This is a genomic window from Dactylosporangium sp. NPDC049742 (assembly GCF_040674675.1).
In the GTDB taxonomy this organism is placed as follows: Bacteria; Actinomycetota; Actinomycetes; order Mycobacteriales; family Micromonosporaceae; genus Dactylosporangium; species Dactylosporangium maewongense.
On the sequence record NZ_JBFANF010000032.1, the window covers coordinates 57,344 to 115,014 of the forward strand.

A 57,671-nucleotide genomic window follows, 5' to 3' on the forward strand; every position below is an offset into this window, starting at 1 on the left:
CAGTACGTGCGCATCTACGGCACCGCCCGCGGCACCAGAAAGGCGGGGTACTCGCTGTTCACGTTCCAGGTGTACGGCACGTGAGGCCCGGCCGGCCCGGGAGCCGCTCACTCCCGGGCCGGCCGGTCACGCGACGATTGTTGATCAGACCGCCGACCAGCGCGCCCTTGACGCGTTGGTGAGGGCCGTCTGTACTCGGCAACGGTGTCTGACCTGGGTGGACGTGACGTCTTGTCACGATGTCGGCATGATGCTGTACCGCAGCGCGGGTGGTTACAGCGGCTGCACAAAGTACGGCGTGACGTCCATCCAGCCGTTGCCGGCCGCGCCGGTGAGGCGGCCGCTGCTGGCGGTGGACAGCGTGTACCAGGAGTCGACGTAGTCAGGATCGTCGGTGTACCACGAGCTCGGCAGCGCGGCGAGGATGGCGTCGACGAGCGGGGCGTACGCGCCGCCGTCAACGATGGTCAGCAGCGCGGTAGCGATCGCCTGGGCCAGCTGCTGGTAGTTGGTGTCGCCGTCGTCCTCCATCATCACCACGTCGGCGAGGTTGTACTTGTACCCGTTGAAGTGCACCAGCAGTTGGTTCGGCGTGTAGGTGGTGCCGTCGTTGTCGAGGTACGGCATCTGCACGATGTCGACCTTCGCCGCGCCGTCGAGGCCGAACCCGCCGACGATGCTGTAGATCTCGGCGCCGCCCTTGAACCACGGCTCCTGGTCGTTGCTCAGCCGGATCGCGGTGACCTTGGTGGCCCAGTATCCGGTGGCCGCCGCCACGGCGTCCGTGCCCGCGCTGCCGAGCCGCTGCCGGACGACCTCGATACCCAGGGGCATGGCCTTGGCGGTGTCGACCTCGACGAGCAGCACCGGTCGCTGCGGCACGTGCGCCGCGGCGATGCGCACCGTCCGCCCGGCGGGGTCGTAGCCGATCAGGCTGGTCGGCGTGTCGTCGGTCGGGGTCGCCGCCACGACCGGGACCGCGCCGCGCCGCAGCGCCGGCAGCATGTCCGGGTGCGCCAAGCGCACCTGCAGCAGCGACACATCACCGGGCAGCCCTTTGGCCGCGTATACCGCGGTGTTGGCGGCCCGCACCGACGTGGCGAACGACGCGCCGAGCCGGACCGTCGCGAGGTCGACCGGCCCGGCCGCCACGGCGGCCACGACGCGATCCCGCTGGCCCGAGTCGCGCAGCGACACCGCGAGCAGCCCGGCGAGCCGATCGGTGACGGCCTGGACAGTCCCGGCCGGCTCAGCAGGTGCGGCAGGCGCGGCAACGGCAGATGACGACGGCACGCCGAGCACGGCGAGCACGGTCGTCGCGGCGATCAGCACCGGGACCCTGCCGCGGCGGAACGTGGATGGGTTCACGCAGACTCCTCCATCTCCGGACGCCGACTCGTGATCGACGCTCCTGGATAGCCTGATGCATGTATTCATCGATGACAATAAACCTTCCGGGGTATCGCCGCGGGTGCCTCGCGGGGCGGCTCGAGATCCCGATCGCTGATATCGCGACGCCTTGAGCTTGACCAGTTCCAGGAACCTGCAGCGGCGGCTTCCTACCGCCTGAAATCCCGGCGGCCATCGCCATCCCTAACCGGCGGTTGCGCCGTGGTGGCGGGTTCGGTGCGCTCGGGCGACGGTCAGGCCGGGGTGTCGCCCGGCAGGATGTGGCCCAGCGCCCGCAGCGCCTTGCGGAACTCCGGCTCCCGGTCGACGGCCACGGCCAGGTGCCGGTCACCGACCCGCTGGCACAGGCCGCGCAGCCGCCGGCCACCCGCGATCAGGGTCGCCGGCGCCGGATCGGCGCACTCCACCAGGCGGACCACACCAAGGTTGCGGAGTCGCCCGGCACGGGCCTCGACGTCAGCCAGCAGGGTGGTCACCGGATTGGGTAGCTGACCACGGTAGGCGCATGCCCAGGACCCGTGATACCTGGGATGGCCGAACACTTCACGCCTTCCCACCGTCCTGCTGCGTGGAGACGTAGGCCCCCGCCGGAACGTAGCGCACCCACCCGCCAGCCGAGGCCACGACCACCGCATGGCTGAACGGCAGCCTCACCACGTATGACGCTGGCCTCCATCCTGGAGGTGAGCGCGGCTCATGTCGGAAGAGGCAATCGAACATTGACCATTGACGATTAGCGTTCTACCTTCTTGACTACCCTTCCAACGGATGCCCCGCCAGGCTTCCGCTCCCCCACCGGAGGAATCGTGTCTCGCAAGCTGCGCTCCTGGTGTGTGTCACTGGCCGCGGCCGGCGCCCTCCTTGCCGCACCGGTGCCAGCGTTCGCCGGCGGTGTCGTCGACCCGGCCCCGATCGCGCCCAACAACCCCTTCGTCGGTCTGGTCAACGACCAGACCCCCAACGCCACCATCAGGATGGCCTGCTTCGGCCCGGTGCACATCGGACAGACCGGCCATCCGATGGACGGCCAGACCGTCAAGGTGCTCCCGGTGACCGGCCCGACCACCAGCCAGGCCGGCTACACGGGCAGCGCCGCCAATTCGGTGTTGGTGAGCTTCGGCCCCGCGTCCAGCACCACCAGCCCGATCGTCCTGCGGACGTGGGCGGTCAGCGCGAAGATCCCGACCACGCTGGTGCTGCCCTGCTACGGCACCGGCACCGTGACGTTCGCGCCCTACCCGACCAGCGCCACCGCCCGCTCCGCCACGGTGCAGGTCACCTTCGTCGGCCAGCCGTAGACGGAGACGTACGCAGACATCGGACAGGATCGAACGGGCCCCGGCCACACCGGTCGGGGCCCGTTGCGTGGGACCGCGTCGTCAACTGCAGCAGCACCGGGCAAACCGCGAGGTGGACGTCGTGGCGGCTGACGACCAGTCGTGTCGGACATCGTTACGGCGGCAGGCTCACCGTGCCTGTCGTGTCAGCGGCGTAGGCCTATGCAACGGTAGACCGCGGCGATGGCCCCTGCGCCAACCGCGGCTGCACGTTCACCATCACCGACGCGGGCCAGGGCACGGCGGTGCTGCGCACCTCGCGTGGTCAAATCGACGTACCGGCATGGCAATTCACCGTCACTGAGCTGACCGTGCCCGTGATCCGGATCGCGGTGGCGCCGTCTGCCATCACGATATTGCCCGCCCCCAGCCTGCCACCCGCGGAAGGCATGACCGCAGTGGACTCAGTGACCGTCACCGGCCAGGATCTGACCCCTGCACTATCTCGCCGGATGCAACATCACCGAAACCGGCGCTATCCACGAGACGGGCACCGAGGTCGTGGTCGCGGTAATCGCCACGCCGAAGCCGCCAGGCGACAACGGTTCGGTCACCGGGTTCGACGACATCGACCTGGCCGCGTTCACCCTGCCGCGGCTGACCACGGTCCGGCAGGACACCGACGCCATCGGCGCCGCCGCGGTCACCACCCTGCTCGACATCATCGACGGCGGGACACCACCACCGATCCTGCTGCAAACCGAGGTCGTCGTCCGCCGCTCGACCGCCGCACCGCGCGCATGACCGCCCCGGCCCGCCCGGCGCCGAGCTCGCCCTCGTCCATCACCGGCGGCAGCTACGTGCTCGCCGCCGCCGACGGACGCCTCGTGCAGCTGCACTGGGGGCCCGGCTCTCCCCCGGCGACGGATCCCGCCTCGGCGAGGCCGCCGCCGTGCCGCCGTACGAGCTGCCGCTGGAGAGCCAGGAGCCGCTGCTGGTCGAGGGTGGCCTGCGCTGGGGGCCGCCGTCGCTGCAGATCGCCTTTCCCGGCGGCGTCCGCTCCCTCGAGCTGAAGCTCGTCGACGACGTGGTCGCCGCCGAGCCCGGCGCACACCGGCTCGACCTGGTGCTCGCCGACACGCACTTCCCGCTCCAGGTCGTCCTGCACCACCGCGTCCGCGAGGACTCCGACGTCATCGAGCGCTGGGCCACGCTCCGGCACACCGCCGACAGCGGCGAGCCGCTGCGGATCATCCGCGCCGACTCCGGCAACTGGCTCGTCCCCAGTTCGGCGACTACCGCTACAGCGTCGTCAGCGGCGGCTACTACGCCGAGGGCCAGCTGCGGCGCGGGCGGCTGGCCGAAGGACAGCGCGGCGAGGCTCAGTCCGAGCTTGTTGAGAATGGAAGCTCCCAGATCCCGGCGGTGCTCCACGTGTTGGCCTCGAATTGGTTGGCTCCGAAATGTTTGGGCCTTGGACCATGGACGGCCGATGACGTCCCAAGCGCTGAGTCAGCTCACTCCGCGGGCCCGAGAGATTGTGCAGACCGCGCGCGAGCTTCTCGAGCGGGAAGGCCCTGACGCGCTGTCGATGCGTCGCCTCGGCGCCCACCTCGGGATCCGCGCCTCGTCGATCTACGAACACGTCCGCGACAAGCAGGCGCTGGAGGCCGCGCTGATCTCAGTGGGCTTCGAGGAACAAGCCGAACTGTTCACCCGGGCCGTCGACCGGTCCGACGATCCGATCGCCTCCCTCACCGCCGCGTACCGCGACTTCGCCTGCCGCCAGCCGAACCTGTACCGGCTGATGACCGAAAGGCCCCTGCGTATGGCGCAACGGAGTCGACGCGTTCCGCAGCACGCCCTGATACGCGGCGCCGCCACCCATCGACCCGACGCGAGTGCACCGACCGGATGTTCATCGCTGGCGAACGACACCTGACCAGGGTCCTGACCGAATATACCGAGCACTACAACGGCCACCGGCCACACCGATCGCTCGGCCAGCGACCACCGAACCCACCATCGCAGGTCGTCGACCTCACCGCCGCCCGGGTCCAACGGCGTCCGATCCCCGGCGGCCTGATCAACGAATACTCGCAGGCAGCGTAGCCGAGTCTGATTTACGAGCCCCACAGGCTCGGGCTGGCCACAGCGGTGGCGAGCATTGTGGCGTTCACCGTCTTCCACGTTCAGCCCGTCGGCAGGCTCGCCGTCTCCGACATCCGGGAAGTCGTCGGGTCAGCGCGGTCATGCATCGACATTTATATATGTCTGCTATCATGGTGCGGATGCTGCGGTTGCCGCCTCTCGCCGGCCTGATGGCCGATCCCGACGTCGACACCACCGATGACGCGCGGATGCTCGACCGCTACCTGCGGTCCGGGCACGCCCTGCCACCGCTGCCAATGTCGATCGGCGACCCCTACCTGCTCGGTGGGGCGCTGCCGGCCGGGCTGGCGGCGTACGAACAGCAGGCGCCGCAGCACCTCGCAGGATACAGCCGGACGCCGGCCGGCCTGCCCGAGGCGCGCCAGTCGATCGCGGCGGACACCGTGCGGTCCGAGCGACTGGACCGGCACGCGAGCCCCGGTGCGGACTTCGACCTGCATCTCACCTCCGGCACCGGCACCCGCGGCATCATGGGCGACTTCGCCCGGCACCTGCTCGACGCCGACGGCGACGGCCGGACCCCGGCGGTGTTGTGCGCCTACCCGACGTGGGACTACGCCGGCGTCTTCGAGCCGCTCGGCTACGAGATGGCGTACTGGCCCTTGCGCGCCGAACACGCCTGGATCCCCGACCCCGCCGACATCGAGCATGCGCTGGCCGGGATCGACGCCGACCCCGGCCGACGGCTCGCGCTGGTCGTGGTGAACACCCAGCACAACCCGACCGGCGCGACCTGGCCGGAGAGCGTGCTGGCGACGCTGTTCGAGGCCGCCACCGCCCGCGGCGCGGGAATCCTGCTCGACGACGCCTACCGCCGGGTCGTGACCGACAACGCCGACGAGGTCTCCGCGCCGGCGACCCTGCTCGGGTACTTCGTACGCGCCGACGCGCCGGAGCGGGCACGGCGCCGGTGGTGCCGCGTGGAGTCGTTCGGCAAGGTGTTCGCCTGCAACGACTGGGGCATCGGCAGCGTCATGGCCCACCCCGAGACGTTGCGTGCCATCGCGCGGCACACCATCCAGTGGGCCTTCCCACGCGGGGCGCGCCGGCAGTGGGCGATCGCGCGCTGGCTGGCCGACCCCGAGTGCGCCCGCTACCTCGCCGGGCAGCGCGCCGCTTCCGGCCACCACCGGGCCCTGTGGGCCAAGTCGCTGGTCGGGCTGGGCTGGCCGCGGGAGCTCACCGCCACCGGGACCGCGACGCCGTACTTCCTGGTCGCAGTACCGCCCGCGTTCCGCACCCGGCCGGACGGCGTCGACGCCTGGCGCCGCGACCTGCTGGACCGCGCCGGGCTGCTGTTCTCGCACGCGTCGATCACGATCGACGGCACCGACGCCGGCGTGCCGTTCCTGCGGGCGTACCTGGGCGGAGGCGAGGACGTCGTCGTGGAGGCGATCCGGCGGCTCGAAGACGCCGAGATCCGCTACTACTGAACGTTCACGTGGGAACGCACTCGACGACGTCGACCTGCGGCAGCCGGGTCGCGGGCTCGCGGATCGCCAGGCCCGCGCCGTGGACGAGTGCCGCCAACTCGCTCATGGTGCGGTTGCCGCCGCCGGTGAACGAGAACACCAGCAGGTCGTCGAGGACCGCCGACTGTGCGCGTGGCGTCGCTGTGGGCCGGTCGGGGACGATCTGCTCGAGGATCAGCAGGCGGCTCCCGTCGCCCATCGCCGCCCGGCACGACCGCAGCAGCGCGGTCGCCTCCGCGTCGCCCCAGTCCTGCAGAACGTACTTCAGCAGGTACATGTCGTGCCCGGCCGGGACGCCCGCGAAAAAGTCGCCGGTAACGACCGTGCACCGGTCCGCCACACCTTCCGCGTCGAGGAGCCGCTCCACCGCCGGCCGCACCTCGGCCCGCTCCAAGACGGCGCCGCGCAGGTGCGGCCAGGCGCGCAGCAGCCGGGTCAGCATCCGGCCGTCGCCGCCGCCGATGTCGACGACGGAGGACACGCCCGAGAAGGCGTACGCGCGGGCGAGCTCGTCGCCGATGCCGACGGAGTTGGCGGACAGGTCGCGCACGAACAGCTCCCCGAGCGGCGGACGGTCGCCGAAGAACTCGTACATCGTGCGCTTGTGCGCCGCCTCGAACGCGCAACCGCCGTCGAGCAGCGCGGTGCCGAGCCCTTCGAAGACCCGGAACAGGTCGGGGTGGCCGAGCTGCAGCGACCGGTGGTGGAGCGAGCCCGGCGTGTCCCGGCGCAGCAGCGGGGTCAATGGCGTCTGCCGCAGCTCGCCGGCGTCGTCGATGGCGAGCAGGCCGAACGCCGCCCAGGCCCGCACGATACGCAGCAGGTTGGGCAGGTCGACGCCGGTGTCCCGCGCGAGGTCCTCAGCGCTTCGGGGGCGCTCGGCCACGAGGTCGGGCAGCCCGAGGCCGACGCCGACCGAGACGACCTGAGTCGTGATGGCGCCGGACAGCAGGGACAGGACGGCGGTCGTACCGGTGAAGTCGGTCCGGCTAAGCAACTGGCACCCCGTGGGTCTCGGCATTGCCGCGGATCTGGCCGTGGCTGCGGGTCTGGGCTGCCTGGCCGGCGTGCGCTTCGGCGCGGGCCGCCCACAGCTGCGGGAACGGCGTGCGCAGCCGGCTCGTCAGGTATTCGAGGCCGGTGGTGCCGCCCGTGCCCGAGCGGCTACCGGTCATCCGGGTGACGACGTGGAGGTGGGTCGTCTGCCAGTTCCAGACCCCCTGTGCCAGCTCGGCGAGGGCCTGGGACATCCGGAACATTGGGTCGCCGCGCAGCCCCCCGGCGACCAGCTCGGCCAGGTCGCGACCGGAACGGTCGAGCAGCCGCAGGTAGCCATCGAAGAGCGGGCCCGGCCCGTCGCCGTTCAGGCCGAGGATCGTCCGCAGCCGGTGGAAGTGCGCGGACTGGGCGCCGCTCGCCGTGCCGAGCCGCTGCCGGAACGCGGCGAAGCACTCGACCGGCAGTCGCCCGAGGAGCTCGGCCTGCTGACGCAGTGTCACCATGCAGTCGCTAGCCCGGCCCACGCTCTCGAGCCAGTCCTCGACGTCGCCGTCCGTCATGGCCAGGCAGTCGACCGCGGCGTCGAGCTCAAGGATTACCTGTCGCAACAGTAACTCACTGCATTGATGTACGACAATGAAGAAATGCTCCACACGGAACGTCCTGGGGTCGTCCGGCGGAGTGAGCGGATGCTGCAGCGACATGAGCTCCGGAATTCGGAGATAGCCGACGTAACTTGGGCGCTCCGTGGCCGGATGCAGGTGCGAATACACGATTCAGCAGGACCTTCCCGTCTCTGTTGATCGCCAACGATACCTGAGCCACAACTCCGGGACAAGATGTCTGCGAGTTTTTCAATTGTCGTACATCAATGAATATCTCTCGATATTGAACAGCCGAATACCGTTCGGAAACCCGGTTTGGCTACGCTGCCTGAGAATACTCGTTGACCAGTCCATTGAGGACTTTCCGTCGTCGGACCCGGACCGTGACGAGATCGGTGACCGGTGCGGGCTGGAGGACGCTGGTCGCGTCCCCGGGCTGGTCGGTGTTCGTTGTAATGCGCGACATATGCCGCCAGGGTGGTGAGCAGAAGCCGCGGGTTGCAGATCAGGATCCGTCCAGGCACTCACGGCGCACCATGCGCACCCACCGTTCGGCGTAGGCGTTCGCCCGCGGGCCACGATGATGCCCTCAGCGGTGAACACGTCGTCGAACGCGACGGCGCAGTTTGGGGGAAGTTGTCGCCTCCGGGACGCCCAGAGACCACAACTTCCCGACATTGCGGCAATCAGGTGTTCCTCGCGTCGCTGGGGGCGGTGGGCGCTTCGCTGAGGCCCCACCGTCGGTGCAGTCTCCGCAGTGGTGCCGGCGCCCACCAGTTGGCCTGGCCGGCCAGGCGCATGAAAGCCGGGACCAGCAGCCCTCGGATGATGGTGGCGTCCATGATGATGGCCAGTGCCAGGCCGACGCCCATGAGCTTCATGAAGCTCATCCCGGCGGCCGCGAACCCGGTGAAACTGATGGCCAGCACGGCAGCGGCGGCGGTGACCAGCGGGCCGGTCTTCTCCAGACCGGTGGCTACCGCCCGTGTGTTGTCGCCGATGCGGTCGTACTCCTCCTTGATGCGGGAGAGCAGGAACACCTCGTAGTCGATGGACAGGCCGAAGGCGATGCAGAACATGAGGATCGGCATGGTCACATCCAGCTGCCCGGTGGCCGTGAAGCCGAGGACGCCCGACAGGTGGCCGTCCTGGAACACCCACACCATCGCGCCGAACGTGGCGGTCAACGACAGCAGGTTGAGCACGACGGCCTTGACCGGCACCAGAACGCTGCCGAACGCGGCGAACAACAGCACGACGGTGGCCAGAACGATGATGCCCAGGGCCAGCGGCAGCCGGTCGTAGATGGCGGCCTTCGTGTCCACCAGCTCGGCGGCGCGTCCCTCGACCCCGAACGCGAAGGGGGCGTCAAGACCCCGCAGGTCCCTGACCAGGTCTTCACCTTCGGCGGAGCGTAGCGGCACCGAGGGAACGACGGTCAGCCACGAGCCGGCCTCGGCCTGTTGTACCGTCACCGACGCCACGCCGTGGACGGTCCGGACTTCGTCCGCGAAGGCAGACGCGTCGCCGGCCGCCACGCCGGGCAGGACGACGGCGAACTGGTCGCTGTGGTTGCCGGCGAAGCGGGTGGCCAGGACGTCGGCCACCTGCCGGGCCTCGCTGGACGCCGGCAGCGCCTGGTAGGTCGGCAGGCCGGGGTTGACTCCGAGGAACGGAGCGCCGAGCAGCAGAAGCAGGACGACCACCCCGGTCGCCACCGGCACGGGCCGGCGCATGACCATGCCGGCCAAGCGGTGCCAGAACCGGCGCGGGTGGCGTGTGCGCCGCAGCGACCAGGCGTTGACTCGAGGACCCAGGACGGCCAGCAGCGCCGGCAGGCTGAGCAACGAGCCGGCCGCGGCAACGACGACGACGGCGACGCCGGCGTAGGCGAACGACCTGAGGAAATAGAGGGGGAACACCAGCAGGGCCGACAGCGAGGCCGCCACCGTCAGCGCAGAGATGGCCACGGTCCGGCCGGCGGTTTCGACCGTACGCACGACCGCCTCGTCGCTCGACCGGCCGGCGGCCAGTTCCTCACGGAACCGGGTCACGATGAACAGCGAGTAGTCGATGGCCAGGGCGAAGCCGAGGCCGGTGGTGAGGTTGATCGAGTAGGCCGACACGTCGGTCACCCGGGAGATGACGAACAGGACCAGGAACGCGCCGGTCACCGACACCGTGGCGATGGCCAGTGGGAGCGCGGCGGCCACCACGCCCGCGAACACGAGGACCAGCAGCGCCAGGGTGACCGGGACGGCAAGGCTTTCGGCCCGGATCAGGTCGGTGTCGAGCTGATCCCCGATGGCGGCGTTGATCGCCGCGGCCCCGCCCACGCCGACGGTGATCGGACCGTCGGTTCCGGCGTACCGGTCGCGGATCGCCACGACCGCGTCCTTGGCCTCGTCGTCGGTGCCGGCGAGGTCGAGCACGACCAGGGCCGCGGAGCCGTCGGTCGAGCGCAACGTCGCTCGCCGGGGGTCGCCGCCGTCCAGCGACCAGTAGGAGCTGACGGAGGCGACATGCGCGTCGGCCCGCACCGACTCGGTGAGGCGGGTGGCCGCCGCGGTGACGGCCGGGTCGTCGACGTCGTCGGCGTCGGCGCCACCACCGGTGGCCTGCACCAGCAGGACGGCCTCATGCTTGCGCACGCCGAGCTCGTCTTCGAGGAACTGCCGGGCGCGGAACGACTCTGAGCCGGGATCGGTGAGGCCGGCATCGTCGAGGGCGCCGAACACGCCGACCCCGGCGACGCCGGCGACGACGATGAACAGAACGGTGAAGGCCAGCACCAGCCGGCGCCGGTGGACGGCGAGACGACCGAGTCGGGTGAACATGATGAGCCTCCAGCTGCCGGGGTCGCGGATCGGCCCATCGTGCGGCGGCGGGCCCGGCGGCCACATCGATCCGCGGACCGTTTCGGGACACGGCCCACCGACCGGTCCGACCGGTACCACGGGACGGTGCCAGCGGCAGCGGGTTGGTCGTACGCTGCTCGCGTGGATCAGGTGACGTTGCGGTCGTGGGGTGGCACGTTCGCCACGGGGCTCGCGTTCCCGTTGGCCGCGCTCGTCGCGGCGGTCCTCGTCCTCGCGACCACGCCCCTGTCGGCCGGCGCGGCGGCGGGTGTGGTCGCCTGCCTGGTCCCGTGGGCCATCGTGGCCGGCGACGTGCGGATCGGGCCCTGGCCCATGGCGTTCGCCGGCGTCGTCGTCCCCGGCGTGCTCGTCGTCGCCGGCCATGCCCCTGGCGGCACGTTCCTCGCGCTGCTGGGGATGGGGTGGCTGGCCGCGACCGGCGAGTCGGTGGGCGCGGAGATCACGGCGACCGTCATCGCGGTGGTGGTCCTCCCGGTCCTCATCCCGATCGTGGAGGGCGCCAGCTGGAGCGAAGAGCGCGAAGTGACCGGCTTCTTCGCCACCGGCGGGCTGATCGCATGGTGTCTCGGCCGCGTCCTGCGGCGCGAGCGGCAGCTCACCACCGCCCTGCGGGAGGCGCAGACCCACCTGCACGACGCGGCCGCGGCTCAGGAGCGCCAGCGGATCGCCCGCGATGTCCACGACGTGGTCGGTCACAGCCTGACGGTGATGCTCCTGAATGTCGCCGGGGCCCAGCGGGTGCTCTCCAAGAATCCGGCCGCGGCGGCCGAGGCGCTCGAGCGAGCCGAGCAGGTCGGCCGCAGCAGCCTGCAGAACGTGCGGGCCATCGTCGGGCTCCTACGGGCACCGGGCGAACACGGGACCGACCCGCCACAGCCGCGTGCCACCGACATCGCCGCGCTGGCACAGACCGCGGCCACGGCCGGGCTGCCGGTGCGCGCCGAGGTGACCGGCGACCTCACGGCCGTCGGTCCCTACGCCGGCCTCGCCGCCTACCGGTTGGTGCAGGAATCGCTCAGCAACGCCGAACACCACGCCCCAGGCGCCGACGTCATCGTGCGGGTGTCGGCCGATGACGCAGACAACCTGGCCATCTCGGTCCGCAACGGGCCCGCGCCGGTGCCATCGGGCCGCAGCAGCCGCAACGGGCGCGGCGGGACCGGTGGCGGGACTGGTCTGGACGGCATGCGCCAACGCCTCGCGGCCCTCGGCGGCACGTTCTCGGCGGGACCCGACGACGACGGCTGGCTGGTCGAAGCATCGATTCCCCTGCAACACCTGCGGCCGGCCAACACCGAGGCCGGCCGATGATCCGGCTCCTGCTCGTCGACGACCAGGAGCTCGTGCGGGCCGGCCTGCGCCTGATCTTCTCAGCCGAGGAACACCTCGAGATCGTCGGCGAGGCGGCCAACGGACGGGCCGGTGTCGAAGCGGCCCGGATGTTGCGTCCAGACGTCGTACTGATGGACGTCCGCATGCCGGTGCTCGACGGCATCGAGGCGACCCGCGAACTGGTCGGCGGAGCAACCGACGAAGACGGGCCACGGGTGCTGGCGCTCACCACGTTCGAGGACGACGAGGCCCTGTGGGGCATCCTCGATGCCGGGGCTGCCGGGTTCGTGCTCAAGGACGCCCCGGCCGACGACCTCGTCAGCGCCGTCGGTATCACCGCCCGCGGCGGTGTGTGGCTCGATCCCCGCGTCGCCGACCGGGTCATGGGCACCCTCCGGCGGCGGCCTGGCGCCACCGACCCCGCCCGCTCGGTCGAGCCGTTGAGCGACCGCGAGCTGGAGGTGCTCCGCCTGGTGGCCTCCGGCGCCAACAACGCCGAGATCGCCGAAGGGCTGTTCCTGGCCGAGCGCACCGTCAAGGGCCACATCTCGGCCATCTTCCTCAAGCTCGGGGTCCGCGACCGCGCCGCGGCCATCATCCACGCCTACGACGCCGGCATCGTCGCGCCCCGCTCCTGACAGACTCCGCCCAGGGTCAGCAGTTGACCCAGTGTGGGCTTCCCTCGGGATGTGAACACCGAGCTATGCCGCAATCTGTTGCACGGTAGCGGATGTGAGGGTTCGTTCGTAGTCGGCGGGGCTGTGGTAGCCGAGGGCTGAGTGGCGTCGTCGATGGATCCGTTGGTCGATCGCGATAATGATGCCCGGGGCGTGGTCGGGTGGGCGCTGGTTCAGGCTTTGGTGTGGCCGGTGCCGGTCGAAGTGGTCCTCGTAGTCGCGGAGCACGGTGCGGGCGTGCTGTTCGCCGCAGATCAGGATCTGGTCGGTGCACTCGCCGAGGTCCATCACCAGGTTGCGGGCCTGCTGGGTAGTCCACGCCGCGGTCGGGTGAGCGGTGACGCCCAGGATGTGGACCCTTCGGGTGGTGATCTCCATGACGAACAGGACGTACAGGCGGCGCAGCATGACGGTGTCGACGTGGAAGAAGTCGGTCGCCAACAGGCCGGATGCCTGAGCCCGGAGAAACGTGCGCCAACTGGTGTCCGTTTCGCGCGGGGCAGGGCCGACGCGCGATCCGGCCAGGATGCGGCGGATGGTCCCGGCACCGACCCGGTGACCGAGACCGACGAGTTCGCCCTGGATGCGCCGGTGGCCCCAGCGGGGGTTCTCCCGGGCCAGGCGTAGGATTAGGTCACGAAGGTCGTCGTCGATGCGTGGCCGGCCGGGTCGGCGCCGCAGTATCGCTACCTCGTGACGCAGTACCAGCAGTTCGGCGATCATCGCCGGCTCGCTGCGGGTGGCCTGCGGCAGCCAGCCGAACACCCGCACCGCGCTGAGGTACAGCAGCCGAACGAACATGTCCACCATGCTGCGTCACCGCCACGAAACAGCAGCTCACACGCTGTGCGACGAGTTTGGCACGGCACAGGTTCATTGACGAGACCTACGTCAAGGTCAGCGGTGTCTGGCGATACGCGTATCGGGCCGTCGACCAGGACGGCCAGGTCATCGACGTGCTCGTCTCTGCCCGCCGCGACGCTGCTGCGGCACGTCGGTTCTTCCGGCGGGCGATGACCACGTTGACGGTGCGACCCACAGAGGTGGTCACCGACGCGGCGCCAATGTATCCAGCGTTCCTCGATGAACTGGTTCCCTCAACGTGGCGCCACGTCGAACGGCACGCCAACAATCGGATCGAGGCCGACCACAGCCAGCTCAAGCACCGGCTCAGACCGATGCGCGGGCTACGCACCGACCGGACCGCACAGACAATCATCGCCGGACACGCGTTCATACAGAACCTCCGCCGAGGCCACTACGAACTCGGGCTCGACGCCCCACGCGGACTCCCCGGCGCCGCCGCGTTGAACGAGCTCGCCACCGTCATCTGAAGACTGAGCCAGGCCCTGCTCCGGACCGTGCCCTCCGATCGGCAAACGTAACAGCGCCGCTCAGCGCGAGCTGCTCGAACCCGGTCTCCACGCCGGGCCGAACACGCAGGACCGGTTCCGCTGGATCGCGACGCTCGGCAGCTGAGGCTACGTCGATCGGCGCAGCTTGGCCGGGTTGACCACGAGGTTCAGCTCGGTGACCCGGCCGCCGGCAACCTCGATGCCGATCACGCCGATCAGCGTCGCGCCCAGCTCCAGGGTGAGGCCCGCGCCGCCGGCCAGGGGCACCGGGCGGGCCCGCACCCCGGCGTACCGGCGGCCGAGCCCGGACAACAGCGTCAGCACCCGCTCGGGGCCATGGACCGGCACCCGCGCAGCGAGCACCTCGCCGCCGCCGTCGGAGCGCAGCACGACCCGCGGATCGAGGAGGCTCACCAGGTCGGCGAGGTCGCCGTCGGCGGTGGCCTTGAGGAACGCCGCGGTGACCCGCCGGTGCTCCTCTGCGGAGACTGGCGCACGAGCTGGGGCCTCGGCGCGGACCCGGCGGCGCGCCCGCGACGCGAGCTGCCGGCACGCCGCCGGGGTGCGGCCGACCACGGTCGCGAGCCGGTCGAAGTCCATGCCGAACACGTCGTGCAGCACGAACGCGACCCGTTCGGCGGGCGAGAGGCTCTCCAGGACCAGCAGGACGGCGGTGCGCACCGACTCCCGCAGGACGGTGGCCTCGCCGAGGTCCGAGTCGTCGTATCCGAGCAGCGGCTCGGGCAGCCAGGTCCCGGGGTACATCTCGCGGCGGGCGCGGGCCGAGCCGAGCAGGTCCAGGCAGATCCGCGACGTCACGGTGGTGAGCCACGCCCGCGGGTGCTGCACGCCGGCGGGCGCGGCGGTGTGCCAGCGCAGCAACGCCTCCTGCACCGCGTCCTCGGCGTCCGCGGCGCTGCCCAGCAGCCGGTAGGCGACCGCGAACAGGTACCGGCGGTGCTGCTCGCCATCGTCCATGTCACACGATTGTGGTCTACGTCGTCAGTCGGCCATGCAGAGGATCACCGTGGTCGGCGGCGGGTTCGCCGGCCTTGTCGCCGCCGTCACCTGCGCCGAGGCCGGCGCCCGCGTCCAGTTGCTGGAGGCGCATCGCACGCTCGGCGGCCGGGCCCGCGCCACCGCACCCCCGTACGTCGCCCACGACGGCCCGCACGTGCTCTACCGGGACGGTCCGTGGTGGCGCTGGCTCGCCGACCGGGCCCTGATCGGCGCGTCGTCCGGGGTACCGCTATCCGGCCTGACCGGATTCCGGTTCCGTCACGGGGACCGGCTGCGCCGTACCCCACCGGCCGAGTTGCTGCCGGTCCTCGCCCGGCGGCGCCGGGTCGCGCCGGTCGACGCCGACTTCCACACCTGGATCCGCGACCGGCACGGGGAGGTGGCGGCGGTCGCCGCATCGAACCTCATGGGCGTGGCGACCTTCGACGCCGACCCGGGACGGCTGTCGGCGGCGTTCGTCTGGCCGCGGCTGCTGCGGGTCTTCGCGCCCCGCTCGCCGGCCCGGTACCTCACCGGCGGCTGGAACGGGCTCGTGGCCCGGCTCACCGCCCACGCCCGTACCCTCGGCGTCGCCGTGGAGACCGGGGCCCGCGTCACCGACCTGCCCGAGCCGCCGGTGATCGTGGCCACCACCCTCGACGCGGCGGGCCGCCTGCTCGGCACGGCGCTACCGAGCGTGGCGAGCGGCCGGACGGTGCTGCTGGACCTCGCCGTGCGCGACGACCGCCGGGACGCCTTCGTCGTGTCCGACCTCGACGCGGCCGGCTGGGTGGAGCGGTACACGCTGCCCGACCCGACCCTCGCGCCGCCCGGCGAGTCGCTGATCCAGGCGCAGCTGCCGCTGCGCACCGCCGAGGGCCGCGCCGACGGCCTGGCCCGCCTGGAGGCACTGGTCGACCTGGCCCTGCCCGGCTGGCGCGAGCGGACCACGTGGCGTCGGCACGGCGTCGCCAACGGCCGGTCCGGCGCGCTGGACCTGCCGGGGCAGACGTGGCGCGACCGGCCGGCGATCGACCGCGGCGACGGCGTGTACCTCGCCGGTGACATGGTCGCCGCGCCCGGGCTGCTCAGCGAGGTGTCGTTCCACAGCGCTGTCGCCGCCGCCCGGCTGGCCACCGGCGGGTGAGCCGCACGGCCGTCCCGGGCACCCGGTGCGGGAATGGCGGGACTGTGCCGAGCACGACGAGGAAGCCGGCGAGGACCGTTCCCGGCAGCGACGGCCGCAGGAACCGGCCGGCGGCGAAGTTGCCCAGCAGCATGCCGACGGCCGGCGCGCCCATCAGGACGGCGCCGGTGTTGGCGGGAAAGCCGCGGCTTCCGCCGTATGCGACGAACGCCGACGGCAGCCACTGCGCCAGCAGCAGCCGCCGGATGGTCCGGCCGGACAGCAGCCCGACCGCGCCGGTCCAGTTGTCGCGGACCGCGCCACCGCGCTCCCACGGCCGCGCGGTGGTGGCGGGCAGCCCGAAGCGGACGACGCCGGCCGCCACCACGTGGCAGCCGGCGGCGACGAGCAGCGCCGTGCGCGGCCCAGTCGCGGCCACCGCGACGCCGCCGGCGAGGCCGAGCAGCTGCGCCGCCGACGAGGACATGTTCGACACGGACCGGCCGAGGACGTACGCGTCGCCGCTCAGCCGCTCCGCGATCACCCGGGCCGCCGCGCCGGCGAAGATCGGAGTACCGCAGGCGATCACGGCAACCAGCGTGAGGCTGGCCGCCACGGGCAGGTCGAGCAGGACGAGGGCGGCGGCGAGCAGCGCCTCCACGTCGTAGCCGGCGACGATGAGCGGCCGGGGACGCAGCCGGTCGGCAGCCACCGGTCCGGGGTTGGGTGGCCCGGCGCGGCCGCCCGTGGTACGCAAGCCTGGGCGACATTCCAGCCTGAAGGGCTGATACACGCGCAACAGCTAATCGAATCCGTCGATCAGGTTCGACCACATCGACGATGCTCCGGTAAACGCCAGATGATCACCCGGGTGCCGTTGGCGGCCCCTGCGGCGGCCTGCCGCCGTGCCGCGGCCGCGTCGATATCGAGGACCTCCCTCACCGCCGCCACCCCACCGGCCCCGGTGATCTGCCAGCTGCGGTTCATCGTCCCCGCCGTCAGCACCTGCACCTCGTGCACTGGCCCGAGCCCGAACAGCGCCGCAACCCGCACCAGCGCCCGGGACCGCGGCGATCAGCGTGCTGGCGCTCGCCGCCGCCAGCCGTTGCCCGCGAACGCGAGGTCCTCACGTGCATCGCTCAAGAACCCGGCAACCACACGATCGCCGACCGCATGCGCCCGACGGCCAAGACCATCAGTAACCACCGCTCCACGATCTACGCCAAACTCGGCGCCCCCAACCGCGTGGAGGCGGCCGACCGCGCCTGCCAAGCTGGCCTCGGCCGGTGGCCACCACTCCGGCCCGAGGCCTCGCTCCTTGGCGCAGTCCGTCAGGCACACGGTATGAGACCGGCGCCCAGCGACGCCATGGGCACTGCGGAGCCGTCTGCGGATCGAGTCCGAAGCGTTCATGACCAGTACGAGCCGGACCTCGCCCCGGTCTAGGCGCACGCCGCCGCGGCGGCTGGGCTGCTGGCGGACGCCGGAATGACCGATTCGGACTGGCACACCGCCGAAGACCTGATGCAGTCGTGTCTGGGCAAGCTGCACCGGGTGTGGCATCGCCTGGACACCAGCAGCGAACCCGACGCGTACCTGCGCCGCATCCTGATCAACACCCACCGGTCCTGGTGGCGTGCCCGCAGGCGCAGGGAGATCCCACGCGCCCAACTGCCCGACCTGCCCGGGCCGGGTGACCTGGGCGACGAAGGCGCGGCGGCACAGGACGTCCGCAGCGCGCTCGTGAAGCTGCCGAGCAGGCAGCGGACGGCGCTGGTGCTCCGGTTCTTCGTCGACCTGTCCGAGGCGGAGGTCGCCGAACTGATGGGCTGCTCGGTAGGGACGGTCAAAACCCATACACATCGCGGTCTGCAAGCGATGCGGCGGCTGATCCCGCCAGCCGCACCGGTCAACCGGACCGAGACGGAGAGGAGTGGAGTGCTGTGAGCAACCGACACGAGGAGCCGTTCATGAACGAGACAGAAGTCCGCGCACTGCTCATCCGAGGGACCGAGGACCGCCCGCCAGGCCTGAGCCTCATGACCGCCGTACCGGCTGCGAAAGCTGAACGACAGCACCGGTGGGTGCCCCGGGCCCTGATCCCGCTCGGCGCCGCGGCGGCGGTGGCAGCGGCGGTGAGCGCGCTCGTGCTGACCCTGCCCGTCGGCCAGCCCTCGGCCCAGGCCCAGGTCGCCGCCGCGGTCGAGACCACCAGTCAGCAGAGCTACCGCATCCACAGCACCAGCGGCGGCCGGGCATTCGAAGGGGCGTTCGACCCTGTCCAGCGCGTGGGCGTCATCACCAACATCGGGGACAGCGGAGAGACCCGGTTCATCGGTGACCTGATGTACGTCCGGGCGAAGGACAGCACGACCTGGGAGGTCGCGCCCCGCATGGACGTGGCGGACGCGCCGCTGGGCATCGCCGTCATCAAACTCGTCACGATCGACCCGGCACTGACCTTGCAGCGCCTGCGGTCCGCCACGGACATCCGCGAGGACGGCCCCGCCTCCGGCGACGGCTGGACCGGGAAACGGTTCACCTTCTCACTCGCGGACACCGGCGACAAACCACTTGGCGCCGCGCGGACCATCACGGGCGCCGTGGACGTGGACGACCAGGACCGCATCCGACGGCTCCAGGTCAGCTTCGCCGGCTCCGACGAACGCATCGTCACGCAGTTCAGCGACTTCGGCGTGGCGGTCACGGTCACGGCACCGCCCGCAGGAGTGGTGCAGCAAAACCCGAAGACCAAGCCCAGCCCTGGCGCCAAGCCCAGCGGCGGCAACGCGAGCGACAAGGCAGCCGAGGACAAGCAGAACGCCGGCACCGCCGGGCCGGGCACGAAGTAGCACAGGCCCTGACCGGCACAACGGATTCCGGGCGGAGCGACCGCGCTCCGCCCGGAACGTCGGTGCACGACACCGGCACACCGTCGACGTGCACGCCGTCCGTCGCGACAACGTTTTGGACCGTCGTTGACACGTGCGGCGTCGCGCCACGCAGCGTCAGCCGGAAGCTCGGCCGCAACGACGTGCCCGATTGTGATCGTCCTGACATTGCAGACAGGTTGACCGGCACGCTGCTGCGAGGTCTCATGCGGGAATTGAACCCTGTAAGTAGACGACATCTGTCACCTGTCACCTGGTCGCTGCAGATACGTGTCGTCCCCCTATCTGTCAGGGTCAGTCAGTACAGGGGCCGCCGTTTGAGACGCTGCTGGCAAGGTGGGGTGGACGCGAGACGGTCGCATGATCATCTTGGCGTTGTGGACATCTTCAGATCCAGAACCGGTGCCTCCCGGCCGGCGCCAGAAGGCCCGTGGCGGAAGGTTGTCACCCGTCCGCGCCCACGAGAGCGGGTTCGGGGTCGGACTCGCCCGCCGGCGACTGGGGGTCGTGGTGCTTGAACAGCTTGCTGGGCCACCACATCCATCGACCCGCGTCCAGCGTCAGCGCGGTGACCAGCACCGAGCGGACGATCATGGTGTCCAGCAGCACGCCGAACGCCACCGCGAATCCCAGCTGCGCCGCGAACACCAACGGCAGCGACCCCAGCGCCGCGAAGGTGCCGGCCAGTACCAGACCTGCCGAGGTGATCACACCGCCGGTGGCGGACAGTCCGGTCCGCGCGCCGCGTCGGGTGCCGTGCAGCAGTGCCTCCTCGCGCACCCGGGTGACCAGGAAGATGTTGTAGTCGATGCCCAGGGCGACCAGGAACACGAACACCAGGAGCGGGAAGTTCGCGTCCGCGCCGGCGAAGTTGAACACGTGGTTGAACATCAGAGCGCTCACGCCGAGGGCCGCCCCGAACGACAGCACCACCGTCGCCATGAGCAGCAGCGGTGCGACGATCGCCCGCAGGAGCAGCGCGAGGATGAGGAAAACCACGATCAGCACGACGGGGATGATCACCTTGGAGTCGCGGGCGGCCGACTGTTGTGTATCGAGTGCGATCGCCGTGCTGCCGCCGAGCCGGGCATCCGCGCCCTCGATCTTGTGGACCGCGGTTCTGGCCTGCTCGACGGTGCGCATCGCGGCTTTGCTGCCGGGAGCGTCCTTGAGCGTCCCGAGAACGAAGACCTCACCATCCTTGATCATCGGCGCCGCGACGTCGGCGATCCCCGGGACGTCTGACAGCACGCTCTTGACCTGCTCCGCCGAGGCAGCCTTGGCCACGACGTAAATGGGGTCGCCCGACCCGGCCGGGAAGTGCCTGGACTGGATCGCCTCGCCAACGACCGCCTGCGACTCGTTGGTGAACTGGCCCTTGCTCGGGATCCCATCGGCCTTGAGCCCCAACACCCCGATCGCCATGACGCCGAGGACGAACGCTGTGCCGACCCACACGATCCGCGGCCGGCCGGAGATGGCGGTACCGATCCGCGTCCAGATGCTGTCCTTGGCCGTCCCGACCGAGCCGTACGACGGCTTCACCGGCCAGAAGATCCAGCGGCCGCAGATGACCAGCAGGGCCGGCATCAGGGTGACCATGGCAAGCAGCCCGACGAGGATACCGATGGCACAGGCCGGGCCGAGCCCTTTTGTGGAGTTGAGGGTGGCCAGCAGCAGCACCAGCAGGCCGACAGCGACGGTCGCGGCGCTGGCGATGATCGCGGGACTGGAGCGGTACAGGGCCTCCGCCATCGCCTCGTGCCGGTCCTCGTGCCGCCGCAACTCCTCCCGGTACCGCGATATGAGCAGTAGCGCGTAGTCGGTGGCGGCGCCGAACACCAGCACGGTCAAAACGAGACTGGTTTGCGTGTTGACGGTGAGCCCGGCGTTCTTCGCCAGCAGGTAGATCACCGCTTCCGCCATGACCAGGGCGCCGCCCGCGGTCAGCAGCGGCAGCAGTGGCAGCAACGGGCTGCGGTAGGTGAACAGCAGGATCACGACCACCACCAACGCGGTGATCATCCCCAGGGCGCCTCCTCCGCTGAAGGCCGTTATGGAGTCGGATGCGTAACCGGCCGGTCCGGTGATGTGGAACCCGAGACCGTTGGCGTTCTGTTCGCCGATCCTGGTCATCGCGTCGACGACCTTGTGGGCCCCGTCCCAGCCCTCGTTACCGTCGTCAACCTGGACCACGGTCTGGATGGCCTTGCCGTCCTGGGCCTTCAATGGGCCCTGCGGCTGCCCCACGACCTTTTCGATGCCCTTGAAGGCTTCGGCGTCGGCTTGGGCCTTGGCCATGTCGGCAGCGGTGACGCCCGCGGGCCGGTCGTAGATCACGATCGCGGGCAGGGTCTCCGCGGGCTGGAACTTCTTGGCCTGCTCGACGACCTCGGTTGCCTCCGCGTTGCCGGGCAGCCAGGCCGAATTGTCGTTCTTCTCAACGTCGCCCAACTTGCCGGCCAGCATGAAGGCCGGCACCAGCAGGGCGATCCAGATGGCCACGATGGCCCATTTCGCAATCCTGCCACTGGGCAAGGTCATTACTTTTCGCAACATGGGATTCCTCGGTGTTCAGTCGACGTGGGAAAGCTTGTCCGGATTGATGACGGCGTAGATCCCCGTACATCTGACTGCCGCCCGAAATGAGGTCGAGGACGACGGCGAAGGGGGTGTCATCGGTGAACAGCAGCGCCGATGGGTCGCCGATGACGCTGCGGCAGACGACCTTGAGCGCCTTGCCGAAGCGGGGACGACACCGAGCAGGCGGGTGACCCTGTCCCGGCTGTGGATCGGCCGCAGGGTCACCTCCGGGGCCAGGACCTGCTCCTACCGGCTGAGATGACGCGGGACCGTCATCGAGACGAGTTTGTCCGGGTTGCGGACGGCATAGAGGTTAGTGATCTTCCCGTCGATGATCTCGATCAGCAGGACGCCTTGGGGGTGGTCGCCGATGTGGGCGACCATCGCGGGCGCGTTGTTGTAGGTGGCCATCTGGATCCGCATGCCGGGCATCTGGCGGCTTGTGCGGAACAGGTCCACGAGGACGGCGGCCACCTTCTGCGCGCCCACCACCGGCCGGCGCGCCGCGGTGACCTTGCCGCCGCTGTCGGCGGTCCAGACGACGTTCGGCGCGAGCAGGGAGAGCAGTCCTGCCATGTCACCGGTGGCCGCCGCGGTCATGAACTGCTCGGTGACCTGCGCGGCCTTCGCGGCGCCGACGGGCTGGAATCGCCTGCGTCGCGCCTGCACGTGCTCGCGGGCGCGGTGCGCCACCTGGTGCACCGTCGCCACGGATTTGCCCACCGCTGCGGCGATTTCGTCGTAGCCGAAGCCGAACACCTCGCGCAGCACGAACACAGCACGCTCATCGGGGGAGAGCGTTTCGAGCAGTACGAGCATCGCCATCGACACCGACTCGGCGAGCACCACATCGGCCGACAGGTCGCTCTCGTCGAGCAGCAGCGGTTCGGGCAGCCACGGGCCGACGTAGTCCTCGCGACGGCGCACGCTCGCCCGCAACGCGTTGAGCGCCTGACGGGTCACCAGCCGCGCCAGGTACGACCGGGTGTCCCGCACCGTCGCGAGGTCCACCTCGGCCCACCGCAGATAGCTGTCCTGCAGCACGTCGTCGGATTCGGTGGCCGAGCCGAGTATTTCGTAGACGATCGTGAACAGCAGCGGCCGCAACAGGGTGAACCGCTCGGCATGCTCGTCGGCGGTCACGGGGACGTGACCACCCGCGCAGCGGAGGCCGGCTGCTCCAGCCGCCGACCGCCCTTGACCCAGGCCGTGGAACCCGGCCTGCGTGCCTCGCGACGGATCCTCGACACCGCGACCTTACAGGTCAGTTCCTTGATCGCGGCGCCCAGGCGGCCACCGATGTAGACGTTCACCACGGTGTCGTCCTTGCGGGCGAGCTGTCGCATGGCGGCGTGCCGGCCGAGGCTGACGCACGACCCAGTGAGGGCCTGGTTGATCGCCGCCGGCTCGGAACCCGCGATGCGGCTCAGCACGGTATTGGCTGCCTGGGCCCCCAGCGGCCCGGCGGCCTGGCAGCTCATCCGCAGCGGCTGGCCCGACGGTGCCGCGGCGTCGCCGGCGGCGACCACCCGGTCGTCGTCGACACTGGTCAACGTCTCGTCGGTGAGTAGCCGGCCGAGCGTGTCGGTGCGCAGCCCGCTCGCGGCCGCCAGCTCCGGCACGCCGAAACCGGTCGCCCAGATGGTCAGTGCGCTCGAACGCACCGTACCGTCGGCAAAGACGACCGCATCCGGGCGAACCTCGGTCACCACGTCAGCTTCGCGCAAGGTGACACCGTGCCGGGACAGCCACTTGGCGGCGTATCGGCGACCGGACGAACCCCATGACGACACCAGGATTCCGCCACACACCAGGGTGACCGAACGTCCTTGCTCGGCCAGCTCGGCGGCCGTCTCGATGCCGGTCAGTCCGCCGCCGACCACGGTGACCGGAGCATCGACGGGCAGCTCCTCCAGCCCGGCACGCAGCCGCTGCGCAGCCTCGAGCTCGGCGATGGGGAAAGCGAATTCGACCGCGCCAGGCACCGATGACGGTATCGCTGCGGTGCTGCCGACCGCGTAGATGACATAGTCGTAGCTCAGCGCGCGGCCCGACGCCAGCTGCACTGCGCGGGCGGCGGTGTCGATGTGCGTGGCGCTGTCGACAACCAGCCGGATGCCCTCGCCGAGCAGCTTGCCGTAGTCGACCGTGGCGTCGCTGGTGCCGGCCACGAACTGGTGCAGCCGCACTCGTTCGACGAAGTCCGACCGGGGATTGACCAGTGTGATGTCGACGCCGGCGCGCACCCGCAGATGGTTGGCCGCGAGCGTTCCGGCATAACCACCGCCGATGACGACGACCTTGTGGCGTGTGTTGTGCTCAGTCATGCCTCCAAGACACCACGGAACGCCGAAACCTGACACGACGTGACGCGCATCACCCTAGAACACGTACATCCGCGCCCCGGTAAGGGTGACCGTCTCCAGGAAGTCGCATGCCAGCAGAGCGTCGGCCTGGGAGCGCAGGAACGTGGCCCAGGTACTGGACGACCGTTCAGGCGCTGGGTCGATCCCGGGTGGCGGCGGGCGAGAAGGTCGCGGTGCCAGCGCAGCACCTTGTCGGGGCGCACCAACAGCCGCACGCTGCGCAACACCTCCAGCGGTAGCCGGTGCAGCAGCGCCGCCAGGAACGCCCGATCACCCGCGTCGAACCGGACCTTCCCCTTGCCCAGCTGGCGTTCCAGCACCGTGATCTGATGGCGCAGGGCGAGGATTTCCAGATCCTTGTCCCGATTGCTCATGGGCAGCAGGCGCAGCACCGCGAACGCGTTCGTCACAGCCAGGTACGCCAGTCGCAGCAGTACAGCAGCCCATCATGCCGCATCGATCACCAGCTACACCCAGGCCCAGCGCCTAGCAACCGGGTCAACATCTCCGACCCCCACCTGCCCTCACCAGAGCGGATGGGGTTTTCGGCAAGCGCAAGGCCGAACGCGGCGGTACCCGGCTCGTCGTGCAACACCCGTCCGCGGCCCTCGAACGCACGTTGCGCACAGCCGGCCTTCTCACCGCGTTCGGACTGCCCTCGGCCTGAAGCATCCCGTCCTGGCGAAGCGTCCACTCCGGCCCGGTGTGCGCCGATGCCGGTCGAGCCGCTCGGCGGGCCTCAGCCGGGTCGGGCGAACGAGCGGTCACCGCTCGGTTGGGCCACCGCGGAGCGCCGGGATTCCGTGTCGTTCGCCGAACGCGCCGCCGCCATCTGAAGTAGCCACCGGCGCTCGATTCAACGCCCTCCGATTCAGACGCAACAGCGCCGCTTGCCGGCCCGGTAGCCGCTCCACCGGCGGTCATGCACTGACGTTGTTCTCGGTCGGTGTCGTCACGTTGTCGCCCGAGGTAACCGGCCCGTCCGGCGACACACGGGGTTTGGCGATCCCCTCGACGGCGCCTCCCGCCGCAGGCAACGGCTCGGACGATGCTGGGGCTTCGGCGAGCGCCGGCTGCCGGACACCGACGCCGGTGCGTTCGAGAGCTGACTCGACCGGGGAGACTCTCCGCCGCTGCAACCGGAGCGCGGGCGCGGCGCCACGCAACAGGATGGCGGAATGTACTACCGCGAAGGCGACGGCGTTGAGGATTCCCGGCGTGGGGTCGCGCAGCAGTCCCCACCCGGACACAGCCATGAGCACGCCGGTCGCGGCCAGCGAGGGCGCGACGGCGGCAGGCTGCCACCCGCTGCTTCCGCGCTTGGGCGTCACCACGAACCTCGCCGGTCGTCGCAGCAGCGCGCGGATCGTGCAGACGATGCCTATCCAGAAACTCGTCGCCGCGAGGGCGAAGGCAGTGTAGGTGTACGTGCCGAATCCGGCCGCCGCGACGCTGGCGATGGAGAGTAGGAAGTATGGCGCGAAGTGGAGCAGGAAGTCTGCCGCGCTCGCGGACGCCAATGGCTGCCATCCGAACGCGATCCGCGCCAACGGCATCAGCATGTAGATGAGCAGGGTCCAGCCGTACAGGAAGTACGAGGCGGACAGCAGGTACTGCAGCCGCAGTCGCATCGGCAGCCGCGAGCGAAGCACGAGCGGAATCGCCGAGATGCATCCGCGGGACCAGCGCAGCTGCTGGCTCACGTACGATGACATGTCCTCCGGTCCCAGCCCCTGGGCCAGCACCTCGGGCACGTACACCGACTTCCAGCCGTCCGCGTGCAGTCGCACGGACAGTTCGAAGTCCTCGGTGACCGTTTCCTCGGGGAAGCCGCCCGTTGACTCGAGTGCGGCGCGGCGGAAGACGATGTTGGTGCCGCAGCAGAACATCGAGCTCAGCCCGGCCTTGCCGTTGGCGATGCTGCCGAAGAACAGCGCCTGCTGCGACCACGCCGCTTGGGCCACCGCGTTCTCGGCCGCGTTCGCGTAGTACTGCGGTGACTGCACGAACGCGACGTCACGGCTCTTGAAGTAGCCGACGGTGGCTTCGAGGAACCGCGGGCCGGGCACGTGGTCGCAGTCGAGGACCGCGACCAGCGGCGAATGCGTGCGCTTCAGGGCGTCGTTGATGTTGCCGGCCTTCGCGCCCCGGTTCGACCCGCGGCGCAGGTACTTCGCTCCGAACCGCGCCGCGAGGGCTCGCACCTCGGGGTTGTTCCCGTCGTCCAGGATCGCCACGCGCGGTCGTGCGCCCTTGAGCCGGACCGCGGCCTCCACGACGGGCGCGATGATCTCCACGGGTTCGTTGTAGACGGGGATCAGCACATCCACGTACGCCTTCGGGGTCCGGCGGAACCTGGGCCGCGGTGACGCCCGGTTGTGCGCACAGGTCCACCAGAATCCGAGCGCCTGCACCAGATTGAACGTCTCGGCCAGGACCAGCACCCAGTACAGGACAGGATCGCCCACCCGGCCGGGCTGCAGCAGCCATCCGAAGTACCACACCGACGCGGTCAGGCTCAGCATGACCAGCAGCCGAAACGCCGCCGCCTCACGCCGGCTGGCGCGGCGCGGCTGCCACCGTGGCGCGGAGGTTCTCGGGTCGGCTCGCTGGCCGGGCTCCGCCTCGGTCATGGTCATGGTCATGGTCATTGCAGGATCCAGATCGTGACGTTTTCCCGGTGCTCCACCCGCTGCACTGTCCGCCCTCCGATGTCGAGTTGTGCCAGCGCCTGGCCCACCAGGCTCGCGTTGTCCGGGTTGTCGAGATAGCTGGCCATGAGGAACGTGCGGCCACCGTGCTGCGCCGGCAGCGGGACGCCGCCCCTGATCGGCACGGCGGTGACGGCGGGGTGGTAGTAGCTCACCAATACCTCGAGGTACCCGGGGGCGAACAGGATGACGTCACCGGGGCGGGCCTCCTCGTTCACGAGACGAAAGGCTCCGTTGTAGTCGTAGAGCCTCGGATTGGCCGGGTTCAGTTGCTGGTCCCCGAGGCCGACGACCATGGTCAGCGCGATCGCGGCGACCGCCGTCGCTCTCGCGGTCGTGGTTCGCAGCCAGCCGGTCGCCGCGCGGGCGGTGAGGATGAGCAGCGGTGGCAGCACCGAGATGAAGTACCGCAGCTCGAAGAAGGTCCGCTGCTTCGTGCCGAGCAGGTACGCGAGTGCGAACGGAACGATGACGAGCGACACCAGCAGAGCGGTGGAGCGGGATCGCCCCCTGCCGAGCAGGAGCAGGATGGCGAGCATGCCGACCGGCCACAGCGCGACCAGCTGCTCCATCGCGGCGTCGGAGTGGTAGCCCCACATCGCCCAGACGAGGTTGGCCAGGATTACGTACAGGGACATGAAGCGCGACCCGTCGCCACCCGTCGCAGTATCGCTCCCGGAGGCGCCGGCACTCGACCCCATGAAGTCCCCGACCTGCTCCCCCGCGTACGGAACCAGCGGCAGCAGCAGCACGACCGTCACCACGGTCGCCGACAACCACCCGACAAGCAGTCTGCGCGCCATCTGCTCCCGCTTGAGCCCGCGCCGGACCACGATGACGGCGAACACCAGGTGCTGGGTGCACAGCTGCAGCAGCGAGAAGTAGTGGGTATAGACGAGGCCGGCAGAGGCGACCGCGAACAGGCCCCAATCCAGCCATCCCCCACGCCGGATCGCTCGTGCCTGTCCGAGCACAGCGAGGAGCGACCAGAAGATGTAGAACGCGTACATCCGCGCTTCCGCCGAGTACCAGACGGCGACGGGAGACACCGCGATGAGCAGCGCCGCCGCGACACCCGCGCGCCGGTCGTAGAGCTCACGGGCGACCAGGTACACCAACGGAATGGAGAGGGCGCCGATGATCAAGGAAGGGATGCGGACCGCGAGCGGACCGTCGCCGAACAGGCGGATGTCCAGCCAGAGAACGCTCCCCCACAGCGGCGGATGGACGTCGGCCGAGCGCAGGTCGTGCAGCATCGTGAGGTACGGCAGGCGTGCCTGTCCGATGCTGATCGCCTCGTCGAGCCACACGCTGCGCAGCGGAACCACGCGCAGCAGCGCCCCGACCGCGACGATGACGGCCAGCGCCGCCGGAACACGCAGCGACCGGGGTTTGTCCACGCGCTCCGAGTCCACCGGTGCTGCCGACGTCCCGAGCTGCTCAACGGAGGAATCATGCGGGATCGGCGGCGCCGCTTGTGTGGTGCTGTTGCTCACGCGTACTCCAGCAGGTCGTGAGGCCGGCCGACGCGAAGGCGGACGCAGACCTGCTCGCCGGGCTGCACCCCGGCACGTTGCAGCACGGTGAGTGCGTCGACCTCGGGGCTGCGGGTGACAAGGCAAGCGTGCCCGCTGCTACGGCCTTCCGCGCTCGGCGGATGACGGGTAGACGCGCGTGTTGGAGGTCAACGCATGGCGACGCCAGAGGAGGGACCTTCCGCTGGCATCGTCCAATTAGATGTCAGGGTGAGTTGAGACCAACGCTCGTAGCAAGTCCGTGCTGGCACCCGCCGCGGTCGTTGAGTGGGCGATCGAGACGCCTACAGCGGTGACCAGCGGGCGTCACTCATGGCTTCCAGCGTCATTGGCGTGGATGTCGAGGAGGGCGAGGAAGGCCTTCGCCGCGGGCGTGCGCTCGGCCCGGCTCCAAATGACATATTCGACGCGGGCCGGCGCGTCCGTGACCTGGATGGTGGCCACGCCGGTGAGCTGCGGCGCGTAGGCGGACGGGAGCATGGCCACGGCAAGTCCCTGCTCGACCAGCCGGGAGATGAGGTAGGCGGTGGTCACCTCGAAGGCGACGTCGCGGCTGAGACCGGCGGCCGCGAATGCCTGATCGGACTGGATTCGCCCGGCGGTCTTGGCCGGCAGGTCGACGAACACCTCGGTGGAGAGCCGACGCAGGCTGACCGATGACTCTGCGGCGAGGGGATGGTCCGGGGCGACCACGGCGACGAGCCGGTCGCGGGCGAGTTCTCGGGCGTTGACGCCTTCGAGACGTGCGGTGGTGGGCAGGCCGAGGAAGGCCGCCTCGATGGTGCCCTGCTTGACCTGCTCGATGAGTTCTTCGCTCGCACCCGCGCGGAGGTTGATGCGTACGGACGGGTACCGCTGACGGAAGTCTCGCAGGACGCCGGGAAGGTCGACTGCGGCGACGGTAGGGATCAGGCCGATCGCGAGCCGTCCGCGTACCTCACCGACGGCCGCCGCGACCTCGGCGGAAGCGCGCTCTGCGGCGTCCAGGCACTGACGGGCAGCGGACAGGAACGCGGCGCCGGCCGGGGTCAGCCGGACACGTCGGCTGGTGCGCTCGAAGAGCTTTGCGCCCAGTTCCCGTTCAAGGCGCGCGATTTGGTGACTGAGCGCGGACTGCACCACCAGACAGCGCTCGGCGGCCCGGGTGAAGCTGTTCGTCTCGGCGACCGCGATGACGTAGCGCATCTGCTGTAGCTCCACCGATCCATCTTCGTTCACGATCGATGAGGTGACAAGCATGTATTGGACTCATTGATCCACTCGGGTGAGGCTTCGAGCAGGACCGGCACGGCACGGCTGTTGTCGGCCGGAACCCCAGTACCCCGGACCAACTTCGCCGCCGCCAGCGGTCAGCGGGAGCCGGCCGATGACACAGCCGCCATCGCCGACCGCAGGCCCCTCACGACAAGAAAGAAGACATGGTTACAACCGATGAGCACCCGTACTCGACCCTGAGGTCATGGCTGGGTGTCGCCGTCATCACCGCCAGCCTGTTCACCTTCGTCACCACCGAACTGATGCCCGTCGGCCTGCTCACCCCGGTGAGCGCGAACCTGGATGTGTCCGCGGGCGTCGCCGGATTGATGGTCACGCTGTACGGCATCTCCGCCGGCCTCGGCGTGCCGTTCATCGTCGCGTGGACCAGGCGCATCAACCGGCGCATCCTGCTGTCCGTACTCCTGGCGATCCTGGCCCTGGGTAACCTGCTCACCGCCGTCGCACCGAACTTCGCTCTGGTCCTCACCACCCGGCTCGTCATGGGATTCGCCAACGGCGTCTTCTGGGCCATCGGCGTGAGCATGGCGATGCGCCTCGTACCCGGACGTCTCGCACCCCGAGCGGCGGCGGTCGCGCTGTCCGGCATCTCGATCGCCGCAGTGGTAGGCATTCCACTCGGCACATTCCTGGAAAACCTCACCAACTGGCGCGCCACATTTCTCATCTGGGCCGGCCTCAGCACGCTGATGTTCCTCGCGGTCACCGTGATCATCCCCTCGCTGCCCTCGGAGAACGCCGTCCCGGTCCGGGATGTCTTCCGACTCCCGATCCAGTACCCGCAACTGCGCCTGGTGATGGTCGCCGTGACGCTGTACGTGCTCGGCCACTTCGGCGCGTACACCTACATCCGGCCCTTCGCGGAGGAGCAGGCGTCGGCCTCGGTCGCCTTCATCACCGTGTTGCTCGTGATCTACGGCGTCGGTGGCACGGCCGGCAACTTCATCGCCGGCCACACGGTGACCAAGAACCTCTGGGTCAGCTTCGTCCTCGCCTGCGCAGGGCTCGTGACGGCGATGCTGCTGCTGCTCACAATCGGGCACACACGGCCCGGACTGATCATCGCCGTTGCCCTCTGGGGAGCGTCCTTCGGCGCCGCGAACCTGTGCCAGATCAACCTGATGCTCGGTGCCGCACCCGGAAAGTTCGAGGCAGCCATGTCCATCAACACCATGGGCTACAACACGTCCATCGCACTGGGCGCGCTGTTCGGCGGATGGTTCGCCGACAGTCTTGGCCTCGACAGCGCCCTCTGGTTCGGTGTGGCGCTGACGGGCGCCGCGTTGCTCGTCACCGTCGCCATACGTCGGACGGCCACTGTGCCGGTCTCCGAGGACGAGTTGGCCACCACCGGGTGACACGTTGACCGGGCCGGACGCAAACCGTGCGGAGTGCGCCCAGCGGACACCCGGGCTGTCGGCTCAAGAGGCCCGGTGGGAGCGGGCAGACTGACTGCTCCCACCGGGTCCGAAACCGTACGCCGAGACCACCAACTGGATGATGGCGCTGCTCGCCGATGCGGTCGACGGACCGGGGCACCGATGAGCGGGTGACCGGCCGGCCGCCGCATACCGTCGCACCATGGCCCGTCGACCACGCGGCCGACTTTGGCCGGCGGCGGCACGGCCAGTGGTGAACGCATGACGGCGAACACCTGGACCTGCTGTTCGGCGGTGGCCGAGGCGCGCACGCTTCCGCCGATGTCAAGCCGGGGGGCGCTCCTCCTCGGCTGGGGCACGGACGGAGTGCAGGACGTGACGCAGGACCCGCCCCGACTCCTGGTCAGCGCAGGCCTTCTCGTATCTCCAGGAGCGGTAGGCCCGCCGCGTACCGCCGGAAGAAGCTGGCGGTCGGGGTGTCGGCTGTCGCGACGGCCTCCGGGGTGCCCTCCGCGACCACCGCGCCTCCATCCGGACCGGCTCCCGGCCCCAGGTCGATCACCCAGTCCGCGGACGCGGCGACGGGGATGTCGTGTTCGGCCACGACGACGGTGTTGCCCGAGTCCAGCAACACATCGAGCGCGTCCACCACGCGCTGGATGTCAGACGGGTGCAGGCCCGAGACGGGCTCGTCGAGAACGACGAGCCCGGCTTTGCGGCTCGCAGCACCGCGTTGGATGGCGGAGGCCAGCTTCAGCCGCTGCGCCTCGCCGCCGGACAACTCTGTGGCGCTCTGGCCGAGTTGGAGATAGCCGAGCCCGACCTGGTTCAGAGCTTCCAGGGTCTCTACGAGCTGGCGGGGCTCGGAGAAGTGCTCCACGGCCTCGGCGACGGTGAGCTCCAGCACCTGATCGATGGCCAGTCCCCGGTACGTGGTCTCCAACGCCTCCGGCTTGTAGCGCCGGCCCTCGCACACGTCGCAGACCACCCACACGTCCGGTAGGAAGTGCATGTCGACCAGTTTGCGGCCATAACCGGTGCAGGTCTCGCAGCGGCCGCCATCCGCGGTGTTGAAGCTGAACCAGGAGGCGTTGACCCCTCGCCCGCGCGCCACCTCGGTCTCGGCGAACAGCTTGCGGACGATGTCGAATGCCTTGCTGTACGTAGCCGGGTTGGATCGCGGCGTCCGCCCGAGCGGTTCTTGATCGACGACGGCGACCCAGCTGAACCCCTCGATGCCGGTCACCTCCCGCACCGTGTCGGTCGCCGTCCCGTCCAGGGCGGCCTCCACGCTCGCCCCGAGCGCGGCGAGGAGGCTGCTCTTGCCGCTGCCGCTCACGCCGGTCAGGCAGGTGAGCCGACCGGCGGGGAACCTCACCAGGCTCGCGGTGACGTTGTGCGTACGCAGCCCGTGCAGCTCCACCCAGCCGGTCTCATCCCCGGCCGGGCGGCGGGCCCGGTGCAGCCGCGGCCCCTCGCCGGCCAGATAGCGCCCGGTCAGCGACTTGGAATGAGCGGCCACGTCGGCGGGAGGCCCGGACACGAGGATCTCACCGCCAAATCGGCCCGAGCCGGGCCCCATGTCGATCACCCAGTCGACTCGGGCGATCAGCTCAGGGTCGTGCTCGACGAGGAGTACGGTGTTGCCGGCCTCGCGCAGCTCCAGGGCGATGTCGAGCAGGTGTGCCTTGTCCGCTGGATGCAGCCCGGTGCCGGGCTCGTCCAGGACGAAGATCATGCCGCTCAGCTCGGTGCTGAGCTGCGCGGCGAGTCGGGTCCGCTGCAACTCACCTCCGGACAGTGTCGCTGCGCTCCGGGACAGTTGGAGGTGGGCCAGGCCGAGCCGGTCAAGGATTCCGAGCCTGCGGCCGAGGTCCTGCAGCAGCGGATCGCCCACCTCACGCTGCCGGGCGTCCAGCTCGTCCGCCACGCGTTTCGCCCAGCCTCGTACCTCCCGCACCTCCACCTCGAGCAGGTTGGGGTAGGTCAGTCCACCGAGCCGCACGGACCGGGCCACCTGGTCGTATCCGCTGCCGCCGCAGGTGCCGCAGGGCTGCTTGCGCATGTACGGCAGGTAGCGCTGCTTGGCGCTGGACGTCTGGGCGTTCACAAACACCCGCTCCACCTCGGCGAGCGCGCCCCGCAGCGGCTCACTCGAGGTGTAGGTCACCATGGCCCTCTCATTCCTGTTCGTCATGTCGATGGTCGCCTCGATCTTCTCGTCACCCGTGCCGTGGAGCACGCAGTGACGGAACTCCTCAGGCAGCGACTGCCACGACCGGCCGAGGTCCACGCCCCGCTTCTCGGCAAGCGCCGGTATGAACGCGTGTTCCCCCGATCGCCACTTGGCGTACCAGGGCGAGGCCCCCTCGAAGAGCGGAAGCTCCGGATGGGTGATGACCAGGTCTTCCTGCGCCTGCCAGCGCCCGCCCACCCCGTGGCAGTCCGCACAGCTCCCTTCCGGCGTATTGCGGTCGAAGTGAGCGGTCGTCAGATACTCGTTACCACTCTCCGCCGCCGGGTCTGCGCCGATCCCAGGGAGACGCGAGTAAAGCAGCCCCAGGTGCCCATCAATGCCGGTGATCGTTGCGACGGTGGAACGGGGGTTACGGTTCAGACGGCGCTGGTCGACCGCGAGCGTCGCGCCGAGTCCCAGGATACGGTCGACCTTCGGCCGATTGCGCTGCGTTATGTACTGCCGTACGAACGGCGAAAGCCCCTCCAGATACCGCAGCTGGGCTTCGCTGTGCAGGGTGTCGATGGCCAGCGAGGTCTTGCCGCTGCCGCTGACTCCGGTGAAGGCGACGAGCCGTCCTTTGGGAATGCTCACGGACACGTCCCGCAGATTGTTGGTACGAGCCCCTACCACGTCGATCGTGTCGCGTCCCTTCGCGACGCCCGATCCGAATTCAGTCAACCTTCGTCCGCCCTCTCGCAAACGAGGCAGGGCATGGGCGTACAGCCCCTGCCCTGCCGAACAAACCGAACACGCGCTTCACCGCAGGTCGCCGTCCAGGGGATCTGAGCGGACCCTTCACACATCTCTCATGACGTGGCTGGTCCCGATCCGGCCACTGCTGCGGGATCAGGACTGGGACAGCGCAGTGAGCTTGGCGATGTCGGGCGCGTAGGCGGCCATCCAGTGCGGACGCAGCCGGTAGTAGACAACCGTGTTGTCCCAGTCGAAGAGGTCCTCGCCGTAGAAGTCCTTGAGGTATGCGAGCAGGTCCGGCCAGTCCTCGGCCGGCTCGCCGTCCTGGGGGTTGAGGATCTCCACCCTCCCGTGCGTGAACACGCCCAGGTCCTCACCGCGCATGTGCGCGACGCTCACGGCGGACCGCGCCGAGAGATGACGCGCCTTGGCCGAGCCGCGCGCCGTGCCAAAAAGCCACTTGCCGTGCAGGAAATGCCCATCCACACCACTGATCCGCGGCTCGCCCTTCGCCGTCACGGTGGACAGGGCGAGGGTGCACATGCCGGCGAGGACGTGGGTGAGCTGCTGCGCGGTCAGGGTGCGCTCAGTGCTTATGATCGAGCGGAGATGCGCGGTGGAACGGGAGAGGGAGGCATCAAGCAGCGCCTGAAGCTCTTTGAGTTCTTCTGAAGTTTCGCGCACGAACGTCCTTATCTGTTGGTATTTATCGGAATTCCCGGCTTACGCCCCGCCATCGACGCCGAGCAGCCAACCGATACTCAACCCAAAACCTGACACCTTGTGTCTTGTTTCTTCATCCGTTTCGCAGACAGCACCCGAACTGGCGATCTTGGTTCCGGGTTCTGCCACCGATCGTGCGCACCGACCTCGCCCGGTTGAGGTCTGCGGCGAAGGGGTCGGTGAGCGTGGGGACGTTGCGGATGCCGTTCGTCGACGCCACCATGCGTAACAACCGTCCGGTCGAGGCGATACCGCCGTTCAGTCGAGCACTGCGGCGGCCGGATCGGTAACGATCTGGTGGACCGCCACTCACCTCACCTCACCTCGGGACGGAACTTTGTCCACCTTGCGATTCGAGACCGTGCTGAAGAGCCCGACGCAGTACGTGCTGCGCGTCAGCGCCACCAGCCAGGGCACGAACCTGACCATTGCGTGGCGTCGATCGATCGGCATCGGCAAGCTCCAGGTCAATGGCATCGACATCAAGCCATCGTGGGCCGGCGGCTTCCGATTCCCGTTCGAGATCGGCGGCACCACGTACAACTGGATCATCAAACCGTCCACCAGTGGCATGCTCGTCGAGAACCTCAAACAGATCGAGGTCACCGCCAACGGCGAGGTCGTCTTCGGCGACGTCGTCTCATAGTTTTCGATTCATAGGTTCAGGGTCCGAGCCCTGTCGGCTCACCGCCGTGAGCCGCGCATTGCAGTTGCACGGCGCGTGCTTCTTGCCACCCCCTTACTCGTCTGGGACGTGCGCTGGGTAGGCATGTCCAGCGATGATCACCTGTGCGGTCTTGTCCGTTCGTAGCCCGCGCATCGGTCTCAGCCGGTGCTTGAGGCTACTGTGATCAGCCTCGATCGGATTGTTGGCGTACCGCTCGACGTGATGCCACGCCGACGGGATCAGCTCGTCGAGCACGCCGGGGTAGACCGCGGCGGCGTCGGTGATGACCTCCCTGGGTGTCACCTTCAACATCGACAGCGCCCGTCGGAAGAACCGCCGAGCGGCTTCGGCGTCGCGGCGGGCCGAGACCAGCACGTCGATGACCTGCCCGTACTGGTCGACGGCGCGATACACGTAGCGCCAGATTCCGTTGACCTTGACATACGTCTCATCGACGTGCCACCTGTCGCCTGGCGAGTGCCGGCAGAACCGGGCAGCGTCAGGCAGCGCCGGCCAGCAGCGGCGTGAACCGCTGGACCCACCGGTACACCGTGACGTGATCAACCTCCACGCCGCGCTCGACCAGCAACTCCTCAACGTCCCGATAGGACAGATTGAACCGCAGATACCAGCGCACGGCGCTGACGGTGACCCCGGCCGGGAACCGGAACCCGGCGAACGCCGACTTCGCAGGCAGCCACGGATCAGGCCGGGTCGATGCCTTCACTGCTCAAGTCTGCATCGATCTTGCCGACGCTCAACGCAACGGTGCACCCCGCCTCAGGGCAGCGGCACCGCCTGGCGAGTGCGGGCGGAGAGCTCCGCCGCCTCGAGCATCGCTGTCGTGGCCAGTCCCTCGGCGCCGCTCACCAACGGCGGGCGGCCGTCTCGGGCCGCCCCGATCAGGTCCGTCAGTTCGGCCGCGTAGGCCGCCAGGCGCGGCCCGCTGACCGGGTCGAGCGGGTCGAACGCCGCCTGCTCGAAGACGACCGAGAAGCCCTCCCCCTTGCCGAGGCGCACCGCTCCGTACGCATCGCAGTCGATCATGCCCTCGGTACCGACCAGCTGGAATTGAAGCCCGGAGCCCAGGCCGGGCGCGGGGATGTCGTAGCTCATCCACAGCTGTGCCATCGCGCCGCCCTTGAAGTGATACGTGGCCATCGCGCTGCGCAGTGGCGGGTCCGCGGCTCCGTACTGTTCGAAGAGGGCGAACGCGAGGTCGGGTTCGTCGCCGATGAACCAGCGCACCAGGTCGCAGGCGTGCGCACCCCACGAGGCGTAGGTGGTCTGCTGGGCGGGATCGAGCTTCCACTGGTCCTGGGTCTTGCTGGTGTCCCAGAAGCCCATTTCGGGCCCGATCGCCCGCACCATCGTGACCCGCCCGATCACACCGTCGTCGAGGAGTCGCTTGGCGAACACGGGTGCGTCGCGGAACCGGTGCTGCGACACGACGGCGAGCTGCACTCCGGCCGCCTCGGCGGCGTCGTTCATCCGGGTGCATTCGGCCGCGTTCTGCGCCATCGGCTTCTCGATCAGGATGTGCTTGCCCGCCCGGGCCGCGGCGACGGCTTGAAGCTCGTGGCCGGCCGGTGGTGTCGTCAGCACGACGACCTCGACCGCAGGATCGGCGAGGAGGCTTTCGTACGAGTCGTGCAGTGGGCAACCGTAGTCGGCAGCCAGAGCCGGCGCGCGCCGGCCGCCGGCGACGCCGACCAGGTTCGCCTGCGCCACGTGGTTGGCCGCCACCTCCGACCAGGTGCGTCCCATGAAGCCGGAGCCGAGCACACCGACGCCGGTCATGCCCTCTCCGCTTCGCTCCGAGCCGGTCATGATGCCTCCCTGAGCCGACCGTGCCGGTCGAGCAGGTCGATGATGCGGGCCGCCGAGAGGGTGTGCATGTCGGCGAACGCCTCCACCGACGTCGCGCCGACGTGCTGGGTCAGTACCACATTCGTGAGCCCGGACAGCGGGTCCGGCACCGGCGGCGGTTCCACCTCCCGGACGTCGAGGCCCGCGCCGCGCAGCCGGCCGGCCTTCAAGGCGGCCGCCAGGGCCGCCTCGTCGATGAGCCCGCCCCGGGCCACGTTCACCACCACCGCGTCCGGCCGCAGGCGTCCGATCGCCGCGGCGTCAAGCACGTGGCGCGAGTCCGCGGTCAACGCGGCGCACAGCACGACCGCGTCGCTTTCGTCGAGGAGGTCGTTCAACGGTACGAGCGGGAAGGGCGCCTCGGTGCGGTACGGATCGTAGGCCACGACCGTCATGCCGAGTCCGTGTGCCTTCTCGGCGACGCGGGTGCCGATGCGACCAAGGCCGACCACCCCGATGCGCTGACCGCGCACCCGTCGAATCATGTAGAACTCCGGCAGTTCACGGACCTCCCATTGACCGGCCGCGGCTGCACTCGCCATCGGCACCAGTGCCCGCTGCACCGCCATCAGCAGTGCGATGGCCTGGTCGGAGACCTCCTCGGTGCAGTAGTCGGGCACGTTCGTGACCTCGATGCCGAGCTCTGCCGCGCGTGCCGTGTCCACGCCGTCCATGCCGACGCTGTAACAGAGAATGCCGCAGCATCGTGTCATCAGGTCGAGCTCTTCGCGGGGCAGCCGGCCCGACGCGACGACGACGTCGGCCTTTGGCAGCGCCTTGCGGGCGGCGTCCAGATCGGCCGGTAGCACCAGGTCGACGCCACGGGCCGCCAGCGTGTCCCGTTCGACGTCGTAGTTCCACCGCAGGGTGGTGATGGGGTCGTAGACAACAACAGTGGGAGCGCCCATATCTCTCCTCGCACAATGTGTGCTGTTTCAGCAGTTGAACTCAGCATTTTACTCGATAGAATCAGCCAGCTACACCGATGTCAAGGAGGCCCCATGCGCGTCACCGCCGCCGAAGTGCTGCACGTGCGGGCACCGCTCACCGTCGCGGCCGGTCCGGCCGGCGTGTTCAACCGGCACCGCGAAACGTTGCTGCTGAAGCTGTCCACATCCGACGGAACGGTCGGCTGGGGCGAGACCTACGCCCTGCCCGGCACCCGCGACCTCCTGGCCATGCTCGCCGCGGACCTTGTCGGCGCGCCGGTCACGCACGCGTGGCCACGCCGCCCCGGCCTCGACGAGGTGGGCGCCGCGCTGGCGCTGAGCGCCGTCGACATCGCCTGGCACGACCTGCTCGGCCGAACGCTCGGCGTGCCGGTGCACACCCTGCTCGGCGGCGCCCGACGCGACCGGGTGCCGGCGTACGCCTCCGGCTTCCTCTACCAGGAGGGCCGCCACCCCGCCGACGCCTGGCCGGACGAGGCGGCCAGACTGCACGAGCGAGGCTTCCGCGCCATGAAGGTACGAATGGGCGGCTACCCGCCGGTCGAGGAGCTGGCGCTGCTGGAGCAGCTGCGGGCCACGCTCCCCGGCGACGTGATGCTCATGGTCGACGCCTGGGGCGCCTATTCGGCTCCCACCGCGGTGCGGGTGGGCCGGCGCCTGGCCGACCTGGGCGTCGCGTGGTTCGAGGAGCCGACCCCCCTGGCCCGGCCCGAGCTCACCGCGCAGCTGGCGGTGCCGGTCGCCGGTGGCGAGATGGGGCGGACGCCGTCCGAGTTCGCACGGCTGCTCGACCACCGCACGTTCGACGTGATCCAGCCCGACGCGGCGATCTGCGGGGGACTCGCCGCGGCCCGGTTCGTCGGGGAGCTCGCGGCGCTGCATGAGATCGCGTGCGTGCCGCACACCTGGAACGGGGCCGTGATGGCCGCCGCCACCCTGCATCTGGCCGCCGTCCTGCCACCGGCCGCACGCACCGGCGACGGCACCTGGCCCGGCGGCGACGTGAGTGGTCCGATGCTCGAATACGACACGAGCGAAAACCCGTTCATCCGCGACATCCTGCGCGTCCCACCCTCCTTGGTGGACGGATGTTTCGCGGTGCCCGACTCGCCGGGCCTCGGCATCGAGATCGACGAGACCACGCTGTCCCAATACCGCATCGCATAACCGCGCCCCAGGAGGCAACCATGCAGAAGGAACCGATCGTCCCCGCCGGCGGCGCACCGCCGGCCGGGCCCTACTCCCCCGGAATCCGGGCCGGCAACCTGCTCTTCGTCTCGGGCCAAGGCCCCTTCGATGCCGACGGCAAGCTCATCGGCGACACCTTCCAGATCCAGGCACGCGCCACCTTCGCCAACATCGAACGCATCATCACGGCCGCCGGCGGGAATCTCTCCGGCATCCTGCGCATCGGCGCCTACCTGCACACCCTGGACAACTTCGCGGAATTCAACGACATCATGCGCGACGTACTACCCACCCCGCATCCAGCGCGTACGACGATCCCGGTACCACTGCCCGGATTCCTGATCGAGATCGACGCGGTCGTGCTGCTCCCCGACCCCGCCTGACGACCTGAACCGGCGCTCCACGGTGAGCTCACCGTGGAGCGCCTGGACGCTCAGTAGGACAGCCAGCCACCGTCGACGAGGATGCTCGCGCCGGTGACGAAGCCGGCCTCGGCGGAGCAGAGATAGGCCACCATCGAGGCCACGTCGTCGGGATGGCCGCGGCGGCCCAGCGGCGTGTGCCGCTCCCACCACCGCTGCGGCTCGGACAGCTCCGGCGGGGGCGCCGGGGTGCCGGCGCGCTCGTCGAGCGCGATGTCACCCGGCGCGACGTGGACCGCTCGGATGTTGTGCGGCGCCAATTCGAACGCCAGCCCCCGGGTCAGCCCCAGCATCCCCGCCTTGGTCGTCGTGTAGGCGGTCGCGTGGTGCTGGGCCGCATACGCGGCGACCGAGCCGATGTTGACAATCACGCCCGGCGTGCCCCTCGCCACCATGCACCGGGCGGCCTCGCGGGAACACCGGAACGCAGCGGTGAGATTCACGCCGACGACGCGATCCAGCCACTCGTCATCGCAGTCCAGCAGCGGGCGCGACGCGCCCGGCCCGGTCACCGCCGCGTTGTTCACCAGGATGTCGATGCCGCCGAAGCGCTCCACACAACGCGCGACGAGCGCCCTGCAGGACGCCGCGTCGGCGAGGTCGGCCACAGCTACGTCGAGACTGCGATGGGGCGCGGCGAGCCGGCTCGCCGCCGCGGCCGCGGTCTGCGGGGTTCGCTGACCGACGAGGACGTGCGCGCCCTCATCGGCGAGGCGGGCCGAGATCGCCGCGCCGATCCCGCTTCCGCCGCCGGTCACCAGGGCCACCCGCCCGGCCAACCCGGCGGTGCCGGTCACTGCCACGACACCTCCTCCGCGACGGGCCCGAGCATGACGATGCCGACGCCGGGCTCGACCTCGGCCCGCCGCCGCAGCATCATCACCGTTCCGTCGTGCGGGGCCGAGATCTCCTCGGCCGGCAACCCGTCCCCGTCGAGAATCTCCGCCACCAGGTCGCCGCACCTGACCTGGTCGCCGGCCCGGACCGCGGTGACACACCAGCCTGACACCGATGCGGAGACCGACGAGTCGACGTCGCCGTCACCACCGCGCAGGATCCGTTGCGGCCCCGTTCCCGCCGGCACGTCCGCGGCGGCGAGCATGCCGAGCCGGCCGAGCACCCGCAGTACGCCGTCGCGGTAGCCGAGCAGCTCCGAGCGGCGCAACGATCCGCCGCCGCCGCCCTCGACGTAGATGGACGGCACGCCGTAGGACGAGGCCGTGGTAAGGCTGCGCCCCGGATTGAGCCGGTCGTGCGCCCAGAGCAGCGGCGCACCGAACGCGTGCGCCGCCGGTCGGCCGGTCGGATCGCTGAAACCGGCGAAGAACGGCATCGCGTAGTTGAGTCCCGCCGAGTGCAGATCGATGAGCAGGTCCGAGTTACGGATGACGCGCTGTGCCAGGGCGTCCGCGATCCGTTCGGTGACCGTGCCGTCGGCGCGGCCGGGGAAGGCGCGGGCCAGGTTGCCGTCGTCGACAGGGCTGGTCCGGGTGCCCGCCTCGTGGGCCGGCGGGTTCGCGACCGCCACCGCGAGGATCCGCCCGGACCACTGCGGCGGGTCGGCGCTGAGATGCGCCACGATCGCCCGTACGGCGGCGATGCCCTCCAGTTCGTCGCCATGCACCCCGCCGAGCAGGGCCACGGTCGGGCCGGCGGCGGAGCCCGCCAGTTCCCGGATCACGACCGTGGCCTCGCCGACGTCGATCCGGTGTGTCTTGACTTCCTCCCCACGGCTGAAGCGGGGGGATTCCTGGACCTCACGGTCCGGGGGTTCCTTCTTCATCGATTGCTGCCCTCCCGCGCTAGACGCGAGCTGGTCTCACGCCATCTCCAAAGGCTGACACCGCAAGCCCTGCGGCCAAGATGTTGCGCGCCGCGTTCACGTCCCGGTCGTGGCGCGCCCCGCAAGGGCACGTCCAGTCGCGGACGTTCAACGGCAACGACGGACCGATGCGCCCGCACGCCGAGCACGTCTTGCTCGACGGATAGAACCGGTCGATCGCAATGACGGTCCGGCCGTACCAGTCGGCCTTGTACTCCAACTGGCGCCGCAACTCCGACCACGCCGCATCCGAGATAGCGCGGGCAAGGCTGTGGGTGCGGACCATATTGCGGACCGACAGGTCCTCGATGATCACCGTTTGGTTCTCGCGGATGATCCTCGTGGACAGCTTGTGCAGATGATCCCGGCGACGGTCGGCGATCCGGGCGTGAACCCGGGCGACCTTCACGCGCGCCTTGGCCCGGTTCGCGGAACCCTTCTCCTTGCGGGCAAGGTTCCGCTGCGCCTTCGCCAGCCGTACCCGGTCGCGCTTCTCGTGCTTCGGGTTGGTGACCTTCTCGCCGGTCGACAGCGTGACCAACGACGTAATGCCAGCATCCATCCCGACCGACCGCTCGACCTGCGGCAGCGCCTCGATGGTGTCCTCGACGAGGATCGAGATGTGCCAGCGGTTCGCGGCGTCGCGGGACACGGTGACCATGGACGGCGTCGCACCCTCGGGCAGCGGCCGGGACCAGACGATGTCGAGCGGGCCGGCGCATTTCGCCAGGCTGATCCGGCCGTCGCGCCAGGAGAACCCGGACGTGGTGAACGTCGCCGACGCGCGGCTTTTGCGCTTGGACTTGAAGGTTGGGTACTTCGCGCGTTTGCCCCAGAAGTTGACGTATGCCTGTTGCAGGTGTTGCAGGCCCTGCTGGAGCGCGACGTTGGAGACGTCGTACAGCCACGCCGCGTCGGGTTCGTTTTTCCAGGCGGTGAGCAGGCGGCAGGTGTCGGCGAACGTGATCCGCCGCTGTTCCTGCGTCCACGCCCGGGACCGTTCGGCGAGCGCCCGATTGTAGACGTAGCGCACTGACCCGAACGTTCGGTTGAGCAGCTCGGCCTGTTGCGGGGTCGGGTAAAAGCGGTACTTGTACGCCCGCTTCACCATCCGTCCAATTATGCTGAAATTTTAGCATGGCAGTGTTTCAGACGTGCTAACCCCATGGATGAATCCAGGGGCTTGCGCACTACGCACTCCGGTCACGGCCGCCCGACCTCGGCCGCCGCCAATGTTTCCCGCACGTGGGTCCGCATGCCGTCGTCGACCTGCACGAACGGCAACGCGGTCGTCGAATGTGCGATGACCCCCTGCTGTACCAGGGCCTCCTTCAACGACGCGATGACCGAGGCGCTGAAACTGCCGCCCGGCATCGGGTGCTGGTAGAGCTTGAAAAACGCCACGATGCGGCTCTGCATCTCGGCCGCGCCCTTCCAGTCCCCGGCCGTCGCGCGCGCGGCGAGTTCGACGTGCCACGGCGCGAAGACGTTGGCCAGGCCCGGCACGGCGCCGTGGAACCCGCCCAGCAACAGCCCGTCGATCGCGAACTCGCTGCCCGTGTAGCGACGGAACCCCTCGATGTCCGCCGTCGCCTCGGCCAGCATCCGCTGGGCCTCCACGTTGCCCGAGGAGTCTTTCACCCCCGCCACAACTCCCTCGCCGGCGAGCTCACGCATCAGGTCCGGCTCCAGCACCACGGTGACCCGGCTGGGAATGTTGTAGGCGAGGACCGGCACCGAGCCCGCGGCCCCGGCCACAGCGCGGAAGTGCCCGCCGAGCTCGGCGGCGGAGTGCGGGAAGACGAACGTCGGTGGCACGAGCAACGAGTCGGCGCCCATCTGCGCGTACACCTTCGCGTCGGCGACCGCCTCGCGGGTGCCGAGCGCCGGCACGCCGATCATGAGATGGGTCCGCTCGTCGACCCGGGCCACCGCACGGGCAGCGACCTCGAGCCGCTCGTCACGGGAGAGCGCGCCGTTCTCGCCGCACGAGCCGAGCACGAGCAGCCCGGTCACGCCCCGCCCGATGAGGTGGTCGACGAGTGCGTCGAGCGACTCGAGATCCGGGGCACCCGACGGCAGCATCGGGGTGACCATCGGCACGATCACGCCGGCGATCGGCGGGGGGACCGGGACACGAAGCGATGTCATGGAGACCTTCCTAGCGAGCGGTAGGCGACGATCCGGGACTGATGAGCGATCCGGGGAAGTGACAGGCGACCTGACGGTCGGATGAAATCGGCGACAACGGTGGGGGGCTCGTAGCGCAGATGTCCTGCGCCACGGGACAGCGAGGCTGGAACGGGCAGCCGGGTGGCGCGTCCAGGGGCGAGGGCGGTTCGCCGGCCAGCACGATCCGGTCCGCCGCACCCGGGGCCAGATCCACCCGGGGAAGCGCGGAGAGCAGCGCCACCGAGTACGGATGCAGGGGCTGCTCGAAGAATTGCTCCCACGGCGCCAGCTCCACCAGACGCCCCAGGTACATCACGGCGATCCGGGTGGCGATCTCCCGGACCGCGACCAGGTCGTGCGAGACGAACAGGTAGGCGAGGCCGTGCTCGCGCTGCAGGTCCCGCAGCAACGCGATGACGTGCGTCTGGATCGACACGTCGAGCGAGGCGGTCGGCTCGTCGAGCACGATCAGCTCGGGACGGGCGGCGAGCGCACGGGCGATCGCGACCCGCTGCGCCTGGCCACCGGAGAGCTCATGTGGATACCGCTCGGCCAGGGCCTGACCCAGTCGCACCTCGTCGAGCAGTTCGGCCACCCGCCGGCGGCGCTGATCCCCGGGCATGCCGAGATTGACCAGCGGCTCCGCGATCGCGTCGCCGACTCGTTGACGTGGGTTGAGTGAGCCGTGCGGGTCCTGGAAGACAGCCTGCATGCGCTGCTGGCGCCGCACGCCGCCGCGCGGGTCGGCCGGATTGTCGCCGGCGACCCTGACGGTGCCCGATGTGGGCGGCTGCAGGCCCAGCACAAGATGCGCCAGGGTGGACTTGCCGGAGCCGGACTCGCCCACGAGCGCCACCGTTTCGCCGGCCCGTACGTCGAGGTCGACACCGGCCAACGCGTGCAGCTTCCTGCGACGCACCCGGTAGACCTTGGTCGCCGCACGAACAACCACGAGCGGCTCGCCGACCACCAGCTGCTTCACGGGCTGCTCCGGCAGCACCGGCGCGGGAGACGGTGCCGGGCCGTCAGCGCCTGCGTTGCGGGGCGCCTGCCCGACCGCGTCGTGGTTGAAGCAGGCGACCCAGTGCCCGCCGCCGATCGACAGCAGCTCGGGCATGCTCTGCGCACAGGCGTCGAGCCGGTAGGTGCAGCGCGGCTCGAACGGGCAGCCGGGCGGTGGATCGGCGAGGTCCACCACGCTGCCCGCGATGCTTGCAACCTCTCCCCGCCGCAGTGTGATACGCGGGGTCGCATCGCGCAGCGCGGCCGCATACGGATGGCGCGGCCGGGCGAAGAAGTCCGGCGCTGGGCTGTCCTCGACGATACGGCCGCCGTACATGACGATGACCCGGGTGCAGAGCTGGCGGATCAGGCCAAGGTTGTGCGAGACGATGACCAGCCCCATGTCGGCCTGCGGGCCCGGCGCCCCGATGGTGGCGAAGAGTTCCATGATCTGTGCCTGGATGGTGACGTCCAGCGCCGTGGTCGGCTCGTCCGCGATCACCAGCAGCGGGTCGTTCGACAGCCCCAGCGCGATCAGGCCGCGCTGCCGCATGCCACCGGAGAGCTCGTGTGGACGCCGCGCGAGTTGGCTGCGCGGCGCGGGCATGCCCACCGACCGCAGCGCCTGGACGGCCCGATCCCGGCGGCGCCCGCGGTCGGTCTCGCCATGCGCGCGCAGCCCTTCGGAAAGGTGGTCTCCCAGGGTCCGTAGCGGGTCGAACGAGGTGAGCGGGTCCTGGAACACCATGCCGGCCTTGCTGCCGCGCAGCCTGCGCATCCTCTCCTCCGGCAGGTCCGACAGCTCGATGCCGTCGATCGTGATGGAACCGGACTTCTGCTTCGACCACGGCGGCAGGAGCCGCATCAGTGCCAGCGCCAGCGTCGTCTTGCCCGAGCCGGACTCACCGACGATGCCGACGCGCTCGCCGGACACCACGTCGAAGGAGGCGCCCGCGACGGCCTGCACGTCGTCGTAGGCGATGGTCAGGTCGCGAACTGAGAGCAGGCTCATCGCGGCCGCCTGCCGGCCACGTCGACCCGGAGCGCGGCGCCGAGCCCTTCGCCGACGAAGTTGATGCCGAGCACGGTCAGCATCAGCATCAGCGCGGGCGCGAGCGCGGCCACCGGGGCGGTGTAGATCGCCCGGACCCCTTCGGTGAGCATCACCCCCCAGTCCGCTTCCGGCGGCTGTACACCGATGCCGAGGAAACTCAAGGCCGAGAGCACCACGATCCCGTTCCCCATTCCGATTACCAGCAGGACGACCAGCACGTCAGCGACGTTGGGCAGCACATGCACGCGCAGCATCCGCGCCAGCGAGGTGTTGCTGAGGCGAGCCGCCTGTATGAACGCCGCGCTGCGCAATGGCAGGACCGACCCGCGCATGACCCTGGCGTAGGACGGCAACGCCGCGATCGAAACCGCGATAACCGCGCTCGTCACGCTCGGGCCCAGGATCGCCACCACGACGATCGCTGTAAGCAGCGTCGGGAACGACAGCAGCACGTCCACCACACGCATCACGACGGTGTCGAACGCCCGGCCGATGAAGCCGGACGCGATGCCGAGCAGGCTGCCGGCGACCGCGCCCAGGCCGACCGCGAGCAGGCCGGCCGGGATGGACAGCACGCCGGCGTGCAGGAGCCGGGCAAGGATGTCGCGCCCGAGGTTGTCGGTGCCGAGCGGGTAGGTCGCGGACGGACCGGCGTAGGCGTCCATTGGATGCGTGCGGGTCGGTGATGCACCGTAGACCAATGGCCCCACTACGGTGACGACCGCCACGATCAGGAGCAGCACCAGACCCACCCGGGTCAGTCGCTGCGACAGGAACCGGCAAGCCGCGCTGGATCTGGTCGTCATGACAGGCCGATCCGGGGGTCGATGATGCGATAGACCACATCGATGAACAGGTTGATGCCGAGGATCAACAACGCCACGACGAGGATCTCCCCCTGCACGGCCGGCAGGTCCCGTCGGCCGATCGAGTCGAAGATCGTGGTGCCGAGTCCCGGCCAGGAGAAGATGTTCTCCACGATGAGGGCGCCCGCCAGTAGCCGTCCGAACTCCACCGAGAGCAGCGTGACCACCGGGATGGACGCGTTGGGCAGCACGTTGCGGGTGAGCAGCCGCCGCTGGGGCACACCGACGGCACGCAGCGTCCGCACGAAGGGCCGGCCCACCGCGTCCAGCACGCTCGCCCGCACGACCCGCGCCTGGATGCCGGCGAGCGGAATGCCCAGCGCCAGCGCGGGCAGCACGATCGAGGTCCAGGATTCCGCGCCGGCCACCGGGAAGATCTGCAGATACACCGCGAACACCGTGGCAAGCACCGTGGCGAGCAGGAAGTCGGGTGTGGCCACCAGCATCGTGGTCACGGTGGTGAAGCTCAGCCCCGCGCGGCGCCGCTTCGCGTCGCGCAACGCGCTGGCGATGCCGATCGGCAGCGAGAGCAGCAGGCCGGCGAGAACGCCGGCTGCCGTCAGCATCAGCGTGTTGGGCAGGCGCTCGGCGACGACGTCGGCCACCGGCTGCCGGGTGAGGAACGAGGTGCCCAGATCGCCGTGCAGGACGTTCCCCAGATAGGTGAAGAACTGCACCAGCAGCGGATCGTTGAGTCCAAGCTGTTCCCGCAGTTCCTCGGCGACCTGCGGATCCAGATTGGTGCCCGCGATGACCTGCACGGGGTCGCCAGGCACGAGACGGATCATCGCGAACGTGATCACGAGCACCGCCAGCGCGGCGGGAACTGTCACCAGTACCCGCCGCGCGACGAACCGTACGAAGCTCACTCGGCCGGCACCAAGTCGTTGATCTTCAGGATGCCGTCCGGCTGCATGCCGATCCCGCCGACCGCCTTCGCCGAGAACACGACGCTCTTCGGCTGGTAGAGCACCAGGGCCGTGTGGTCGGCCGCCATGAGATGCTGCGCCCGGGACACGAGCGCGTTGCGCTTGGCCGCGTCGACCTCGCTGATCGCCTGGTCCAGCGCGGCGTCCACATCCGGGTTGCAGTTGAACGTCAGGTTGGTGCCCTGCGGCACCTGCGCCGATGGGATGTTGGCGCAAGCGAAGAGGATCCGCATCGACCCGGCCGGGTCCAGGATGCCGTAGCGGCCGATGTAGATGGACTGGTCACCCTTGCGGCGGGTCTGGGTGACCGTGGCGAACTCCTCGGTCTTGATCTGCGCCTTGATGCCCACCTGGGCCAGCTGGTCCTGGACGAGCTGGTCGATCGCGGGCCACGGGTCGTCGCTCGCGGACAGGATGGACAGCGTCAGCGGCTTGCCGTCCTTCTGCATGACGCCGTCGGCACCAGCGGTGTAGCCGGCCGCCGCAAGCAGCGACTTGGCCTGGGCCTGGCTGTACTTGGTCACCGCGCTCTCGACGGTCTTGTCGTAGCCGGGGACGATGGTCGGCACCGTGCTCCAGTTGGTCTCGGCATAGCCACTGGCCACGGCCTGGATGAGCGCGTCACGGTCGATCGCCGCCGAGATCGCCTTGCGGACGTTGAGGTCCGGCACACTCTTCGCATTGATCCACAGGGCGGTCTCGCTGACCCCGGGGAAGGAAGTGTTGTCGAGGTTCGATGCGGAGGCGAGACGCTTGGCGTCGGGCCCGGTCAGCTGGGCCACCTGCACCGCCCCGGTGGTCAGCAGGTTCGCCCGGGTGCTGGCGTTGGTCACGTACTGGAAGATGATCCGCGCGTACTTCGGAGCACCTTTGTTCGTCAGGTCGGGACGGATCGTCGTGTAGTCGTTGTTCCGCTCGACCTCGAGGCGGTCGCCCTTGACGTAACTGACGAACTTGTAGGGGCCGGTTCCCACGGGCCTGGCGTCGAGCGTGCCGGCACTCGCCGCGGCCGGCGACGGGATGCTGAGATCCGCGTTGGTGAGGTTGATCAATGCCGCGCCCACGGGCGTCTTCCAGGTCACCTTCACGGTGCTGTCGTCGATGACCTGACTGTTGTCGTACGGGCCGAGAACGCTCTTGGAGTTGGTCGCCTTGGTGGCCGGGTCGACGACCCGGTCCAGCGCGGCCTTGACCGCTGCGGCGTTGAACGGGGTGCCGTCGTGGAACTTGACTCCGGTGCGGAGCTTGAACGTGATGGACGGACCCTCGACGGTCCAGGACTCGGCCAGGCTGGGACCGATCGTGCCGTCGGCGTTGGCCACCACGAGCGTGTCGTAGATGGCGGCCATCTCGTCACTGAGGTATTGAATGTTCTTGGCCGGGTCCAGGGTCGGCTGCTCGGCGCCCTCGGCGATGTGCAGCGTCCCGCCGCCGGCCGAGTTGTCGGTATCTGCCGAACCGCACGCTGCGGCGGCGGCGATCATGAGGAGCACGGCACCACCGGCGACCAGCCGGGAGTACATTCCCCTGCGGCGCGTAGACATTTGGACTGTCTCCACTTCGACGAAGCCGCCCGCCACCAGGCGGGACGCGATCCTCTGACGCGTGACTGAGTATTAGCGCGGCCGCAAAGTCATGTCAACGGCTGAAACGATCGTTCCGATAATGTTCGGTACGAGCTGCTGCCGCAGCGTATCCGGCGGGTCGAAGCGTTTTGACAGGTGAAACAAATCGACTACGATGAGGCGCCGGCATGGGCCCCACCAGGGGTATCATCGCCCGTGCGACCTCAAACTCGCTCCGCGCCACCGTCCCCAGTGTCACGAGACAGGACAGACCGATGAAGCAGACGGCTGAGTCCGCCGCCAGCTACCCGATCCGGGCCGTCGAGCGCGTCTGCGACATTCTTGACGTGCTGCAGCGATCCCGCGACGGTGCGTCGCTCTCGGATGTCGCCGAGGTGACGGCGCTGCCGAAGAGCTCGGCCTATCGCTACCTGTCGGCCCTCGAGGCCCGCCGCTACGTCGAGCGTGATCCGGCCAACAGCCTGTATCGGCTCGGCCTGGCCTTCCGGCCGCAGCACACCCGGCAGGTGGACGTGCTCGTCAACCAGGCCAGGCCACACCTGGAGAAGCTGCGCGACCGGCTCGGCGAGACCACAAACCTGGGCGTGCTGGACGGAGCGCACATCGTGCACGCCCTCGTGGTGGAGAGCAACGAGATGATGCGGCTCGCGGCGCGCATCGGCGAGCGGGGCAGCATCCACGCCACCGCGCTGGGCAAGGCGATCGCGGCCGAACTGCCTGATGACCGGGTGCGCGCCATCCTCTCGGCCGAGCAGATGCTCCAGTACACCGACAGCACGATCGTCTCCGTCGAGGGATACCTGGCCGAGCTCAAGCGCGTCCGGCGCGAGGGATATGGGCTCGACGACTGCGAGAACCAGCCCGACGGCCGCTGCGTGGCGGTCGTGTTGGAGAGCATCCCGTTCCTGTGCGGCATCAGCGTGAGCGCGCCGGCCCGTCGGCTGACCTCCGACAAGGTCGAGACGGTCGCCCGCGCGCTGCGCCGCACCGCGATGCAGCTGGTGCGCGACTACCACGCCAGCGCCTGAAGCGCGCTCTCCACAAGCAATCCACCATCCGCACAGCCCAGCCCGACGCGCGGTGTTGACCATCGGCCGCGGCGGCGGCTACCGTCGTGTCAGTTTCAACTGTCGGTCTGCGAAATCCACTAGGCAGAACGCGGACGGCACGACGGGCACCGGAAGGGGAGCCGAGTGGTGTCAAAAGCCTCGAGGATCAAGTCAGCGGAGTACTGGCCGCGAGCGAGCCGCCATCTTCCGGGTGGGGTCAACTCCAACGTGCGGCTGTCCGCGCCGCCGGTCTTCTTCAGCCGCGCCCAAGGCGCGTGGATGTGGGACGTGGACGGCAACGACTACGTCGACTACCTGCTAGGGCAAGGGCCGAGCTTCCTGGGCCACGCCAACGCCACAGTGAATCAGGCGGTCCACGACGCCTGCGGGGACGGCATGCTCTACGGCAACTCACACGTGCTGGAGGTCGAGGCCGCGGAGCGGATCTGTTCGGCGCTCGGCTGGGCCGAGATGGTCCGGCTCGGCCTGACCGGCACCGAGTCGGTCCAGGCGGCCCTGCGGCTGGCGCGTGCGGCGACCGGACGCCGGCGGTTCATCCGGTTCGAGGGCCACTACCACGGCTGGCTCGACAACGTGCTCGTCGACGCCGCTGGCACCGGACCCGCCAGCGCCGGCCAGGTCGGCGCACAACTCGCCGACTCGGTGGTGCTGCCGTGGAACGACGCGGAGGCCGTCGCGGCCGCGCTGGCCGAGCACCATGGCCAGATCGCCGCGCTCATCATGGAACCCATCATGGTCAACGCCGGCACGATCGAACCGCGACCCGGCTATCTGCAGCGCGTCCGCGAACTGTGCACCGAGCACGGCGTGGTGCTCATCTTCGACGAGGTGATCAGCGGCTTCCGGGTCGCCCTCGGCGGTGCGGCGGCCCGGTACGGCGTCACACCCGACCTTGCCACCTACGGCAAGGCCATGGCGGGTGGCTGGCCGGTCGCGGCCTTGGCCGGACACGCTCACCTGATGGAACGATTCGGCACCGGCGAGGTCAACCACTCGGGCACCTTCAACGGCTCCGTGATGGCCGCCGCGGCGGTGGTCGCCACCATCGACCTGCTGACCTCGGACCCGCCGTACGAGCGCATCGCCGAGCACGGCACGGCGTTGATGGCCGGGCTCCTCGAACTGGCCGACAAGCACCAGGTGCCGCTGCGGGTGCAAGGTGTCCCGATGGCGTTCCACGCCTCGTTCGGCCCTCGGGAACCGGTCACCGACCACCGCGAACTGCGCAACCTCGACCTTGCCCGGTACGCCCGCTTCGCCGAGGTGCTGGCTGGGTACGGGGTCTGGGTCGCCGGGCGAGGGATCTGGTACGTCTCAGCGGCGCACGGCCCGCGTGAACTCGCCACCACGCTTGAGCGCGTGGACGATGCGCTGAACGAATCAGGCGCGTAGGGAGTTCGGGCACATGCGGGTCGGCATTCTCGGTCTCTGGCACGAAACCAACACCTACGCCACGCACCAGGCCACCCTCGCGGACTTCGCTGACTTCGAACTCGCGCAGGGTCACGAGGTCCTCGAGCAGAACGTGGACACCGGATCGGTCATCGGCGGCTTCGCCGACTCTCCCGACCACGAACTGGTGCCGATCTTCTCGGCCGGCGCCTGGCCGTGCGGCCCGGCCGATCGGGTCACCATCGAGGCCCTGCTCGAGCGCGCCGGCCGGGCCTTGCGCGCGGCCGGGCCGCTCGACGGGCTGCTCGTCAACCTGCACGGAGCGATGGTCGCCGACGGCTATCCCGACACCGAGACGGCGCTGCTGTCGGTGGTCCGGGAGACCGTCGGGTCCGTGCCGCTGGCGGCGGTGCTCGACCTGCACGCCAACCCGTCACCCGAGCTGGTCGAATCATGCGAGGTACTCGTCAGCTACGACACCTACCCGCACGTGGACATGCGCGAACGGGGGCGCGAGGCGGCCCGGCTGCTCGGCGACGTGTTCGCCGGGCGGCGGTTGCGCACGGCCGTCGGCAAGCTCCCACTGCTGGTCTGCCCGTTGGCTCAGGCGACCGACGCCGAGCCGATGCGCTCGCTGCAGCGACGGGCCGCGGCCCGGGCCCGCGCCGCGGGACTGGTGCGGATCTGCATCCCGGCCGGCTTCGCCTACAGCGACGTCGACCGGGTCGGCATGAGCGTGCTCGCCATCCACGACGAGGGCGACGAGGCGGCCGCGCGCGACGTCATCGCCGAGACCCTCGCCGACATCACCGAACAGACCGACGCCTTCATGGTGGCTCGCGACGACGCCGCCACGGCCGTGCGCCGGGCGATCGCCGGCGCGGCCCGCCCGGTCGTCCTCGCCGACGTCGCCGACAACATCGGCGGCGGCAGCCCGGGCGACGGGACCGCTCTGCTCGCCGAACTGCTGGCCCAGCACGCACAGGACGCCGTGGTGACCGTGGCCGACGCGCGGGTCGCCCGCCTGGCAGCGGACCTCGGCACCGGCGCGGAGATCGAGGCGCTGGTCGGCGGGAAGACCGACCGCCGGCACGGCGACCCGGTGTGCGTGCGCGGACGGGTCGTCACCGTCACCGACGGCCGCTACCGCACCCAGGGCAGCTGGATGACCGGACGCGAGTTCAGCATGGGCACCACCGCGGTGCTGCGCGTCGAGGGCATCACCCTCGTGGTGACCGAGAGGCCGACGCCGCCGTTCCACGCCGAGCAGCTCTCCTCCGTCGGGGTGGACGCCCGCTCCGCCAAGATCATCGTCGCGAAGGGCGCCATCGCCTGGCGGGCCGCGTTCGGTGACATCGCCGCCGAGGTCATCGAGGTTGCCACGCCCGGCGCCTGCCCGATCGACGTCGCCTCACTTCCCCGCAACACAACACCGATGACCCTCCCACCGACGACCTTCGTAGCCCCGCCCGGCGTGAAGCCATGAGCGGCCCGGAGCGAAGCGGAGAGGCCGCTTTCTGGCTGGAATGCCGCGCCTGTGGCAGGTCCCGGGAAGCCGGCTCCCTGCGTTACCGCTGCGCCAGCTGCGGCGGAGAACTGGTCGTGCGCTACGCCGCTGCCTCCGACGGTTGGCAGGACCCGGCGCGGCGCGGGGTCTGGCGCTACCAGGGCCGGCTACCGCTGCACGACCCGGCGAACATCGTGAGTCTGGGCGAGGGTGCCACGCCGCTGGTGGAGCTGACCGGTGCCGTGCCCGGCGTCGCCTCCGTGCAGGTCAAGTGCGAGCATCTGAACCCGACCGGCTCCTTCAAGGACCGCATCGCTTCAGTCGCCCTCTCCATCGTGCGTGAACGCCGGCTCGCCGGCTGCGTCGGCACCTCCTCCGGTAACGGCGGCGCGGCCGCCGCCGCCTACGCGAGCCGGGCCGGCGTGCCGGCGGCGCTGTTCGCGCTCGCCGACACCGCCGCACCCAAGCTGCGCCAGATCCGAGCGCTCGGCGCGCGTGTCCATCTCGTCGACGGCCTCGGCCACGACGCCGCAGCCACCGACTCGGCGGCCGTCACCATTGCCGCGATCGCCGCCGATCGGGACCTGATGCCGCTCCTGACCGGCGGCCGGTTCTCCCCCGAGGCGATGGAGGGTGCGACCACGATCGCGTACGAGATCGCCGAGGACGCCCCGGCCACGACCGTGGTGTACGCGCCGGTCGGCGGTGGCGGGCTGCTCTCCGCGATCGGCCGTGGCTTCACCGCAGGCGGGTTGATCGCCAACGGTGCGCGCCCCCGGGTCGTCGGTGTGCAGCCGGCTGGTTGCCCGACACTGCGCCCGGCGTTGGCCGGTGACCTCACCGGGCTTCGGGGCCCATGCACCACCACCGTCTCCGGGCTGCAGGTCGCCGTCCTCTTCGACGGCGTCGGCGCGGTCGACGCGGTGCGCGAATCCGGCGGGCACCTGACCGAAGTCACCGACGAGGAGATCCTCGATGCGCAGCGTATCCTCGCCCGCCGGCACGGCATCCTGGTCGAACCGGCCGGCGCGACCGCATTCGCGGGCCTGCTCGCCGACGCGGCGGCGGGCCGGCTCGACCCCTCCGACCGGGCGGTGATCGTCGCGACCGGGGCCGGCTACAAGGACGCCGGTGCCCTCGCCCGGCTCGCCGGCGACGACCCGGTGCCCCGGATCACCGCCGACCAGATCACCACCGCGATGGACATCCTCCGCTAGTGGAAGGCCGGATCGCCTTGTCTGCACCGCGCTCGATCAACAGCCTCTACGACCTCACCGGTCGCGTCGCGATCGTGACCGGCGGAGCCGGCCTCTACGGTCGCCACATGTGCTACGCACTGGCCGAGGCCGGTGCGCACGTGGTGGTCACCTCCCGCGACCTGACCGCGTGCGAGGCGGCCGCCACCGCCCTCCGCCGGGACGGTTACGAGGCCAGCGCGCACCGGCTCGACCAGGCCGACGAGGCGTCCATCGTGGAGCTTCGCGATGCTGTCGTGGCATCGCTGGACCGCATCGACGTGCTGGTGAACGGTTCGGTGCACCGCCAGGGCAGCGACCCCAACCGCACCACCGCCGCGGACTGGACCGCCACCAGCGAGGTGAACTCCTCCGGGCTCTTCCTGATCACGAAACACATCGGCGAGCAGATGATGGCCCAACGTTCGGGCAGCATCGTCAACATCGGCTCGATCTACGGTGTGGTCGGGCCCACCTTCGACGTCTATGCGGGCACCGAGATGACCTCGCCTGCCTTCTACGCGTTCGACAAGGGTGGCATGGTGAACCTCACCCGGTACCTCGCGTGCTTCTACGCGCCCTACGGCGTGCGGGTGAACTGCCTGTCGCCGGGCGGGTTGGCGACCCCAGACCAGCCGGCGGCATTCGTCACCGCCTACGCCGAACGCACGCCGCTGGGTCGATTGGCCGGACCCGACGACATCAAGGGCCCGGTGGTCTTCCTGGCCTCGGACGCCTCCGGCTATGTGACCGGTGTGAACCTCATGGTCGACGGCGGCTGGACCGCCCACTGACGGCCAGGAGTCGGGTCCCGGCGTGGGCGACCACGCCGGCGCCGTCGGCGGTGAGTTTCGGTCGGGTCCGGGTGACCCGCATCCAGGAAGTGCCTTCCGTACGGGCGTGACGAGACCTTCGACAAGCCTCATTGTCCCAGTTCAGAAGGCACTTTCGCGTTCCACGTCCATCTCGTGGATCACCGATCCTGAAACACTCGGGTCAGTGGATGATGCGCTCGGTGGAGTCGAGGTCGAAGAGGTGGACGCGGCCGGGCTTGATCACCGCGGTGACGCGGTCGCCCACTGCGACCGGGTCCTCGGGTGGCACCCGGGCGACGACCGTCGCTCCGCCGACCTCGAGTTCCACGAACGTGTCCGACCCGATCGGCTCCAGCAGGGCGACCTGCGCGTCGAAGGACAACCCGCCCGGCGCGCCCAGCGACACGTCCTCGGCCCGCAGGCCGGCCGCGACCCGCGGCCACTCGCCGTCGCGCAGCCCGATGGACTCGGCGGTGCCGAGTTCGAGGCGGACGTCCGGCGCCGTGAACACGACCCCGGCGGCGTGCCGCTCCAGGCTTCCCTCGATGAGGCTCATCCTCGGCTTGCCGAGGAAGGTCGCCACGTACATGTCCCGCGGTTTGCCGTAAACCTCGTGCTGGGTGCCGTACTGGACCAGCTTGCCATCGCGCATCACCGCGATCAGGTCGGAGAGGGTCATCGCCTCCTCCTGGTCGTGGGTGACGAAGACGCTGGTGGTGCCGAGCGTCTGGTGGAGATGCTTCACCTCGGTCCGCATGCGTGCGCGCAGGGCCGCATCGAGATTGCTGAACGGCTCGTCAAGCAGGAAGACCGCGGGCTTCTTCACCATCGCCCGCCCCAGCGCCACCCGTTGCTGCTGGCCACCGGAGAGCTGCCCGGGCCGGCGGTCCAGCAGGTGCTCGATGGCGAGCAGTTCTGCCGTGTGCCGGACCCGGGACTGGATCTCCGGCTTCGGACGGCGCTGGAGCCGCAGCCCGAAGGCGATGTTGTCGAAGACAGACATGTGCGGGTACAGCGCGTAATTCTGGAACACGATCGCCATGCCACGCTCGTTCGGGGGCACCCTGGTGATGTCACGCTCGCCCATGTGGATCGAGCCGCCGTCAGCTTGGTCCAGGCCGGCGATCAGGTTCAGGGTCGTGGTCTTGCCACACCCGGACGGCCCGAGCAGCGTGATGAACTTGCCCGCCGGCAATTCCAGCGACAGGTCGTTCACCGCCATCACCTTGCCGTAGCGACGATAGATCGATTCCAGCCGTAGTGACATACCCGCCATGTCCAACTCCTCCGAGAAACAACGAACGCAGGAAGCTATGAGTCAGGCGACCTACGAGCCGAGCTGGGCGATCATCAGCTTCTTGACCGCCTTGATCGTCTCTTCGTGGGCCTGCTCGGGCGTCCACGTGCCCTTCGACAGGTTGGTCAGGCCCAGCAGGAACGGCGCGTTCCATTTGAACGGGGCGTTGCCTGGCCAGGCCAGCTGCGCCGATGCCTGCTCGGCCAGCGTCGCCGCGAGCGGGAAGCCCGCGGCCACCTCCGGGTCCTTGCTGACCGACAGGCGGCTCGACGGCAGCACCTGACCGGCCCTACCGAGCACCATCTGCTTCTGAAACTCCGTCCCGGTGGTGTATTTGACGAAGCTCAGTGCGGCGTCGCGGTTTCGGGTGAACTTGTTGATGCCCAGGCCCTCGGCCACGATGACGCTGCCGCTCGTGCCGGCCGTGATACCCGGCATCACGCTGACGCCGACCTCAGCCTTGGTGATTACCGACTTCTTGGCCGGGTCGGTGCTGCCGGCTGTGCTGCCGAAGCCGGTGGTGGCGGCCTGGCTGGCGGCCAGGTTCTGGTTGAACAGCAACGAGGTGTCCTGGTCGCCCACTGCGTTGGCGCCGGCCAGCCCGAAGAACTTCGACTGGAAGCCGCGGCTGATCGCCTGCCAGGCGGCGAGGCCCTTGTCGTTGTCGAAGAGCAGCTGGCTCTTGTCGTCGCTGAACAGTTGGCCCTTGGTGGAGTTGAAGAACGCGATCCAGAACGGGACGCCGTTGTTGTTCCACGGGATCACGCAGGGCTCGCGGTTGCCGACCGTCAGCTTGGGCGCGTACCCGTACAGGTCGTCCCACGTTCCCGGGATCTTCTCCGGCAGTGCCGCCGCGGACCAGTCGGACTTGTTGTAGAAGAAGAGCAGCATGTCGGCGAAGAGCGGTGCGGCGAGCAGCGCACCGCCCTTGGTGAGCTGACCGAGCGCGGCCGGAACGTAGTCGCTGGTGTCGCCGAGCAGGTCCTTGAGCGGAAGGTAGAGCTTGTCGCCGAAGTTGGAGATGAAGTCGACGCCGCCGTAGAGCACGTCGTAGCTCGCGTCCTTGGAGACGATCCACGAGGCGTAGCTGGTGGCCCGTTCCGCAAAGGGAATCACCTGGGCGTTGACCG

51 protein-coding genes and 3 pseudogenes (2 of these 54 running past the window's edge) are annotated in these 57,671 nt (G+C 69.7%); 23 read left to right on the forward strand and 31 right to left on the reverse strand.

Annotation, left to right across the window (positions count from 1 at the left end):
* Positions 1–84 carry the end of a ThuA domain-containing protein gene (locus AB0J72_RS32845; protein WP_363405367.1) on the forward strand. It extends 1,068 nt beyond the left edge of the window, so only the last 84 of its 1,152 coding nucleotides appear in the window; its start codon lies off the left edge, out of view; its stop codon occupies positions 82–84.
* A gap of 189 nt (positions 85–273) precedes the next feature.
* Here AB0J72_RS32845 and AB0J72_RS32850 read toward each other — a convergent pair whose 3' ends face one another.
* Positions 274–1,368, reverse strand: coding sequence for a DUF3103 family protein (locus AB0J72_RS32850; protein WP_363405369.1), 1,095 nt, complete (start codon positions 1,366–1,368; stop codon positions 274–276).
* 275 nt (positions 1,369–1,643) lie between these two features.
* Positions 1,644–1,886 carry a hypothetical protein gene (locus AB0J72_RS32855; protein WP_363405371.1) on the reverse strand — a complete coding sequence of 81 codons (243 nt, stop codon included), beginning with the start codon at positions 1,884–1,886 and terminating at the stop codon, positions 1,644–1,646.
* A 330-nt stretch (positions 1,887–2,216) separates the two neighbouring features.
* Here AB0J72_RS32855 and AB0J72_RS32860 point away from each other — a divergent pair, with 330 nt between their 5' ends.
* From AB0J72_RS32860 to AB0J72_RS32880, 5 genes are all read left to right on the forward strand, one after another.
* Positions 2,217–2,708 carry a hypothetical protein gene (locus tag AB0J72_RS32860; RefSeq protein ID WP_344505265.1) on the forward strand — a complete coding sequence of 164 codons (492 nt, stop codon included), beginning with the start codon at positions 2,217–2,219 and terminating at the stop codon, positions 2,706–2,708.
* Positions 2,709–3,248: 540 nt separating this feature from the next.
* Positions 3,249–3,491 (forward strand): substrate-binding domain-containing protein, encoded by a 243-nt coding sequence (locus AB0J72_RS32865; RefSeq protein WP_363405373.1) that lies wholly within the window; start codon positions 3,249–3,251, stop codon positions 3,489–3,491.
* Between the two features lie 148 nt (positions 3,492–3,639).
* The gene (locus AB0J72_RS32870; RefSeq protein ID WP_363405375.1) at positions 3,640–4,629 is read left to right on the forward strand and encodes a glycoside hydrolase family 36 N-terminal domain-containing protein; all 990 of its coding nucleotides are present in this window, start codon (positions 3,640–3,642) and stop codon (positions 4,627–4,629) included.
* Complete coding sequence (locus AB0J72_RS32875) at positions 4,602–4,799, forward strand: integrase core domain-containing protein (protein WP_363405377.1); 198 nt, start codon at positions 4,602–4,604, stop codon at positions 4,797–4,799. Before AB0J72_RS32870 ends, AB0J72_RS32875 begins: the two co-directional genes overlap by 28 nt.
* A 179-nt stretch (positions 4,800–4,978) precedes the next feature.
* A complete protein-coding gene (locus tag AB0J72_RS32880; protein WP_363405378.1) occupies positions 4,979–6,292 on the forward strand; it encodes a pyridoxal phosphate-dependent aminotransferase in 1,314 nt (437 codons plus the stop codon).
* 4 nt (positions 6,293–6,296) lie between these two features.
* Here the strand turns inward: AB0J72_RS32880 and AB0J72_RS32885 are convergent, their stop codons facing one another.
* The 3 genes from AB0J72_RS32885 to AB0J72_RS32895 form a co-directional block, all read right to left on the reverse strand.
* Complete coding sequence (locus AB0J72_RS32885; RefSeq protein ID WP_363405380.1) at positions 6,297–7,328, reverse strand: methyltransferase; 1,032 nt, start codon at positions 7,326–7,328, stop codon at positions 6,297–6,299.
* Positions 7,321–8,103 carry a tryptophan 2,3-dioxygenase family protein gene (locus AB0J72_RS32890; RefSeq protein WP_363405382.1) on the reverse strand — a complete coding sequence of 261 codons (783 nt, stop codon included), beginning with the start codon at positions 8,101–8,103 and terminating at the stop codon, positions 7,321–7,323. Before AB0J72_RS32890 ends, AB0J72_RS32885 begins: the two co-directional genes overlap by 8 nt.
* A gap of 518 nt (positions 8,104–8,621) precedes the next feature.
* On the reverse strand, positions 8,622–10,772 hold the full coding sequence (locus AB0J72_RS32895; RefSeq protein WP_363405383.1) for an MMPL family transporter: 2,151 nt from the start codon (positions 10,770–10,772) through the stop codon (positions 8,622–8,624).
* A gap of 162 nt (positions 10,773–10,934) precedes the next feature.
* Here AB0J72_RS32895 and AB0J72_RS32900 point away from each other — a divergent pair, with 162 nt between their 5' ends.
* Positions 10,935–12,125, forward strand: a complete 1,191-nt coding sequence (locus tag AB0J72_RS32900) for a histidine kinase (RefSeq protein ID WP_363405385.1) — start codon at positions 10,935–10,937, stop codon at positions 12,123–12,125.
* A complete protein-coding gene (locus tag AB0J72_RS32905; RefSeq protein ID WP_363405387.1) occupies positions 12,122–12,784 on the forward strand; it encodes a response regulator transcription factor in 663 nt (220 codons plus the stop codon). The genes AB0J72_RS32900 and AB0J72_RS32905 overlap by 4 nt, the downstream gene beginning before the upstream one ends.
* A 63-nt stretch (positions 12,785–12,847) precedes the next feature.
* On the opposite strand, the gene AB0J72_RS32910 is transcribed toward AB0J72_RS32905, so the two are convergent.
* Complete coding sequence (locus tag AB0J72_RS32910; RefSeq protein WP_363405389.1) at positions 12,848–13,624, reverse strand: helix-turn-helix domain-containing protein; 777 nt, start codon at positions 13,622–13,624, stop codon at positions 12,848–12,850.
* A gap of 38 nt (positions 13,625–13,662) precedes the next feature.
* On the opposite strand from AB0J72_RS32910, the pseudogene AB0J72_RS32915 reads away from it, so the two are divergent.
* Positions 13,663–14,157: pseudogene (locus tag AB0J72_RS32915) on the forward strand (IS6 family transposase); the annotation flags it as partial.
* Positions 14,158–14,304: 147 nt separating this feature from the next.
* Here the strand turns inward: AB0J72_RS32915 and sigJ are convergent.
* Positions 14,305–15,156, reverse strand: a complete 852-nt coding sequence (gene sigJ / locus AB0J72_RS32920; RefSeq protein ID WP_363405391.1) for an RNA polymerase sigma factor SigJ — start codon at positions 15,154–15,156, stop codon at positions 14,305–14,307.
* A 49-nt stretch (positions 15,157–15,205) separates the two neighbouring features.
* Here sigJ and AB0J72_RS32925 point away from each other — a divergent pair.
* Together AB0J72_RS32925 and AB0J72_RS32930 are read left to right on the forward strand one after the other, a co-directional pair.
* Positions 15,206–15,379: pseudogene (locus AB0J72_RS32925) on the forward strand (NAD(P)-binding protein); the annotation flags it as partial.
* Positions 15,353–16,324, forward strand: a complete 972-nt coding sequence (locus tag AB0J72_RS32930) for an FAD-dependent oxidoreductase (RefSeq protein WP_363405486.1) — start codon at positions 15,353–15,355, stop codon at positions 16,322–16,324. The pseudogene AB0J72_RS32925 and the gene AB0J72_RS32930, both read left to right, overlap by 27 nt.
* On the opposite strand, the gene AB0J72_RS32935 is transcribed toward AB0J72_RS32930, so the two are convergent.
* Both AB0J72_RS32935 and AB0J72_RS32940 read right to left on the reverse strand, forming a co-directional pair.
* Positions 16,266–17,015: a hypothetical protein gene (locus tag AB0J72_RS32935; RefSeq protein WP_363405393.1), complete on the reverse strand. Its 750-nt coding sequence runs from the start codon at positions 17,013–17,015 to the stop codon at positions 16,266–16,268. The two genes, AB0J72_RS32930 and AB0J72_RS32935, sit on opposite strands and share 59 nt — an antisense overlap.
* Positions 17,016–17,122: 107 nt before the next feature.
* Positions 17,123–17,323, reverse strand: a complete 201-nt coding sequence (locus AB0J72_RS32940) for a hypothetical protein (RefSeq protein ID WP_363405395.1) — start codon at positions 17,321–17,323, stop codon at positions 17,123–17,125.
* Between AB0J72_RS32940 and AB0J72_RS32945 the strand changes: the two genes are divergently transcribed.
* Genes AB0J72_RS32945 through AB0J72_RS32955 form a run of 3 tightly spaced genes read left to right on the forward strand, consistent with a single transcriptional unit; the run spans position 17,318 to position 19,155 of the window.
* Positions 17,318–17,749: a LuxR C-terminal-related transcriptional regulator gene (locus tag AB0J72_RS32945; protein WP_363405397.1), complete on the forward strand. Its 432-nt coding sequence runs from the start codon at positions 17,318–17,320 to the stop codon at positions 17,747–17,749. The two genes, AB0J72_RS32940 and AB0J72_RS32945, sit on opposite strands and share 6 nt — an antisense overlap.
* Before the next feature lie 27 nt (positions 17,750–17,776).
* Positions 17,777–18,250 (forward strand): SigE family RNA polymerase sigma factor, encoded by a 474-nt coding sequence (locus AB0J72_RS32950; RefSeq protein WP_363405488.1) that lies wholly within the window; start codon positions 17,777–17,779, stop codon positions 18,248–18,250.
* Between the two features lie 23 nt (positions 18,251–18,273).
* On the forward strand, positions 18,274–19,155 hold the full coding sequence (locus tag AB0J72_RS32955) for a hypothetical protein (RefSeq protein WP_363405399.1): 882 nt from the start codon (positions 18,274–18,276) through the stop codon (positions 19,153–19,155).
* A gap of 483 nt (positions 19,156–19,638) precedes the next feature.
* On the opposite strand, the gene AB0J72_RS32960 is transcribed toward AB0J72_RS32955, so the two are convergent.
* The 7 genes from AB0J72_RS32960 to AB0J72_RS32990 all read right to left on the reverse strand — a co-directional run bounded on the left by AB0J72_RS32960 (position 19,639) and on the right by AB0J72_RS32990 (position 29,628).
* Positions 19,639–21,699 (reverse strand): MMPL family transporter, encoded by a 2,061-nt coding sequence (locus AB0J72_RS32960; RefSeq protein WP_363405401.1) that lies wholly within the window; start codon positions 21,697–21,699, stop codon positions 19,639–19,641.
* A 324-nt stretch (positions 21,700–22,023) separates the two neighbouring features.
* Positions 22,024–22,920 (reverse strand): RNA polymerase sigma-70 factor, encoded by an 897-nt coding sequence (locus tag AB0J72_RS32965; protein WP_363405403.1) that lies wholly within the window; start codon positions 22,918–22,920, stop codon positions 22,024–22,026.
* Positions 22,917–24,104, reverse strand: a complete 1,188-nt coding sequence (locus AB0J72_RS32970) for an FAD-dependent oxidoreductase (RefSeq protein WP_363405405.1) — start codon at positions 24,102–24,104, stop codon at positions 22,917–22,919. The genes AB0J72_RS32965 and AB0J72_RS32970 overlap by 4 nt, the downstream gene beginning before the upstream one ends.
* Positions 24,101–24,553 (reverse strand): hypothetical protein, encoded by a 453-nt coding sequence (locus AB0J72_RS32975; protein WP_363405407.1) that lies wholly within the window; start codon positions 24,551–24,553, stop codon positions 24,101–24,103. Before AB0J72_RS32975 ends, AB0J72_RS32970 begins: the two co-directional genes overlap by 4 nt.
* A 510-nt stretch (positions 24,554–25,063) precedes the next feature.
* A complete protein-coding gene (locus AB0J72_RS32980) occupies positions 25,064–26,794 on the reverse strand; it encodes a glycosyltransferase (protein ID WP_363405409.1) in 1,731 nt (576 codons plus the stop codon).
* Positions 26,791–28,254, reverse strand: coding sequence for a glycosyltransferase family 39 protein (locus AB0J72_RS32985; protein ID WP_363405411.1), 1,464 nt, complete (start codon positions 28,252–28,254; stop codon positions 26,791–26,793). The genes AB0J72_RS32980 and AB0J72_RS32985 overlap by 4 nt, the downstream gene beginning before the upstream one ends.
* A gap of 441 nt (positions 28,255–28,695) precedes the next feature.
* Positions 28,696–29,628, reverse strand: coding sequence for a LysR substrate-binding domain-containing protein (locus AB0J72_RS32990; protein ID WP_363405413.1), 933 nt, complete (start codon positions 29,626–29,628; stop codon positions 28,696–28,698).
* A gap of 179 nt (positions 29,629–29,807) precedes the next feature.
* Here AB0J72_RS32990 and AB0J72_RS32995 point away from each other — a divergent pair, with 179 nt between their 5' ends.
* Positions 29,808–31,022, forward strand: coding sequence for an MFS transporter (locus AB0J72_RS32995; RefSeq protein ID WP_363405415.1), 1,215 nt, complete (start codon positions 29,808–29,810; stop codon positions 31,020–31,022).
* Positions 31,023–31,446: 424 nt separating this feature from the next.
* On the opposite strand, the gene AB0J72_RS33000 is transcribed toward AB0J72_RS32995, so the two are convergent.
* On the reverse strand, positions 31,447–33,960 hold the full coding sequence (locus AB0J72_RS33000) for an excinuclease ABC subunit UvrA (protein ID WP_363405417.1): 2,514 nt from the start codon (positions 33,958–33,960) through the stop codon (positions 31,447–31,449).
* Between the two features lie 168 nt (positions 33,961–34,128).
* Positions 34,129–34,659: a pyridoxamine 5'-phosphate oxidase family protein gene (locus AB0J72_RS33005; RefSeq protein ID WP_360568343.1), complete on the reverse strand. Its 531-nt coding sequence runs from the start codon at positions 34,657–34,659 to the stop codon at positions 34,129–34,131.
* A 385-nt stretch (positions 34,660–35,044) separates the two neighbouring features.
* On the opposite strand from AB0J72_RS33005, the gene AB0J72_RS33010 reads away from it, so the two are divergent.
* On the forward strand, positions 35,045–35,344 hold the full coding sequence (locus AB0J72_RS33010) for a hypothetical protein (RefSeq protein WP_363405419.1): 300 nt from the start codon (positions 35,045–35,047) through the stop codon (positions 35,342–35,344).
* Between the two features lie 120 nt (positions 35,345–35,464).
* Here AB0J72_RS33010 and AB0J72_RS33015 read toward each other — a convergent pair.
* From AB0J72_RS33015 to AB0J72_RS33025, 3 genes and pseudogenes are all read right to left on the reverse strand, one after another.
* A pseudogene (locus AB0J72_RS33015) lies at positions 35,465–36,062 on the reverse strand (IS6 family transposase); the annotation flags it as partial.
* An 83-nt stretch (positions 36,063–36,145) separates the two neighbouring features.
* Positions 36,146–37,165: a Gfo/Idh/MocA family oxidoreductase gene (locus AB0J72_RS33020; RefSeq protein WP_363405421.1), complete on the reverse strand. Its 1,020-nt coding sequence runs from the start codon at positions 37,163–37,165 to the stop codon at positions 36,146–36,148.
* A gap of 26 nt (positions 37,166–37,191) precedes the next feature.
* Positions 37,192–38,142 (reverse strand): NAD(P)-dependent oxidoreductase, encoded by a 951-nt coding sequence (locus AB0J72_RS33025; RefSeq protein WP_363405423.1) that lies wholly within the window; start codon positions 38,140–38,142, stop codon positions 37,192–37,194.
* Positions 38,143–38,235: 93 nt separating this feature from the next.
* Between AB0J72_RS33025 and AB0J72_RS33030 the strand changes: the two genes are divergently transcribed.
* Together AB0J72_RS33030 and AB0J72_RS33035 are read left to right on the forward strand one after the other, a co-directional pair.
* On the forward strand, positions 38,236–39,351 hold the full coding sequence (locus AB0J72_RS33030; RefSeq protein WP_363405425.1) for a mandelate racemase/muconate lactonizing enzyme family protein: 1,116 nt from the start codon (positions 38,236–38,238) through the stop codon (positions 39,349–39,351).
* Between the two features lie 20 nt (positions 39,352–39,371).
* On the forward strand, positions 39,372–39,755 hold the full coding sequence (locus AB0J72_RS33035) for a RidA family protein (protein WP_354898986.1): 384 nt from the start codon (positions 39,372–39,374) through the stop codon (positions 39,753–39,755).
* 50 nt (positions 39,756–39,805) lie between these two features.
* Here AB0J72_RS33035 and AB0J72_RS33040 read toward each other — a convergent pair whose 3' ends face one another.
* The 8 genes from AB0J72_RS33040 to AB0J72_RS33075 form a co-directional block, all read right to left on the reverse strand.
* Complete coding sequence (locus AB0J72_RS33040; RefSeq protein WP_363405427.1) at positions 39,806–40,597, reverse strand: SDR family oxidoreductase; 792 nt, start codon at positions 40,595–40,597, stop codon at positions 39,806–39,808.
* Positions 40,588–41,577: a M14 family metallopeptidase gene (locus tag AB0J72_RS33045; protein ID WP_363405429.1), complete on the reverse strand. Its 990-nt coding sequence runs from the start codon at positions 41,575–41,577 to the stop codon at positions 40,588–40,590. The genes AB0J72_RS33040 and AB0J72_RS33045 overlap by 10 nt, the downstream gene beginning before the upstream one ends.
* Positions 41,578–41,596: 19 nt before the next feature.
* The gene (locus tag AB0J72_RS33050; protein WP_363405431.1) at positions 41,597–42,727 is read right to left on the reverse strand and encodes an RNA-guided endonuclease TnpB family protein; all 1,131 of its coding nucleotides are present in this window, start codon (positions 42,725–42,727) and stop codon (positions 41,597–41,599) included.
* Positions 42,728–42,819: 92 nt separating this feature from the next.
* Positions 42,820–43,767 carry a dihydrodipicolinate synthase family protein gene (locus AB0J72_RS33055; RefSeq protein WP_363405433.1) on the reverse strand — a complete coding sequence of 316 codons (948 nt, stop codon included), beginning with the start codon at positions 43,765–43,767 and terminating at the stop codon, positions 42,820–42,822.
* A gap of 10 nt (positions 43,768–43,777) precedes the next feature.
* On the reverse strand, positions 43,778–45,802 hold the full coding sequence (locus tag AB0J72_RS33060) for an ABC transporter ATP-binding protein (RefSeq protein WP_363405435.1): 2,025 nt from the start codon (positions 45,800–45,802) through the stop codon (positions 43,778–43,780).
* Positions 45,799–46,587, reverse strand: coding sequence for an ABC transporter permease (locus AB0J72_RS33065; protein WP_363405437.1), 789 nt, complete (start codon positions 46,585–46,587; stop codon positions 45,799–45,801). Before AB0J72_RS33065 ends, AB0J72_RS33060 begins: the two co-directional genes overlap by 4 nt.
* Before the next feature lie 59 nt (positions 46,588–46,646).
* On the reverse strand, positions 46,647–47,579 hold the full coding sequence (locus tag AB0J72_RS33070) for an ABC transporter permease (protein ID WP_363405439.1): 933 nt from the start codon (positions 47,577–47,579) through the stop codon (positions 46,647–46,649).
* Entirely contained in the window at positions 47,576–49,183 is a 1,608-nt protein-coding gene (locus AB0J72_RS33075; RefSeq protein ID WP_363405441.1) for an ABC transporter substrate-binding protein, read from the reverse strand. Before AB0J72_RS33075 ends, AB0J72_RS33070 begins: the two co-directional genes overlap by 4 nt.
* A 209-nt stretch (positions 49,184–49,392) precedes the next feature.
* On the opposite strand from AB0J72_RS33075, the gene AB0J72_RS33080 reads away from it, so the two are divergent.
* From AB0J72_RS33080 to AB0J72_RS33100, 5 genes are all read left to right on the forward strand, one after another.
* Positions 49,393–50,253, forward strand: a complete 861-nt coding sequence (locus AB0J72_RS33080; protein ID WP_363405443.1) for an IclR family transcriptional regulator — start codon at positions 49,393–49,395, stop codon at positions 50,251–50,253.
* 249 nt (positions 50,254–50,502) lie between these two features.
* The gene (locus AB0J72_RS33085; protein ID WP_344505698.1) at positions 50,503–51,687 is read left to right on the forward strand and encodes an aminotransferase class III-fold pyridoxal phosphate-dependent enzyme; all 1,185 of its coding nucleotides are present in this window, start codon (positions 50,503–50,505) and stop codon (positions 51,685–51,687) included.
* 13 nt (positions 51,688–51,700) lie between these two features.
* Positions 51,701–53,173: a M81 family metallopeptidase gene (locus AB0J72_RS33090; RefSeq protein ID WP_363405445.1), complete on the forward strand. Its 1,473-nt coding sequence runs from the start codon at positions 51,701–51,703 to the stop codon at positions 53,171–53,173.
* Between the two features lie 116 nt (positions 53,174–53,289).
* Entirely contained in the window at positions 53,290–54,411 is a 1,122-nt protein-coding gene (locus tag AB0J72_RS33095) for a pyridoxal-phosphate dependent enzyme (protein ID WP_363405447.1), read from the forward strand.
* Positions 54,412–54,485: 74 nt separating this feature from the next.
* A complete protein-coding gene (locus tag AB0J72_RS33100) occupies positions 54,486–55,223 on the forward strand; it encodes an SDR family oxidoreductase (RefSeq protein WP_363405490.1) in 738 nt (245 codons plus the stop codon).
* A gap of 202 nt (positions 55,224–55,425) precedes the next feature.
* Here the strand turns inward: AB0J72_RS33100 and AB0J72_RS33105 are convergent, their stop codons facing one another.
* A complete protein-coding gene (locus AB0J72_RS33105; RefSeq protein ID WP_363405449.1) occupies positions 55,426–56,460 on the reverse strand; it encodes an ABC transporter ATP-binding protein in 1,035 nt (344 codons plus the stop codon).
* Between the two features lie 111 nt (positions 56,461–56,571).
* Positions 56,572–57,671, reverse strand: the 3' portion of a protein-coding gene (locus AB0J72_RS33110) for an extracellular solute-binding protein (RefSeq protein ID WP_363405451.1). 232 nt of this gene lie beyond the right edge of the window; 1,100 of the gene's 1,332 nt are visible here — the last part of the coding sequence; its start codon lies beyond the right edge, outside the window; it ends in the stop codon at positions 56,572–56,574.

Excerpts from the sequence above, each read along its gene's own strand:
- AB0J72_RS32875 (WP_363405377.1), top strand. The coding sequence starts at position 4,602 with ATGTTCATCGCTGGCGAACGACACCTGACCAGGGTCCTGACCGAATAT.
- AB0J72_RS32880 (WP_363405378.1), top strand. The coding sequence starts at position 4,979 with ATGCTGCGGTTGCCGCCTCTCGCCGGCCTGATGGCCGATCCCGACGTC.
- AB0J72_RS32895 (WP_363405383.1), bottom strand. The coding sequence starts at position 10,772 with ATGTTCACCCGACTCGGTCGTCTCGCCGTCCACCGGCGCCGGCTGGTG.
- AB0J72_RS32905 (WP_363405387.1), top strand. The coding sequence starts at position 12,122 with ATGATCCGGCTCCTGCTCGTCGACGACCAGGAGCTCGTGCGGGCCGGC.
- AB0J72_RS32910 (WP_363405389.1), bottom strand. The coding sequence starts at position 13,624 with ATGTTCGTTCGGCTGCTGTACCTCAGCGCGGTGCGGGTGTTCGGCTGG.
- sigJ (WP_363405391.1), bottom strand. The coding sequence starts at position 15,156 with ATGGACGATGGCGAGCAGCACCGCCGGTACCTGTTCGCGGTCGCCTAC.
- AB0J72_RS32955 (WP_363405399.1), top strand. The coding sequence starts at position 18,274 with ATGAACGAGACAGAAGTCCGCGCACTGCTCATCCGAGGGACCGAGGAC.
- AB0J72_RS32970 (WP_363405405.1), bottom strand. The coding sequence starts at position 24,104 with ATGACTGAGCACAACACACGCCACAAGGTCGTCGTCATCGGCGGTGGT.
- AB0J72_RS32980 (WP_363405409.1), bottom strand. The coding sequence starts at position 26,794 with ATGACCATGACCATGACCATGACCGAGGCGGAGCCCGGCCAGCGAGCC.
- AB0J72_RS32990 (WP_363405413.1), bottom strand. The coding sequence starts at position 29,628 with ATGCTTGTCACCTCATCGATCGTGAACGAAGATGGATCGGTGGAGCTA.
- AB0J72_RS32995 (WP_363405415.1), top strand. The coding sequence starts at position 29,808 with ATGGTTACAACCGATGAGCACCCGTACTCGACCCTGAGGTCATGGCTG.
- AB0J72_RS33020 (WP_363405421.1), bottom strand. The coding sequence starts at position 37,165 with ATGACCGGCGTCGGTGTGCTCGGCTCCGGCTTCATGGGACGCACCTGG.
- AB0J72_RS33025 (WP_363405423.1), bottom strand. The coding sequence starts at position 38,142 with ATGGGCGCTCCCACTGTTGTTGTCTACGACCCCATCACCACCCTGCGG.
- AB0J72_RS33030 (WP_363405425.1), top strand. The coding sequence starts at position 38,236 with ATGCGCGTCACCGCCGCCGAAGTGCTGCACGTGCGGGCACCGCTCACC.
- AB0J72_RS33035 (WP_354898986.1), top strand. The coding sequence starts at position 39,372 with ATGCAGAAGGAACCGATCGTCCCCGCCGGCGGCGCACCGCCGGCCGGG.
- AB0J72_RS33045 (WP_363405429.1), bottom strand. The coding sequence starts at position 41,577 with ATGAAGAAGGAACCCCCGGACCGTGAGGTCCAGGAATCCCCCCGCTTC.
- AB0J72_RS33050 (WP_363405431.1), bottom strand. The coding sequence starts at position 42,727 with ATGGTGAAGCGGGCGTACAAGTACCGCTTTTACCCGACCCCGCAACAG.
- AB0J72_RS33055 (WP_363405433.1), bottom strand. The coding sequence starts at position 43,767 with ATGACATCGCTTCGTGTCCCGGTCCCCCCGCCGATCGCCGGCGTGATC.
- AB0J72_RS33060 (WP_363405435.1), bottom strand. The coding sequence starts at position 45,802 with ATGAGCCTGCTCTCAGTTCGCGACCTGACCATCGCCTACGACGACGTG.
- AB0J72_RS33075 (WP_363405441.1), bottom strand. The coding sequence starts at position 49,183 with ATGTCTACGCGCCGCAGGGGAATGTACTCCCGGCTGGTCGCCGGTGGT.
- AB0J72_RS33080 (WP_363405443.1), top strand. The coding sequence starts at position 49,393 with ATGGGCCCCACCAGGGGTATCATCGCCCGTGCGACCTCAAACTCGCTC.
- AB0J72_RS33090 (WP_363405445.1), top strand. The coding sequence starts at position 51,701 with ATGCGGGTCGGCATTCTCGGTCTCTGGCACGAAACCAACACCTACGCC.